General features: G+C 43.1%; 57 protein-coding genes and 1 pseudogene (2 of these 58 running past the window's edge). 24 read left to right on the top strand and 34 right to left on the bottom strand.

Annotated features, from left to right (window positions below; genetic code table 11):
• From KI743_RS08735 to KI743_RS08690, 10 genes and pseudogenes are all read right to left on the bottom strand, one after another.
• A protein-coding gene (locus tag KI743_RS08735; protein ID WP_285466024.1) for a nucleotide pyrophosphohydrolase crosses the window boundary here: on the bottom strand, positions 1-42 show its start. 324 nt of this gene lie to the left of the window's left edge; 42 of the gene's 366 nt are visible here — the first part of the coding sequence; it begins with the start codon at positions 40-42; its stop codon lies beyond the left edge, outside the window.
• Between the two features lie 480 nt (positions 43-522).
• Positions 523-1005, bottom strand: a complete 483-nt coding sequence (locus KI743_RS08730) for a hypothetical protein (RefSeq protein WP_285466023.1) — start codon at positions 1003-1005, stop codon at positions 523-525.
• Positions 1006-1097: 92 nt separating this feature from the next.
• Positions 1098-2330, bottom strand: coding sequence for a tetratricopeptide repeat protein (locus tag KI743_RS08725; protein ID WP_285466022.1), 1233 nt, complete (start codon positions 2328-2330; stop codon positions 1098-1100).
• A gap of 391 nt (positions 2331-2721) precedes the next feature.
• Positions 2722-3117, bottom strand: a complete 396-nt coding sequence (locus tag KI743_RS08720; RefSeq protein WP_032551798.1) for a hypothetical protein — start codon at positions 3115-3117, stop codon at positions 2722-2724.
• A gap of 312 nt (positions 3118-3429) precedes the next feature.
• Positions 3430-3861 (bottom strand): hypothetical protein, encoded by a 432-nt coding sequence (locus KI743_RS08715; protein WP_285466020.1) that lies wholly within the window; start codon positions 3859-3861, stop codon positions 3430-3432.
• 69 nt (positions 3862-3930) lie between these two features.
• Complete coding sequence (locus KI743_RS08710) at positions 3931-4422, bottom strand: thioredoxin family protein (protein WP_285466019.1); 492 nt, start codon at positions 4420-4422, stop codon at positions 3931-3933.
• 251 nt (positions 4423-4673) lie between these two features.
• Complete coding sequence (locus KI743_RS08705) at positions 4674-5186, bottom strand: DUF523 domain-containing protein (protein ID WP_285466018.1); 513 nt, start codon at positions 5184-5186, stop codon at positions 4674-4676.
• Positions 5187-5387: 201 nt separating this feature from the next.
• Positions 5388-6029: a glutathione S-transferase family protein gene (locus KI743_RS08700; RefSeq protein WP_285466016.1), complete on the bottom strand. Its 642-nt coding sequence runs from the start codon at positions 6027-6029 to the stop codon at positions 5388-5390.
• Positions 6030-6039: 10 nt separating this feature from the next.
• A pseudogene (locus tag KI743_RS08695) lies at positions 6040-7251 on the bottom strand (YbfB/YjiJ family MFS transporter).
• A 285-nt stretch (positions 7252-7536) separates the two neighbouring features.
• On the bottom strand, positions 7537-8079 hold the full coding sequence (locus KI743_RS08690) for a nuclear transport factor 2 family protein (protein ID WP_285401039.1): 543 nt from the start codon (positions 8077-8079) through the stop codon (positions 7537-7539).
• Between the two features lie 150 nt (positions 8080-8229).
• Between KI743_RS08690 and KI743_RS08685 the strand changes: the two genes are divergently transcribed.
• On the top strand, positions 8230-8610 hold the full coding sequence (locus KI743_RS08685) for a helix-turn-helix domain-containing protein (RefSeq protein ID WP_285466015.1): 381 nt from the start codon (positions 8230-8232) through the stop codon (positions 8608-8610).
• An 87-nt stretch (positions 8611-8697) separates the two neighbouring features.
• Here the strand turns inward: KI743_RS08685 and KI743_RS08680 are convergent, their stop codons facing one another.
• The 4 genes from KI743_RS08680 to KI743_RS08665 form a co-directional block, all read right to left on the bottom strand.
• Positions 8698-9081 carry a hypothetical protein gene (locus tag KI743_RS08680; RefSeq protein ID WP_285466014.1) on the bottom strand — a complete coding sequence of 128 codons (384 nt, stop codon included), beginning with the start codon at positions 9079-9081 and terminating at the stop codon, positions 8698-8700.
• A gap of 152 nt (positions 9082-9233) precedes the next feature.
• The gene (locus tag KI743_RS08675; RefSeq protein ID WP_285466013.1) at positions 9234-10040 is read right to left on the bottom strand and encodes a hypothetical protein; all 807 of its coding nucleotides are present in this window, start codon (positions 10038-10040) and stop codon (positions 9234-9236) included.
• A gap of 172 nt (positions 10041-10212) precedes the next feature.
• Positions 10213-10725, bottom strand: coding sequence for a nuclear transport factor 2 family protein (locus KI743_RS08670; protein ID WP_285466012.1), 513 nt, complete (start codon positions 10723-10725; stop codon positions 10213-10215).
• A gap of 8 nt (positions 10726-10733) precedes the next feature.
• Positions 10734-11669 carry an alpha/beta hydrolase gene (locus tag KI743_RS08665; RefSeq protein ID WP_285466011.1) on the bottom strand — a complete coding sequence of 312 codons (936 nt, stop codon included), beginning with the start codon at positions 11667-11669 and terminating at the stop codon, positions 10734-10736.
• A 372-nt stretch (positions 11670-12041) separates the two neighbouring features.
• Here KI743_RS08665 and KI743_RS08660 point away from each other — a divergent pair, with 372 nt between their 5' ends.
• From KI743_RS08660 to KI743_RS08650, 3 genes are all read left to right on the top strand, one after another.
• Complete coding sequence (locus tag KI743_RS08660; protein ID WP_285466009.1) at positions 12042-13595, top strand: methyl-accepting chemotaxis protein; 1554 nt, start codon at positions 12042-12044, stop codon at positions 13593-13595.
• A 181-nt stretch (positions 13596-13776) separates the two neighbouring features.
• The gene (locus KI743_RS08655) at positions 13777-14967 is read left to right on the top strand and encodes a hypothetical protein (RefSeq protein WP_285466008.1); all 1191 of its coding nucleotides are present in this window, start codon (positions 13777-13779) and stop codon (positions 14965-14967) included.
• 164 nt (positions 14968-15131) lie between these two features.
• On the top strand, positions 15132-15641 hold the full coding sequence (locus KI743_RS08650) for a hypothetical protein (RefSeq protein ID WP_285466007.1): 510 nt from the start codon (positions 15132-15134) through the stop codon (positions 15639-15641).
• Between the two features lie 247 nt (positions 15642-15888).
• On the opposite strand, the gene KI743_RS08645 is transcribed toward KI743_RS08650, so the two are convergent.
• From KI743_RS08645 to KI743_RS08620, 6 genes are all read right to left on the bottom strand, one after another.
• Positions 15889-16800, bottom strand: coding sequence for an AraC family transcriptional regulator (locus KI743_RS08645; RefSeq protein ID WP_285466006.1), 912 nt, complete (start codon positions 16798-16800; stop codon positions 15889-15891).
• Positions 16801-16815: 15 nt separating this feature from the next.
• The gene (locus tag KI743_RS08640) at positions 16816-17307 is read right to left on the bottom strand and encodes an SRPBCC domain-containing protein (RefSeq protein WP_285466005.1); all 492 of its coding nucleotides are present in this window, start codon (positions 17305-17307) and stop codon (positions 16816-16818) included.
• Between the two features lie 39 nt (positions 17308-17346).
• On the bottom strand, positions 17347-18174 hold the full coding sequence (locus KI743_RS08635) for an oxidoreductase (RefSeq protein ID WP_285466003.1): 828 nt from the start codon (positions 18172-18174) through the stop codon (positions 17347-17349).
• Positions 18175-18211: 37 nt separating this feature from the next.
• Positions 18212-19090 carry an alpha/beta hydrolase gene (locus KI743_RS08630; RefSeq protein WP_285466002.1) on the bottom strand — a complete coding sequence of 293 codons (879 nt, stop codon included), beginning with the start codon at positions 19088-19090 and terminating at the stop codon, positions 18212-18214.
• Positions 19091-19306: 216 nt separating this feature from the next.
• Positions 19307-21289, bottom strand: a complete 1983-nt coding sequence (locus KI743_RS08625) for a TonB-dependent receptor domain-containing protein (RefSeq protein WP_285466001.1) — start codon at positions 21287-21289, stop codon at positions 19307-19309.
• Positions 21290-21310: 21 nt separating this feature from the next.
• Entirely contained in the window at positions 21311-22903 is a 1593-nt protein-coding gene (locus KI743_RS08620) for an alpha/beta hydrolase-fold protein (protein ID WP_285466000.1), read from the bottom strand.
• A gap of 121 nt (positions 22904-23024) precedes the next feature.
• Between KI743_RS08620 and KI743_RS08615 the strand changes: the two genes are divergently transcribed.
• Entirely contained in the window at positions 23025-24014 is a 990-nt protein-coding gene (locus KI743_RS08615) for an AraC family transcriptional regulator (RefSeq protein ID WP_285465998.1), read from the top strand.
• A 389-nt stretch (positions 24015-24403) separates the two neighbouring features.
• On the opposite strand, the gene KI743_RS08610 is transcribed toward KI743_RS08615, so the two are convergent.
• The gene (locus KI743_RS08610) at positions 24404-25075 is read right to left on the bottom strand and encodes a type 1 glutamine amidotransferase domain-containing protein (protein ID WP_285465996.1); all 672 of its coding nucleotides are present in this window, start codon (positions 25073-25075) and stop codon (positions 24404-24406) included.
• A 132-nt stretch (positions 25076-25207) separates the two neighbouring features.
• On the opposite strand from KI743_RS08610, the gene KI743_RS08605 reads away from it, so the two are divergent.
• From KI743_RS08605 to KI743_RS08595, 3 genes are all read left to right on the top strand, one after another.
• Positions 25208-26092, top strand: a complete 885-nt coding sequence (locus KI743_RS08605) for a LysR family transcriptional regulator (protein ID WP_285465995.1) — start codon at positions 25208-25210, stop codon at positions 26090-26092.
• 200 nt (positions 26093-26292) lie between these two features.
• Positions 26293-27939 carry a DUF1800 family protein gene (locus KI743_RS08600; protein ID WP_285465994.1) on the top strand — a complete coding sequence of 549 codons (1647 nt, stop codon included), beginning with the start codon at positions 26293-26295 and terminating at the stop codon, positions 27937-27939.
• Complete coding sequence (locus KI743_RS08595; RefSeq protein WP_285465992.1) at positions 27936-29246, top strand: DUF1501 domain-containing protein; 1311 nt, start codon at positions 27936-27938, stop codon at positions 29244-29246. The genes KI743_RS08600 and KI743_RS08595 overlap by 4 nt, the downstream gene beginning before the upstream one ends.
• A 146-nt stretch (positions 29247-29392) precedes the next feature.
• Here KI743_RS08595 and KI743_RS08590 read toward each other — a convergent pair whose 3' ends face one another.
• Positions 29393-29986, bottom strand: a complete 594-nt coding sequence (locus KI743_RS08590; RefSeq protein WP_285465991.1) for an NADPH-dependent FMN reductase — start codon at positions 29984-29986, stop codon at positions 29393-29395.
• Positions 29983-30891 (bottom strand): EamA family transporter, encoded by a 909-nt coding sequence (locus tag KI743_RS08585; RefSeq protein WP_285465990.1) that lies wholly within the window; start codon positions 30889-30891, stop codon positions 29983-29985. Before KI743_RS08585 ends, KI743_RS08590 begins: the two co-directional genes overlap by 4 nt.
• A 129-nt stretch (positions 30892-31020) precedes the next feature.
• On the opposite strand from KI743_RS08585, the gene KI743_RS08580 reads away from it, so the two are divergent.
• The 4 genes from KI743_RS08580 (at position 31021) to KI743_RS08565 (ending at position 36480) form a co-directional block, all read left to right on the top strand.
• Positions 31021-31503 carry a MarR family winged helix-turn-helix transcriptional regulator gene (locus KI743_RS08580; protein WP_285465989.1) on the top strand — a complete coding sequence of 161 codons (483 nt, stop codon included), beginning with the start codon at positions 31021-31023 and terminating at the stop codon, positions 31501-31503.
• 200 nt (positions 31504-31703) lie between these two features.
• Positions 31704-32669: a DHH family phosphoesterase gene (locus tag KI743_RS08575; protein ID WP_285465988.1), complete on the top strand. Its 966-nt coding sequence runs from the start codon at positions 31704-31706 to the stop codon at positions 32667-32669.
• 295 nt (positions 32670-32964) lie between these two features.
• Positions 32965-35445 (top strand): PAS domain-containing hybrid sensor histidine kinase/response regulator, encoded by a 2481-nt coding sequence (locus tag KI743_RS08570; protein WP_285465987.1) that lies wholly within the window; start codon positions 32965-32967, stop codon positions 35443-35445.
• Between the two features lie 57 nt (positions 35446-35502).
• Complete coding sequence (locus tag KI743_RS08565) at positions 35503-36480, top strand: IS481 family transposase (RefSeq protein ID WP_285465986.1); 978 nt, start codon at positions 35503-35505, stop codon at positions 36478-36480.
• 40 nt (positions 36481-36520) lie between these two features.
• Here the strand turns inward: KI743_RS08565 and KI743_RS08560 are convergent, their stop codons facing one another.
• Both KI743_RS08560 and KI743_RS08555 read right to left on the bottom strand, forming a co-directional pair.
• Positions 36521-37078: a cytochrome b gene (locus KI743_RS08560; RefSeq protein ID WP_285465985.1), complete on the bottom strand. Its 558-nt coding sequence runs from the start codon at positions 37076-37078 to the stop codon at positions 36521-36523.
• Positions 37079-37326: 248 nt separating this feature from the next.
• On the bottom strand, positions 37327-38220 hold the full coding sequence (locus tag KI743_RS08555; RefSeq protein WP_285465984.1) for a LysR family transcriptional regulator: 894 nt from the start codon (positions 38218-38220) through the stop codon (positions 37327-37329).
• A gap of 113 nt (positions 38221-38333) precedes the next feature.
• On the opposite strand from KI743_RS08555, the gene KI743_RS08550 reads away from it, so the two are divergent.
• Positions 38334-38735: a hypothetical protein gene (locus KI743_RS08550; protein ID WP_285465983.1), complete on the top strand. Its 402-nt coding sequence runs from the start codon at positions 38334-38336 to the stop codon at positions 38733-38735.
• A gap of 148 nt (positions 38736-38883) precedes the next feature.
• Here KI743_RS08550 and KI743_RS08545 read toward each other — a convergent pair whose 3' ends face one another.
• Positions 38884-39672 carry a glutathione S-transferase family protein gene (locus KI743_RS08545; protein ID WP_285465982.1) on the bottom strand — a complete coding sequence of 263 codons (789 nt, stop codon included), beginning with the start codon at positions 39670-39672 and terminating at the stop codon, positions 38884-38886.
• A gap of 47 nt (positions 39673-39719) precedes the next feature.
• Complete coding sequence (locus tag KI743_RS08540; protein WP_285465981.1) at positions 39720-40646, bottom strand: glutathione S-transferase family protein; 927 nt, start codon at positions 40644-40646, stop codon at positions 39720-39722.
• A 180-nt stretch (positions 40647-40826) separates the two neighbouring features.
• Between KI743_RS08540 and KI743_RS08535 the strand changes: the two genes are divergently transcribed.
• Both KI743_RS08535 and KI743_RS08530 read left to right on the top strand, forming a co-directional pair.
• Positions 40827-41258: a MarR family winged helix-turn-helix transcriptional regulator gene (locus KI743_RS08535; protein WP_285465980.1), complete on the top strand. Its 432-nt coding sequence runs from the start codon at positions 40827-40829 to the stop codon at positions 41256-41258.
• 234 nt (positions 41259-41492) lie between these two features.
• A complete protein-coding gene (locus KI743_RS08530) occupies positions 41493-42164 on the top strand; it encodes a glutathione S-transferase family protein (RefSeq protein WP_285465979.1) in 672 nt (223 codons plus the stop codon).
• A gap of 228 nt (positions 42165-42392) precedes the next feature.
• Here the strand turns inward: KI743_RS08530 and KI743_RS08525 are convergent, their stop codons facing one another.
• Positions 42393-43001: a LysE family translocator gene (locus KI743_RS08525; RefSeq protein WP_285465977.1), complete on the bottom strand. Its 609-nt coding sequence runs from the start codon at positions 42999-43001 to the stop codon at positions 42393-42395.
• 203 nt (positions 43002-43204) lie between these two features.
• Between KI743_RS08525 and KI743_RS08520 the strand changes: the two genes are divergently transcribed.
• On the top strand, positions 43205-44521 hold the full coding sequence (locus tag KI743_RS08520; protein ID WP_285465975.1) for a PLP-dependent aminotransferase family protein: 1317 nt from the start codon (positions 43205-43207) through the stop codon (positions 44519-44521).
• Between the two features lie 428 nt (positions 44522-44949).
• On the opposite strand, the gene pflB is transcribed toward KI743_RS08520, so the two are convergent.
• Positions 44950-47247, bottom strand: a complete 2298-nt coding sequence (pflB, locus tag KI743_RS08515) for a formate C-acetyltransferase (protein ID WP_285465974.1) — start codon at positions 47245-47247, stop codon at positions 44950-44952.
• A 395-nt stretch (positions 47248-47642) separates the two neighbouring features.
• Between pflB and KI743_RS08510 the strand changes: the two genes are divergently transcribed.
• A complete protein-coding gene (locus tag KI743_RS08510; RefSeq protein WP_285465973.1) occupies positions 47643-49439 on the top strand; it encodes a hypothetical protein in 1797 nt (598 codons plus the stop codon).
• A 330-nt stretch (positions 49440-49769) separates the two neighbouring features.
• Positions 49770-50495, top strand: a complete 726-nt coding sequence (locus KI743_RS08505) for an SDR family NAD(P)-dependent oxidoreductase (RefSeq protein ID WP_285465972.1) — start codon at positions 49770-49772, stop codon at positions 50493-50495.
• 62 nt (positions 50496-50557) lie between these two features.
• On the opposite strand, the gene KI743_RS08500 is transcribed toward KI743_RS08505, so the two are convergent.
• A complete protein-coding gene (locus KI743_RS08500) occupies positions 50558-50968 on the bottom strand; it encodes a MerR family transcriptional regulator (RefSeq protein ID WP_285465971.1) in 411 nt (136 codons plus the stop codon).
• Between the two features lie 78 nt (positions 50969-51046).
• Between KI743_RS08500 and KI743_RS08495 the strand changes: the two genes are divergently transcribed.
• Complete coding sequence (locus tag KI743_RS08495; RefSeq protein WP_285465970.1) at positions 51047-51958, top strand: oxidoreductase; 912 nt, start codon at positions 51047-51049, stop codon at positions 51956-51958.
• 51 nt (positions 51959-52009) lie between these two features.
• Here the strand turns inward: KI743_RS08495 and KI743_RS08490 are convergent, their stop codons facing one another.
• Positions 52010-52444: a bacteriohemerythrin gene (locus tag KI743_RS08490; RefSeq protein ID WP_032550913.1), complete on the bottom strand. Its 435-nt coding sequence runs from the start codon at positions 52442-52444 to the stop codon at positions 52010-52012.
• 337 nt (positions 52445-52781) lie between these two features.
• Here KI743_RS08490 and KI743_RS08485 point away from each other — a divergent pair, with 337 nt between their 5' ends.
• Together KI743_RS08485 and KI743_RS08480 are read left to right on the top strand one after the other, a co-directional pair.
• Positions 52782-53492 carry a hypothetical protein gene (locus KI743_RS08485; RefSeq protein ID WP_285465969.1) on the top strand — a complete coding sequence of 237 codons (711 nt, stop codon included), beginning with the start codon at positions 52782-52784 and terminating at the stop codon, positions 53490-53492.
• Positions 53493-53530: 38 nt separating this feature from the next.
• On the top strand, positions 53531-54013 hold the full coding sequence (locus KI743_RS08480; protein WP_285465968.1) for a TetR family transcriptional regulator: 483 nt from the start codon (positions 53531-53533) through the stop codon (positions 54011-54013).
• Positions 54014-54173: 160 nt separating this feature from the next.
• Here KI743_RS08480 and KI743_RS08475 read toward each other — a convergent pair whose 3' ends face one another.
• Genes KI743_RS08475 through nrtS form a run of 3 tightly spaced genes read right to left on the bottom strand, consistent with a single transcriptional unit; the run spans position 54174 to position 56114 of the window.
• Positions 54174-54905: an EAL domain-containing protein gene (locus KI743_RS08475; protein ID WP_285465967.1), complete on the bottom strand. Its 732-nt coding sequence runs from the start codon at positions 54903-54905 to the stop codon at positions 54174-54176.
• A gap of 49 nt (positions 54906-54954) precedes the next feature.
• Positions 54955-55872, bottom strand: a complete 918-nt coding sequence (locus KI743_RS08470; protein ID WP_285465966.1) for a methyl-accepting chemotaxis protein — start codon at positions 55870-55872, stop codon at positions 54955-54957.
• Complete coding sequence (gene nrtS / locus KI743_RS08465; protein WP_285465965.1) at positions 55872-56114, bottom strand: nitrate/nitrite transporter NrtS; 243 nt, start codon at positions 56112-56114, stop codon at positions 55872-55874. The genes KI743_RS08470 and nrtS overlap by 1 nt, the downstream gene beginning before the upstream one ends.
• Positions 56115-56490: 376 nt before the next feature.
• Between nrtS and KI743_RS08460 the strand changes: the two genes are divergently transcribed.
• The 3 genes from KI743_RS08460 to KI743_RS08450 form a co-directional block, all read left to right on the top strand.
• On the top strand, positions 56491-56781 hold the full coding sequence (locus tag KI743_RS08460; protein ID WP_225311031.1) for a DUF3144 domain-containing protein: 291 nt from the start codon (positions 56491-56493) through the stop codon (positions 56779-56781).
• Between the two features lie 63 nt (positions 56782-56844).
• A complete protein-coding gene (locus KI743_RS08455; protein WP_285465964.1) occupies positions 56845-57213 on the top strand; it encodes a hypothetical protein in 369 nt (122 codons plus the stop codon).
• A gap of 277 nt (positions 57214-57490) precedes the next feature.
• A protein-coding gene (locus KI743_RS08450) for a hypothetical protein (RefSeq protein WP_285465963.1) crosses the window boundary here: on the top strand, positions 57491-57671 show its 5' portion. It continues 98 nt past the right edge of the window; only the first 181 of its 279 coding nucleotides appear in the window; its start codon is at positions 57491-57493; its stop codon lies beyond the right edge, outside the window.

Raw genomic sequence — 57671 nt, 5'->3', positions numbered from 1 at the left:
TAGGTTTTTAAAGCTGCCAGCGATATAGATGGATTTGCTCATTTTATTTCCCTCACTCGGAAAACGCCTCTATCGGAGTGTTAGTGTTTTTGGCGTGACATTTGCGCATTTCATAGCGGTTAGAGTCTATTTCTGCGTTTGGATTCTTTTTGATATTTAGATTCGGCGTATAACCAAAATCCCCAAAACATGAAGAACGTGCAGACCGTATAGAGGATGTAGTTAGGCGCATTCTCAGAGAGGAAGTGGTTAAGACTGTGAGCGTCTGAAGATGGGTAAAACAGCGCCACATTTAAGACGGAATATACGAAGCCTGCTGTCAAAGTCGATTGTAACAACCATTTTAAGCATCCTTTCTCTCGTAGCTTTCCCCAACTATCAAACTTTTTACTATTCACTTTTTAGTTCCTTTGGTGATTTTTACTTCTAAAACGCAAAGCCATGCGAGTTAAAATGCCATGCGCACTGAATCTTTTGAATGAAGTTATTTATAGCTTAATCCAGCGCTGTCGTAAGCTCCGTTCATTGAGTATATTGAAGTGTCGAAAAATAATCAGAGAACACTTGGAAATTTGTCACAAGGTATCCATCCCCGTTTGGAATTGTCGAGAGCTTGGTTAACCCTTGGCCGTTCTCAAAAGTTGCTTGCACTTCATAATTAGAGAACTGATATTGCCCATCATATGTTGATAGCGTTAACTTAGAAGATATCCACTTTGGGTCTTCAATCGCTTTTATTGGTCCTAATGTACTGATCAAATTGATGAACTTTTCACCCTCGTTCGTCTCCAAATTCGCTACAACTTGAGGATGAAGAAACCCTTTAAATTCACTTAAATCGTTAGTATCAAAGCTAAGCACGACCTTCTTTATATATGTCTGAGCAATGACATCTTGCTCTGCTGATTTCCCCATGTCGTAGAATGCCAAAATCCCCATGCCAACCGCGCTAATCACTAAAATGATGAACAATGCCGTTAGCACTTTAGCCCAAATCTTTACCATGAATGTTCCTTTTCATGTTGGTGTGGTTGTTCGATTGGCTGTTTATATTTCCCCAATAGTACAAAGCCTACTTATCAATATGGTATTGATGTTTAATTGCACTCTAGATAATCGGAATTTAGACATATTTGAGACTTTTTGAATGCCTCACTCATTTCTTTGTAACTCATACTTCTAGATACCGTAACAATTGATATATCAGCTTCTTTATAGCCATTTTGCTTTGCTAAGGTGAACCACATGAAGGCCAGTTTGTTATTTTGGTCAACACCATTACCTTGGGCGTACATTATCCCAAGGTTGTGTTGAGATGCTGCATAGCCTTGCTTAGCTGCTTTGAGGTACCATCTGGCAGACTGTTTGTCGTCTTGGGTGAGTCCTTTCCCTTCGGAGTACATCACTCCAAGATTATGTTGGGAGGTTGCATAACCTTGCTTTGCTGCTCTTAAGTACCAAGTAGCCGCTTTCAAGTCATCCTGAGAGATTCCTTTTCCTTGTGAGTACATATCGGCAAGGTTGTGCTGAGACGTTACATTCCCCTGAACCGCCGCTTCGCGATACCAGTAAAATGCTTGGCTATGATTTTGAATCAGTTCGTTCCCAAACTCATAAATCTTAGCAAGACTATACTGAGCTGTTATCTCGCCCTGTAAGGCTGCTTTGCGATACCAATAAACAGCTTGTTCATCATTTTTTGTGACTCCTTGACCATGGTGATAGCTAAACCCAAGGTTAGTTTGTGCTGGAGCATAGCCTTGCTCGCTGGCCTGTTGATACCAATAAATAGCTTTGCTCGAATCTTCGAGCATTCCATTATTTGGGTCATAAATCATAGCAAGATTGTATTGCGCACGGACTTCTCCTTGAAGCGCCCCTTTTTGATACCAAACCTCAGCCATCCTATAATCTTGAGCGACACCATTTCCTTGAACATACATACTGCCCAGGTTATTTTGTGCCACCGCGTAGCCCTGTTCAGCCGATTTGCGATACAAGTCTAGCGCTAGATTAATATTTTTCGGTACTCCTTTCCCTCTTTCGTACATTGCCCCAAGGTTATTTTGTGCAATGGAATAACCTTGTTCAGCAGCCTTACGATACCAATTTGCCGCTAGGTTATCATCTTGTGGGACTCCCATACCGTCTTCAAACATTACTCCAATGTTGTTCTGTGCTATGGCGTCCCCTTGATTCGCAAGGGGAATTAATATGTTGTAAGCTGTTTGAAAATCACCACGATCCAATGCATCCAAGCTTTTATCAAGTTCTGACGACTGAACTAGAGCAGAAAACAGTAAGAGTATTAAAGTTATAGTTTTTAACATGAGTTGTATTTTAGTCACAGTGAGTGGTTTTTTTGTAATTAACGCGCCCCACTTTGTAATTGGGATGCCAGAAGCAAAAGCACATGGATTAGAACAAAGAATCGTACGTCCTTTCTTTTTGCCAGTAGTTTCTTGTTGCCAAGGTTTTCACACTCTTTTCCAAAAATGATCGGAAAATAGAAAATGACCATTCCCAAATAGAAAACTCCTGGATTAGGAGCTCCCCAACGTTCCCAGTGATGGAATTCGTCATCAACCCAAGTTTCATAGAATTGTCTCGTCGATGAAAGTAAGGGGAAGAAAGACAACAAATATAGACATAAAATGATAGTCGAAATCATGCAGTTCCTTTTTACATAAGACTAGTTTGAGGTCTCAGTCCATTAGCTTATTACTTACATCTGTCATGGGTAATCTGAACGTTTGTTATTGGTTTAGTCCCATTAGCGGTAACGTCAATCGAAATCCACTTACCTTCTGCTAGCCAAGATCTTAATCCCACGCTACTACATATTTTTTTAGGTAACGATTTCTGAGAGTTTCGGGCCATCATAGCCTTGCTCTTATCATTTAGGTCTACGTTCGAAATATTAACCCGTAGAGCAATGATGTTGTCTTCGATTCTTAAGGACCTGACTCTTACTTTCTTATCTTCTTCAAATAAAAGCTCTTGGAATTGCGTCTTCAGTTCTTCTATCTGTTGCTTTTCTTTATAGCGTGGGTAGTACTCATTACCGACTATGATGACAGGTAATAAGAATAATAAAATCAATCTCAAATTACGCATTTATACCTCATGCTTGTACCGCCTAGTTGAGTAGCTGACGGTATTACTACTTAGCTAAACAATTGATAATGCCAAGCGCTGTGAATCTTGTTTAGGTCTCGTGATGTTAAAGGTATTGAGGAACTTTTCTTTTGAATATCTCTATTAATTCGGGGTCCATGTATTTGTATATGTCAGGTATACCTAAGCAAATGACGCGTTGTTTGTTTACCTGACTGCGAAATTTCTTCGTAAGTTTATTTTTATGGGATTGCTCCATAACAAAGATAATATCGGCCCATTCAACACCTTCACATTCCAGAACTACTGATTTTACTCAAACAACTGTACAAATAGCGTTGAATCCCAAGCAGAAACAACGGGTGAGTCTGATACGACGGCCTTACTAAAACCGTATTTTTTACTCTGAGTAACGAAAGCAATTGGTTCACTTCTGTATAGTAAAGCGACCGAGTTACCATCAGTAGACCATAGGAAGCTAAAATCTTGCTCTGATGCTTTTTCAATAATGGCGATTTTAGAAACTTGGCCTTTATGTAATGTAGGTGGTTCACCAACCACTACTTTTTGTCTCCACGCTTTCTGTGAAAGAGGTTCGTACTGTATGTATGCTACTGCGTCTCGTATCGGTTCTTGAGACTTTGGCTTCGTTAAGTAAAGGACTCCAGATAGGTTAAACTCATCGAGAACTGCATACCGCTCGGACACTTCATTGTATGAGTTAAAAAACAAACCTTCAGGCATAGCTGCTCCTGGAAATGAAGTCAAAATGAGAAAGATTATCTTATGTATGCGTTTGCGAAAACTCATAGGTTACTCTAAGACACTGTTGTTATAATCGGACCATCGTTCAATAAATTGATTAAACTCACTAACAGAATATCCTCCCCACATGCTTTCTAAGCCACCAGTATCTTTTTTTCCTACAATTTCACGTTCTACGTTAATCATCACGAAAAACGGGTAACCCTGAGGTTCGGGAAGATAACTTAAAAACTCATCGTTGTAGTTTTCTTCACTGACATTGACTTTCATTGTTGTAAAAGTTTCATCCCAACGTTCTCGTACAGAGTCTTCCTTTTTCATAAAGGAACTTAATTTATGACACCATACGCACCAGTCTCCGCCAAGAATCAAGAGTACAGTTGTATTGTTTTTTTGGGCATCTTTAACAGCCAACTCGAAATCAGAAAACGGATCTCTTTCCGGAGAATATCCTTGATTGTATGGCTGTTCACTAAATGAGAATGCGTTACAGCTAAAAGCAGCAAGAAGAAGGCAAAATATTTTTTTATACGTTTTCATTATTATTCTAAATTATTCAACTCAATGTGGAGAAGACTTATTGGCTCATGTCCATTTGGGATAGATGGGCTATAAAAGCAGCTCTGGGAGTATGCTTGATTGTTCTAGGAATCTTACTGATTTTTGTTTATAAAAAACAATAGATTATAGAAAAAATTTGATGTGTGAATGAAAAGAAAGGAGGGTATTGTTCATTTCAATGATTCAGTGAAGGAAGTCTTAACCCGAACGGTAAACGTTAGAATCAAGAGTTAGGAATCGTTGCTACACAATTGGATATCAGTTTTTGCCAGGATAGTACGAAGGTCGGCTATCGTATGCTGACTGAACACCCTGATGCCATTCTCCTCTAGCAAAGTAGCGGTGACTCCTGAACCATCGATTTTGGTTCCGCTAAAGGTACCGTCGTAAATATTAGAACTACCGCAGGATGGACTGCCTTCTGCTAATACTGCGTACTTGATTTGCTGCTTTTGACATAGCTTCAAGGCGTTCTCTGCACCAGTTACAAACTGAGCGGTAACATCGACGCTGTCGTCGCCGACAACGCTCGCCAAGCCATCTAGTACATCGATACCTTGTCCTGCGATGATTTCGGCTGGTGGTCTGGGAGTTGGCAGCCCTGCCGATACTTCTGGGCAAAAGATCACAAGCTCTAGGTTTGATTTGAGCCATTCCAAATCAGCTTCAGAGATGGACAAGCAACTTGCGTTGTATCGAACTTTGTTCCCCATTAAACATGAACTGACTAATACTTTTTTCACCCAGAACTCCTTACAGACGTTATCGAAGACTACTTGCGTCGCTTTAATCAACGAATTGAAAGAACACTTGCTGCAATAATTTCTTTCTAACCCTTAATTGGCACAATCATACTAATATTTCCTGAACATAAACAAATAGTTGTGCCTTGTTTATGATGGGAGGAATTAAAGGCTGTGAATCACGAACCCAAGACGTGTGCCTTATCGGTTTATTAGCGACTCGAAGCTTGGTTGTGTCGATAGAATTTCGAGGTCAATAACATTGAGTACCCCAGCGAAAGGTGAGTGCTGCATAAGCTCTGCAATGTTATTGGTCTCAACGGCGTTAAAGATGGCGCTATGACGGAACTGAACGTAATCCAGTGCGACGTGGAGGTATAAATTGGCGAGGTTGGGTTGCAGATAGGATTTGATGCCTTCGACGCTTAGTTGTTGGTTTAACTTTTCCAGGGCCACTGCCATTCCTTTTTCGCCGCGTGCAATTAACTCGTTCGGCTCGTCGGCATAGCGCTTTAACGCAGCACTTCTAAACGCAATCTCCATCAGTGTTTTTGCAAAGCCTAACTGACTGACCTGATCAACGCTTTGATATTCGATAGATGTTAGATCTTCAGACTGGCTGACTTTGATTAGGTGTTGGCAAATACATAGGCTCTCGGAAAGGGTGATACCTTCTTTGGTGACTAGTGTTGGGATCAAACAAAACGGGTTTGCGTCTACCAACTCTGCAGGCGATGACCACGGGTCAACCCATTCGAGAGATAAAGAAGAGCTTTTCGTGAGGAGAGCGGTCGCGACTACAGCACGCGAAAATGGGGATGTGTCATTGAGATACAGTTTCATCATTAGTCCTTTAATGGCGATTTTTGATTGGGGATGGTGACTCATCTTGCTCCCGTGTAGACGTGAGCGAGATACAAAGCGCAGCAATGATCAGTGCTAGCGTAGACACTAAAAACAGCTGAGCGTAGGTTGCGCCTTGGCTTAATAGATAGGCCATTAAGAAGCCTCCAACGCCTTGTGACAGTGCAAAAGAGAGTGTCATTAACCCCCAAGCTTTGGTGTGCAGCTCATAGCCAACACACTCCAATGTATAAGTCGATACAAGCATCACAGTGACTGGCGTGAACATTCCGACCAAAACTGACGACACAAGCAGAGCACTAGGGTGGATACTGAATAACGGAAGTCCAACGCCAATTGCCTTGAACAAAAAAGCTATACACAGGGTGAGTTTTATTCCTTTTTTGTCTGCAAACATGCCAATCAACATTGGGCCGATAGCGGCTCCCACCCCAAATGCAGCTCAGAAAAACCCTCCAGCACCAAAGGGCATTCCTATATCTCTTACGATGTAGTCGACCCAAAACAAAGTATGGGGGAGGTAGCCAATGGCATCGAACGTGTAAGCGATAAAAACGAACAACACGCAATGGCGCTGAGACGTGCTTAATTGAGAGAAAGACGCTTTGATGTAGCTTGCGCTTGAAGAAGAGGGTGCTGTTTCCCAAGCATTCCAACTTAATAGTGTCGCTATGAAGGTAATAATTCCCATGCCGAGCCAAGTAGACGTGACGTTGGCGCTAATCAGTATCGGAATCAATGTGCCTGACAACATGGCGCCAAACCCTAGGCCCGAAAAGACCACGCTACTAGTTCGACTTTTGGTTTGTGGCGAGACTTTTCTCAGGATCATTGGTGGCGCGAGAATCATCAAGAGCGAACCCATTGTGCCTGCCAAGGTTCTCCATATGTAAAACCATGTGATAGGGGCTTGTTCAAAAGCACAAGCGAAGTAACTCATAGTGCTGATGACCATCGCTGTTCGCACAAGGTGACCTGAACTAAAAAACCTCAATAGGTAGCTCGCTAAGGGCGCCCCTAAAAGGTATCCAATAAGAGTGGAAACACCTAAGTAGGCGGCTTGGTCTTGATTGAACCATCCATGCTGTATCAAGGCGGGCATTAAAGCGATATACGCGAATCGACCGATACCGACGCCGACCAAAGTGGCCGCGAGCCCAGCCAAGCTATTGCGATTTATGAAATGGGCATTGTCCGTCATTCTGGCTCGATACTTTGATGCATGGGGTTAGATTGTGACAGTAACCCTAACACAGTGCAGTTGGGCTTTAGTGGCACTGGCGTGACGGATAACTGGCAAGCGGTAGCTGCTTTTTGGATGTGAGCGTTTGATTGTTAGCTCAATTTAGCTTTCGAGACGGGAAAGCCGATTAACTTGGTGTTTTAATCGGCTATTAAGTAGCGATGAATAACATTAGACTAAAGTCTAAAGAATGGTTGCGCTCACCAGATAGTTGTCTTTCGGGGCGCACGCTTTTTCAGTGTTCTAGAAAACCCCATTTGAGTTCGCGATATCTCCACCACTGATAAGCGAATACAGTCTCATCGAAAAATCCAGTGCTTGGATTGAATCCCAGTGCTCTACAATTCTTCCATCTTCCAAGCGCCACTTATCAATAATGTTCATTCCTTTCTCGTCGTTCCCTCTGTCTTCTGCGTTTAATGTTGCGTGAGAGTGGAAAATAACGTAATCACCATCAACGTAGATGTGTTTTACGTCGTAGGTATAGTCTGGGTACTCCTCAACGAACTCTTGTAGAAAGCCAACAAGGCCCGTAATTTTGTCTGGAAGATTTCGGTTGTGTTGAATGTATGAGCTGTCGTTGTAATGAGTTAGAACATAATCAAAATCATGATTGTTCATTATGTTCTGAACAAAGTCGGTAATGATCCTCGCATTGTTGAGCTCTTGCTCAGACCAATTGGATTTTTGTAGTGAAGGTAGGTCGATAATGATTTTATCTGAAGCCTGTGCGTAAGCAGCCGTGCTTGCCAATAAAAGGATAAATGAGGTCAGTGCTTTTAACATGGTTCACTCCGTTGTTTTTCTTGCCTAGGTATACATTGATAACCATGGTAATTAATAGTAACCTACTGTACAAGAACGCACCGAAACATGCCCTAGGCACATTTTGGTAACCTATGGAGACAAATTCACCTTACTAGAGTGGAGTAACTGATGGCGAAACCAAAGTCAGACAGACGTATTTTTCATAACAATGAAGACTGCCCAATTCGCAACGTGGTCGCACATATCGGTGATAAATGGTCATTGCTGATCTTGTTTGCGCTGGTGGATGGGGAAGATCGTTTTAATTCCCTTAAATCTCGAATCGAAGGTATTTCGCAACGAATGCTCACGCAAACGCTGAGGGATCTCGAGCGCGATGGTTATGTGAATCGTACTGTCTATCCGGAAGTGCCAGTTAAGGTTGAGTATTGCCTGACGGATATGGGTAGAGAGATCGTAAAACCTCTCTATCAACTGGTGGTATGGGCTGGAGATAACCAAGACAATATCAAGAAAGCGCGAGATCGCTACGACACAGAGAATGCATAGCAACGGTGACAAAGGCGTAATAGCTTTGTTATTGAAACCAATTTGATGCTGAAAGAATAAAGGCCACTGAATAGTGGCCTTTGATGTTTATACGCGAGACAAGTCGTAGCCTGCAGCGAGTAGTAAGCCTCGTTCATGTTTGATGAGTTGAGCTCTATCTTCGATAAGTTCATGCAGTGCTTGCTGCGGCTTAGATGCGATGGTCTTGAAGTCTTCGAATGAAATAGCATCTTCGATGGCTTCAAACATTTTGCTAATCACATTTCGTGCTTCACACGGGTTTGATTCCGTTTTGAAGTATTCAACACCCTTAGCTGCTTCGCGCATCTCTACAAGCAGTTCTGTTGGGCTGGTTTCTTTCGCTACTGCTAGGTAATTATCCAGTACTCGCTTAGCGAAAAGGAGCTCTGTTAGTGGGATATCGCGACCGCTTTCGATCAATGCTTGGTCTAAAATTTGTGTTGAGCTCATCGTCTGTCCTTGTTTCATCTTTTACAACTTTTAAAGGCAGTCTAAAGTATCGTGACAACAAAATAAATAACGCTTTTCATATAATATTTATTCAAAGATTCACTTCGGAATAAATAGCTTAACCGCATCAACTGTTCGTGATTGAAATCCGGTTATGGAGCGTAAGAAGTGACCTGTGAATAGTCGACGATGTAGCCGATATCATCTAAAAGTGCGACAGATATGACCCCAAGGGTGAATCCATTGCTCATCACTTCTTGAGTCATCGGAGCGATGGTTTTGGCGTCACTGTTTTTTGAATCACCCAATACACGCTTTTTATCCCCTTGCCAGACATAATCATATAAATGACCACCATCATCGCTAATCGGTAACGCCGTTAAAGCCATGTTGTATAGCTCATTGTATCTTTTCAGAGATTCGCTGTTATAGACACTGAATACATTGCCTTTTTGATTCTCATCGTAATGTGTGTAGTCATAGGAATAAGAGCCAACGCCGAAAACGTGACCCATTTCATGTACGATGTTTGCGTTAAACTCTTTTTGATCGAATCCGATCTGATAAGTGTGAGAGCCAATAATGATTTCGCCGGACAGCGGAAAGTAATATGGGCCTACTTTTTCATCCTCATCTGGACCAGCCATACCATTGGCATTATCGAGAGGCTCAACATACACGTTGATATCAACATGGTGATGCTCTTTCCCTTCGATTCCTTTTAATACAGATAACCACTTGTTGGCTGCTGCTATGTAGGGCTCTTGTGAGGTTTCGTTCCATTCCAATTGTTCATTATCAGTATTTACCTTTCCTTTGAAATGCAAAGAAACCGATAAACCATCGTTAGACACTGTCTTTGTCGCAACGGTTTCATTAGAGAGGTGTTGGGGTTCTGAATCTAGGCTGCATCCGTTTAACGCAATGCACAATAAACCTAGAAAAATGGTGTGGTTCATAACAAATTCCTATCTTGAATACTTGTTCCTTACTAGTTTTTACCTCCACCTCTCTTGCTTCAAGTATCAGTCTGTATGGTTATGTCATGTGGTGTCGTAGCGGCGCATACAAAGAAAAATACCCTGATACTATGTTCAGGGTATTTTTGGAGGTGTTGGTATTTCTGAATGACTATTTGGCCTTTGCGGCTTCAATCGCTTGCCCTAGCACTTCTCTAGAACCGATTTCATCACCGGCGTTAAGAGTCAGGGAGGAAATTTGCCAATCAGAATCCGTTTTCTTCATTTCAAAGGTGTACGACCCTGAAATCTGCCAAAAACCGTTTTTACCGATATAGTGACTTGCCACGATGTCCGCATTGACTTCGGCTTTGTTGCCAGTTTGCTCAATATCGATGTTCGTTAGATCGTGGTAAGTGACATCAAAGCCTGGCAGCAGTGCTTCCCAATTATTCATTAAGTCTTCACGCTTAACCGTTGAAACCTCGCCTCCGAATGCAGAAGTGTAGTCAACGATAACCGTCGGCGTGAAGATTTGCTCTAGAGCATCGAATAGGTTTCGATCTGCCAGTGTTGCCATGCTCTTGGCAGTTTGCGCTATTTTCGCTTCATCACGAGTCAACTCGCCTGCATGAGCGCTTAACGCTGCGACACTTAGTGCAAGTGTTAAAGTTTTACGTAGCATAACGACTCCTAAAGCTTGCGGTCAAAAAACTGAACGACAGCGTCTGTTGATGCTTGAACATCTTCTTCAACATCATAGAAGTCGAACTGAGATACGTTTTCTAACCATACGGCTTCAACGTTGTCGCCCGCTTTGTCTAAATAGCCGTGAGTACCCGCTGGGATAGCCATTGCTTCTGAAGCAACGAGCAGAACAGGCTTATCTTGTTGTGCCGCAGTTGCGTGAGCATCGTAGGTTAACCAACCAGCCCATGAGCCCAAGTTAAATGCGTTGTCCCATTCTGGGATGAGTCCGCGGTCTTTTTCAGTGTAGTAAGGCACGTTGTACATCAGTGCATTTTGGTTGGTTAGGCTCGCACCTTCGATGATTTGTGGCTCATCGCTAGTTAAAGCTGAAATACCTGTTTGGATTAGATTTGCTACAGAATCAGCACCGCCATAGATAGCATCTACAATTGTGCGATCGTGCAACCAAGGTGCGACGGCGGCAGCTGCGATTACATCCTCGTTACCCAACACGGCATCAAGCATGTACCCTGATGATGCACAGATACCCAAGCCGTATGCTTTTGATGCATCAATGCCTTTAACTTGGTCTAAAGATGCAAAAACGGCTTTGATGTCTGCAATTTTACGTTGCGGATCTTCCAGCTCTATCAGTTTATCTTTTGACTCCCCCCATCCTCGGAAATCAAAAGTGATTGCGGCATAACCTTGCTCTGCTAGGTGTTCCGCGTAAGTCGCTGGCATTTGCTCTTTTACTGTTGTCCAGGCTCCGGTAACAACGACGACTGGTGGGTTCTCAACGTCATCAGGGAGATAGATGTTAGCGGCAAGGTTACCTACATCTGTTTTTAGCGTGGTGTGTTTTACGATAGTGTCTGCATAGGAGCTAGAAGCGAATACTGTACTTGCAATTGCTGTAACTAAAGCTTTTTTCATCATGATACGTCTCACTCTATTGTTTCGTGATTCCATTTAAAACAGTGCTCTTTGCTGTAATAAGCACCTCTAAGATGTTTGATAATTTAGTCAAAAGGCGGCGAGAGATATTGAAGAAAATTGAGTTTTGTTTTGTAGAAAATTGCGCGATTGGTGGGACATTTGTCTGCGTTAAATACTAAATCAATGCTCGAATAAGACGGTTTATTGTTCGCTCAATGACGGTGAATGCCATTCGCTATATTAATGAATTAATATAAATTTTGTGTTCATGTGAATGCATAGGTGACATTGCGGTAACAAAATGTTACAAAGCGTCCAAAATCCTTATAAATAATAAGTAGTTATTGAACGCTTGCGACCTTGAGACACAACATGACTATAAAAACAAAGCTGTTTGGCTTAACTGGCCTTTCTATACTCGCCTTGATTGCCATTGTTACCATTACCGAATTGGCTAACCTAAAACTTCTAAAATTAGAGAAGACTTTAATTGAAGTGAAAGAGATGGAAGTGTCTCTTTTACAAATGGATCGGATTCAACGAGATCTGTCTGATTCATTTGCGACCTCAAAATTAGATGCATTCAAAAGTGAGTATTCAGACTTTCAAATGCTATCTGGATTACTGACGAACGACTTAGATGAGTTAGGTATTAACGTTTCTGAGCTTTCATCGTTGCGTCAAAAGATCACGCTTTATCGCAAAGACGTTGAGACTACGGTGGCCAATCGTGACACCGATTTAAGCGTTGTCGAAGAAATGCACTCAGAGATGAAAACCTTAATTACCGAAATCTTCACGATCTTCCATGGTATCGAATCGACTCTAAATACCGAGTTAGCGCAAGAACAGAAAAGTATTGAGCGCTTTATTATGTTATCTGTTCTGTTGGTCACAGGTATGCTCATCTTTGGTTCCTACATCTTGATTCAAAACATTCAAGGTAACATTCGCCAGCTAAGCCAAATGATGCTGACAATTGCGAATACTCACGATCTAACCATGAAAGCTAACACTGATCGTAATGATGAGATCTCAGAAATGGCGGGTCAGCTAAACATCCTTCTAGAGAGCGTCCAAGGACTTATCTCACGCGTTCAAGGAAGTGTGAGTGAACTTGGCGCTGCATCGACTCAACTGCAACAGAGCAGTGTTGATACAGAAAATGCATTGAATCGTCAGCAACTGGAAACCGATGGTGTTGCTGCTGCTGTCACTGAAATGGGTGAGTCAATTAAAGAGGTTGCGAACACTACGGAGAGTGCGGCTGATAACACTCAACGAAGCTATGACAATGCGCAATTGGGCTTTAATGAAATTGTTGAAACACGCGATACAATTACTGAACTATCTAGCGATTTATCGAGTGCGAGTGATGAAGTGAATCATCTGGTTGCGCTGTCAGACCAAATTAGTTCTGTATTGAATGTTATTGGAGAGATAGCCGAGCAAACGAACTTACTGGCGTTGAATGCAGCGATAGAAGCGGCGAGAGCTGGAGAGCAGGGGCGTGGTTTTGCGGTTGTTGCCGATGAAGTGAGAACACTGGCTGGCAAAACACAACGCTCGACGGCAGAGATTTCTGAGATCATCACTGCGGTACAACAACAAACCCAAACCGTGGTATCGACAATCCAGTCTTGTAGCCATAAAGGTGCTGACAGTGTTCACATGTCTGAGCAGGCACTGAGTCATATTAAAGCGATTATGGAAGAGATGAAACACATCTTGGATAGCAGCACACAGATCGCATTGGCTGTGGAACAACAGAGCAGTGTATCTGAAGAGATCGCGCGTAACGTGAATACGATTCGAGACTTAACGTGCGTGAACGTTGGTGCGGTTTCTGAAAATGCTCAATCTGCAACGGTAGTCGCGAGCCAAGCGACTGACCTAACGCTCGCTATTGATAAGTTTAAAGTGTAGAGCTACGTACCATTATGTACTGAGTGCTTGGCCTAAGTGAAAGGTACTCTAAGAGAGGATTGTTGTAGGAGGGAGACTGTTGTAAGAGTTTGTATGGGAATGTCTTATAGCTATTGCCATCACTTATAGGTTCGGTCTTTTCTCGTACATTGATACTTCGTTGAGCGTAATGAGGTGTCGCATGAAAATTCTACCGTTAGCCGCCGTGACCACGGCGGTTTTACTTTCCGGCTGCAACAGTTCGAGTCAAAGTAAGTCAACATCCCAGCCAACTATTGGTCTTGCATCCCAAGTTCACGGCATATCGATTGAGGCCGTTCCATCGCAATTCTCCGACTATTCTAAAGCAGGCTACAACCGATACGTTTCAGTGAAAGCCCCGAATGGTAAGTCGATTCATATCTTAATCATGGACCGACTGAGTGAGTATCAGATCGTCAAAGCAGTGAATGTATTGAATCATTATCTAACCCCAGTTGCAGGGACCAAATATGGCGATAAGGATTCTAAGCGTGATATTGCTAATGCGATGGCGAATAACGGGGCTATTTTGAAGTTGATGAACTATCACGATGAGCCCAGATATAATGATGATCTCGATGGACAGCCACTATTCGAAGAGGAAATTCAGGTCGAAGGCGGCGATTGGTATGTTCGACAAGATTATGAAGATCATCGAGATGCCTCCTATGAAGAGATTCTCCATCTCGTGCATGACTATGGTATTGGTGTGCTCAATGCTCCAGAGGGAGGGGTAACAGCACTGCCAGAGTTCCAACGAGAATTTAATACCATTCAGAAACAAGCGTTAAATCAAGCTTACACGCCACCTGAAGATACGCTGAAAGAGTGGCAGCAAGAAGTCAGTGTGGACCAAGAGTACTTTGCTGCGATCATCGATAGCTACTATGGCCTTTGGGGTGCATACAGTGGAAAAGGCATGTGGGGCTTGTACAGTGTTAAGACTCGAAGTGATTTCTCCACAGAAGATCCTAACGCCCTCTACATAACCGAACAGATTTTCTCGCCAACATTAACCTATGACGCGTACATTGCAGATACCTTCACCGGTACTTTCAAAATGCGCTATGACGCTACTGTGCCATATACACATCACTCTCAATATCTCACCAAGCTGACCCTGACCGGAAGCAAGGATACAAATATAGAACTCAATGGTCATGACAACCGTTTGACGGGCAATACTGGAATGAATACGGTTATTGTTCACGGTGCACGAAGTGAGTACCACATCCACGATTTAGGAGAAGGAAAGATTCAATTGAATGACATGCTTACCGATCGTGACGGGATGAACGTATTAATTAACATCGAAAAAATTCAGTTTTCTGATGAGCTGTGGGAGTTATGACAATTGAACACTTGAGCTACAAAACTGTACACAATGATGCAGAGGAACTGCAGTATTAAAATAGTTCAAGTGGTAGCATAAGGCTAAACAAGTTACTCCCTTTAGTTGTGGTAAATTCTTTGGTTTCGGGAGTGATATAGGACTTACTATTGCAAAGGAATACCATGCTTATTCGAATAGTCGCTTTATGCTTTACTCTCGTACTTACATCATGCGCTTCTACCTCGCAACCGAGTAGTCGCACGCAAGTTAAAGAGTGGGTCGAAGAACATATCAAGCAGTATGATCCAGCGGCTCCTCTCGTTGTTGGCAGCGCTCAAGTTGATAGTGCCCTTACATTTTTTGACGAGCGAGGGGTTGATTTAAAAAAAGTTTCTAACAAAGGAATTGATATTGAGTTAACTCCCAAACTCACGGAAACACTAGGGGACGGAATCAACTCGCATGTGATAACTGCGAATTGCCCTCCAAGTTACGCTGTGTTGTCAGGGAATGTGTCTTTCTCTTGGCAAGGAAGTTTAGAACAGCTGAATAGGGCCAAAAGCAGTGGTAAATTGATGATAAAATCGCAACAAGCTGATGAGGTGAGTTGGCAACTTGTTGTAAGTAAGCCATCTGAGTCTGTGCTGTTCGTGACGCTTGAGGCGATCTGTCTGCAGATTTCTGAAGATTAACGTCTTCAATTAATAGATAAAGCGTAATGCTACTGAATAACTTAACTCACTAACATATCCAATATCTACGTTCCGGTGTTGTAATAATCAGCACCGATCACAAACTGCGCGCTGGTGGCAATATCGATTTCAAATTCTACCAACTCGGTAGCGGAGCATCGGGGCATGACATCTTCTACAAGTACTACTATCTATGGTCAGACGTGGTGGACCAATATCTAAAGCAAACAAAAATGGATTTGACGGACTAGTTTATCGATTTTCGATATTCATTCGGAGTCATCCCTGTCTTCGCTTTAAATAGCTTCGAAAGGTGTTGTGGGTACTCAAAGCCTAGACCATAAGCAATTTGGCTGATTTGCTCATTTGAGCTCAATAAAGCGTTCTTGATTCGTTCAATGAGATGATCTTGAATGTACTGTTGCGCGTTGCGACCCGTAGCATTTTTCATCATGTCGCTGAGATAACTGCTCGACATACACATAGCCTCACTGAGGTATTTGACTGTTGGTAGCCCGTTTTCAAGCACTTTCTTAGATTCAAAATATTCTCTTAAGATGCCGTCAACTTTTTCCATTAAATCAAGATTATGGTTTTGGCGAACAAGGAATTGGCGTTCATAATAACGAGTACAATAGTTAAGAATGAGTTCAATGTTAGAAACAATCAAACGTTGAGTATGCTTATCAATGTTCTGGCTGTATTCTTCTTCAACTTGGCGGACTAAGTCACTCAATATGTTCTTTTCTCGCTCTGAGACGTGCAGTGCTTCATTGGTGTCGTAAGAAAAGAAAGAGTAGCTCTCCATTTGACTTGCTAAGCCGGAGCGACGAATCAAATCTGGATGAAACAGTAACGCCCAGCCTTGCTCATCTTCAGTTCCTTCGGTCGCGCTATAGTTATGTGCTTGGCCTGGCTTCGAAAATACCATGCTACCTTGATCGTAGTCGTAGTGATTTCGACCATAAGTGATTTTACCGCTAATGCCTGACTTGAGCGAAATCTGATAAAAGTCATAAACATAAGTAGCATCACCGTAGTCGTAATTCGTTACTCTTTCATCAATTTGGATCAATGAAATTAGTGGATGTGCAGGCGCAGGTAAATCAAGCGCTTTGTGTACCTGCGTAATGGTTTTTATGTGAACGATATTTGACATAACTAACCTGGCGATTTACTCACTTGGGTATAAATCTAGTACGCGAACCTTCAATGCATCAGCCATCTTTTGATACTGTGATCGAGTGTGTGATTCGTCCCAAAAATTGACGTATACACCAGTGTAGTCCTCATGAATAGTAAATTTTGTGCCCAGTTCGTGAGATTCAAGATGGTAGTGCTGATCAAAAGTGATCACACCCCAAATCCCGCCCTTATGGTTGAGATGCGTAGAAGGTGTTATCTCAATCACTTCAGAAGATATATTCGCGCCTTTAGATTCTGTCTCTTGAAAGTAATAAGTCACTTTATTACCAACTTCAAGCTTACCACTGACCAGAGTAATTGCGGGGTTCCACTCTTGATAGCGCTCAATATCAGTGAGTACCTGCCACACATTTTCTGGTTCGCTAGGGATAATAATCTCGGTATGAACTGATTTTGCACCAAGCATCGCGCTTGCTGACATACTTGCAGCAAGTAGAGCGTGAGAACTAAAAATAGGCATGGCAAGTCTCCATTGTTATGTAAGTTTTACGAGCTAAAGTTATCGCACCATAAAATCGATAATTCGGTCGAACGTTCTATCGCTTAGAAAACGTCTCATTAACAGTGTTGTAGTCGAAAATTTACCCGCTGCGTAACGTGTCTTTGGTTTAGGGTTGTTTAGGATCTCTTGTACCACTTTAGAGATCACCGAAGTAGGAGAGCCCGCACCATCTTTACCTGACTCTTTAAGGCTCAAGTTCGCCACTCGTTTTGCCAAGTCTTGATAAGGGCCATGGCCAGAGTTGCCTAATACTTGTTTTGACATGACCTCAGGGAATTCTGTTTTAATGGCTCCAGGCTCTAACACCACAACATTGATACCTTTTGGTTCCAGTTCTAGTCTCAAACAGTCACTGAAGCCCTCAATAGCGTGTTTACTTGCGTGATACCAAGCCCCCATCGGTGCATAAATCTTACCGCCAATAGAAGAAGTATTGATGATGGTGCCTGATTTCGCCTCCCGCATGTAAGGCGTGACTAATTGTGTGAGACGAGCAAGTCCAAACACGTTGACTTCAAACTGATATCTCGCGTCATCAAGGCTAGTTTCTTCTACCGAGCCGTACAGCCCATAACCAGCGTTGTTCCATAGAACATCAATGCAACCTTGCTCTGCGATGATTTGGTTTACACAGCGCGTGATATCTTCCTCTTTTGAGATATCCAATTGAAGAACATAACCACCAGCTCGTTCAAGGTCGCCCATTTCATCAACACGGCGAGCTGCACAATATACGATGTTACCTTGCTTGATGAGGTCCATTGCCGTGTCTTTACCCATTCCAGAGGATGCACCGGTAATGAAAATAACTTTTGCCTTTTTCATAGTCGCTCTCACGTTAGTCTTTAAAAATTTGTTCGTTCTAGGCTGACATGTGTTTATTGAAGAAAGTACTTAGTCGCTGTGGTGATTGTCCCAACCAGTCGTAAGCGGCTGCTCGATTTTTATCTAAATCAAGCATTAATAATTCTTTTTCACCGCCAAGTAATTGATAGTACTCATTCACTTTTTCTAATTTGGTCCATGGATCATTCTTGTTTTGGATTACCAGAGTGGGCACCTGAATGTTTGAAACATACTTGAAGAAAGATCCCGCAAGGTCTGCTCCACCACGTTTCATGTTGTATTGATTCACGCGATTGGTTAAGAAGTTAGGCACTCCCATCGCACTCATGTAGTCGACATAGCGCAGCGGCTGAACGGAGATAAGCGCTTTGATGTTTGGGTAGTGTTGTAAGCCGTTTTCTAGCCCATAAGCAAAGGCGGTAGAACTGGTTCCCATACAGATACTGAGTAAACCAATCTGGCTGTCCTTGTATTGAGGGTGAGTTGAAATAAAGTTGACTGCTGCCACAACGTCTTTTGCTTCCTCGCACCCCCAAGCAATATATGGGCTTGAACCATGTGCGCTATTGCCATGATTACGTAGGTCATACATTAGAACGCTGTAACCCTGCTCAACGAGGTGTTTTGCTTGACGTAAAAAAGAGATGTTCTGCTTGTAGAGTTTGATAAGTCCTTTACCTTCAGGAGTGAAACCTGCACGGCTGCACTGAACTCCGAAGTGTGATTGGATGATGACTTTGTCTGACGAGCCCTCTATCAGCCATCCCGATAGGGTTACACCATCTTCAGCTTTGAACGTTACGTCTTGGTAATTCAAACCATACTGCTCTGGTGTTTCAAATACTGGTGATTGACCACCTTTCGTCATCATATCTGCAAGGTATTTTGTAATCATGACCATCTCTCCGTATCAAAGTGCTTTTGAATGAGAGCCAGTATATCGAGCATGTTTTGAGCTGACGTATACATATCCTAGAAGCATGTATACATCTTCAATTTGATTTGAATTGTTACGTTTGATTTTGACTACGAGGATAAAAAGAACCCTGCTCAGTAGCAGGGTTCTCGTTCTAAAGTCAGCTATTGCAAGACATAATCAGAGTGGGGAGTACTAGAAGTCGAAATCGACCTTCACGTAGTATGTGCGGCCCATTTCTGTCTCTTCGTAGGCTTGTGTTGATTGGTCTAAACGTTCATCCGTCACGTTGGTGACACCAGCTCGGAACGTGAAGTTCTCGTTGAGCGCGTATGCACCGCCTAATGATACAACCGTGTAGGCGTCGAGGTTATTGTCGCTACCATCTTTTTGCTTGCCGGTGTAGTTAAGGCCAGTAAAGAAGGATAAGTCGCGTGTTGCCAGCCAGTTCAGATTTGCGTTTGCTAACCACTCTGGAGTGTAGGCGATGTCTTCATCGTCGACTTTATTAACGGCATCGGTGTAGGTTGCATTGGCTGTAAGCGACCAGCTTGTTGAGAACTCATAGCTACCTTCCAGTTCAACACCTTTTGTTTCAACCTTATCGACGTTTTCGTATTGAATGATGGTCGATGTTCCATTGAAGAAAGGCGTTAAGTCACGGTCAATCAGGTTTTTAACATCATTGAAGAAACCTGTAGCTTGCACATAACCATCGACGCCAGAGTACATGGCAGATAACTCGTATGTTTTCGATGTTTGTGGCTTAAGATCTGGGTTACCAACCAGCGTGCATCGGCCACCACAACTGACTAGAGAGAAGTCTTCAGACGATTGGAACAGTGTTGGTGACTTAAAGCCTTCACCGTAACCGCCTTTTAGGGTGACGTTATCAATACCGTTGTAAACAAAGTAAACACGCGGGCTGAAGTCATTGCCAAACTGGTTGTTGTGCGTGAGACGGCCGCTTAATGTTGCTGCGAAATCGTCCGTAACGAAATACTCATCTTGAACATAGACGGCACTTTGTGTCACTGAGCGAGAGCTCGAATAGTCGCGTTGGTTCTCGACGCTGGTATAAGAAACTTGTGCACCAAGAGATAAAATCTGACTGTCAAAGTGGTCGACAACAAATCTTGAATCTACGGTGTGGTTGTCTTGGTTCAGTTCAGCTTCATCAACCAATGGGTGGAAGTTGTTTTCGTTCACTTGTGCTGTTTCATAGAAGTAACTGGTATCCGATTCACCCCAATCCCAACTGCGCACATGGCCTAAAGTACTGGTGAGTTTTTTTCCATCGTAATAGCTGGTTGCTAACATGTTCATGCTGCTGAAGTAGCTGTTCTCTACACGTTCATCTTTTGAGTACGACACATCAAGGTAGATGTCGTCTCTATCTGTGATAAACCAGTTCAAAGAGCCTCTGAACACGTTTCTTTTCTGTTCTGTCTGCGGAGAAAAGTTCTCGCCAGCATTATCTGGGAACCACGCTTCTTGATCACTGATGTCTACGGTCGCAGTGTAAGTCAGTACGTCAGGAATGATTGAGCCGCTAACAAATGTATTACCTGCCTTCAATTCCCCGCCAGCATTAGGCAATAGCGCATTGGCGTTGTTGTCAGCGGGCATGCTGTAAGTCAGGCTGCCTGAAACATTGGTTTCTGTTGACGCTTGTTTAAGGATTACGTTGACCACGCCCCCAATTGCCTCACTACCATAGAGCGAAGACATTGGTCCTCTTACGACTTCGATCTGTTCAATAGCGCTCATTGGGATACTGGATAGATCGAATGAAGCACCACGGATCACGGTTTCACTAGAGCTGATTCGACGTCCGTTGATCAAAAACAGAGTGTAGTTACCGTTAGACGAGTTTTGATTCTGTAGACCACGGATAATGATTCTTGGCTCTGCACCTGTTGTTTTGGCAACGTGTACACCAGCCACGCTCTCAAGCGCTGTCGAAATGTCGGTCGCAGGCAGCTTATCGATATCTTCACGTGTGATCACCGAGATTGATGCTGGCGCATTCTTTATCGATGTTTCATATTGGTTCGCCGTTACTACCATAGTTTCTGTGTGTTGTGTTGGTTCACTTGCTACTGAAGGTAATGAGACGAAGCCTGCTAGAGCGATAGCCACTGCTAATTGATGTTTCTTTGTTTTTATTTGTTCCATTTCTTGGGGGATCCTTGGTACTTATTTACTAAATAATGTTGTTAATCCATCTGCCAGCATCACGCGCCAGCTATAGTAGTCATGACCACTTGCGACGCTTTTAAACGTCACCGGGTAGCCTTTCTGTTTTAAGGTGTCGAATAGGTTTCTATTGGTCTGATAGATACTTGCGTTTTTTGGCTCTGTCTCAAATACACCTGCATTGAGATAGAATTGGATGTCCATTTTGTTCTTGGTTGCGGCAAACTCGCTCATCCAACTCTGTTGTTTGGGCAATTGCTGTTTGACGCCTCGTGGTTTCCACCAAAATGAGCCAGATTGACTGAGCACCTTGCCAAAACGTTCTGGGTGTTCCAAAGCAATATAAGTCGATGCTAAGCCACCAAAACTCGAGCCAGACAACACCGTGTTCTCTGCGGTAGGGCATATAGACTGTGTTTCACAAAGCCATGGCATCAGCTCATTAGCCAACATGTTGGCGAACGTCTCATTGGGTGTGAGTTCCTTCCCTCGCAAACTTGGTCTTGATGGGTTAACAAATACGACCCTCATTGGTGGGATGGCTTTGTCGGCAATCAAGTTATCCATGACAATTGGTGTCGGTACTTTATTTAGGTAGGCGTCGCCATCGAATAGAATCAGTAACGGTGAAGCCTTATCTAGCGGGTAAACCTTGTTCGGCTCATAGATACTGATTTTTCTTTCTTCATCACTCATCGAGTCACTGTAAGAAAAGTGGCTAACCAGCCCTTTAGGTTGTTTTTGCTCGGTTGCGACCTGGTCGCTCGACGCGTAACTCAGCGTCAACGTAGATGCAGAACCAAAGAGACCGGTATCTGCTCCAAAAGTTGGCTGTAGATTCAGTGGATCGGGTGCTGCGGTCGCCAGTACTGCTTTTCTCTGCTCTCGATTCACGTCTTTTAATAATTGCGGAACATTGGGCGCAATTCGGTATGAAAGGCGCGTCGTGTCTGGTACTTCAAATGAGTGAAACCAAATGTCACTACCTTTAATCTGGCTCATCTGAGCATGGCCGCCATAAGGAGCCCCTAACAGACGGACATTGTCGACATCACCCCTATATAAAAAGGTAACGATAGCTTTGTTGAGCGTTTGATATTCAACGAGCGGCGCGCCCTGTGACTCAATGATTTGCCAAAACTTTTTTTCAGCATCTTTTACACCACCTTTGATGTCACTGGCGGTTTTAGACAGGGTCGGGCTAAGCATTGGCAGATCTGGCGATAAGTATTGATCGCTTTTCAGCGCCATCGGGTTGAGTTGCATCTCAACCTTTATTGGCTTGTTGCTGTCCGCTGTCACCTCTATTTGATAGGTGTCTGCTTCGTCGACGTACCAAAATATCTCGGTTTCACGAGAGTGGTCGTTAAGTAGTTTCTTGATTGGGTCGCCAGAAGAGTTAAACGCGATCACTTGGTCCATATACCCCTGGCTACGAATATAGCCACGGTAATAGCCAGGTTTGTCGACCTTCAAAGACAGTTCTGTGTGGGTGTCGAACTTGATGTTTTGTGCTTTGTTTGCGTCAATGATCATTGCGTGAGCACTGGATAACTGAGTGACAAGAGCAAAAAAGAGAAAAATCCATTTCATGAAAAATCCCATTGGTGTTAATGATATTAATTATCATTTATGGTAATTTTCTTTTTCACTCTCTAACAGCAGTTTGAGTTATGCAAAGTAACTAGATTGTTATGAAAACTGGCAGGCACTTATGAATAGTCGAATATCTTCATCTTTTAGAAAAAGCGCTCTCGTGCGTTGGGTTGAGACTGAAGAGAAATACCAAATGGTGTCTGAACAATTCACAGAGACAGATCCACTTCTAGAAGGGAATGTGGATACGTGCAAGGTTAAAGAAAGCTTCTCTCTGCATTGGGGAACGACTACAGAGCTTAAAGATCATCAAGTGATATCCACAGCGCGTAAGGCTCTGATTTTAATCATCCTAACGGACGGTAAGCTTGACTTCAGTTACGATGATTTGAATTTCAATATGGACTCTAAAAATGGCTACCAAGGCTTGGTCGTTAACTTGGCAAAACCTGCTACTTTTAGGCGTACTGTTCAGAAAGGGAATAAGGTTGCTAAGTTAAAAGTACTGATTCCGCAGGATTGGATTGAGGAGCGAGTAGAGGCGGGCAGTCGAGTTGAAGAATTTATCACACAGCACTTAGCTAACTTTGATCTTTATTCCAATGAGAACTTACGTGCAATCATCGATAAGATTATTGAACTGCATAATGGAAACGAAACATTTAAGAAAATTAAGTTGGAGTCGCTAACTCAAAGCTTGGTTTTAGAAGTGTTTGAGCAGCTCACAAACAGTGACAGTCCAGTGAAACCTGTTTTGCTAGAAGCGTCGACGATCACAACTGATAACACCAAGAGCTCCATTGATGGTCTTATCAACCATATTGAAGATAATCTCGATAGCGACCTTTCTGTTAAGGCGTTAGCGGAGTATGCACACACAAGCGAATCAAATCTTAGACGGAAGTTCAAAGAAGTGATTGGTTGTAGTCTTAAAAGTTATATACGCCGCCGACGCTTAGAGGTTGCTCGTAAGCACCTTGAACAAGGCTTAGCGTCGATAACAGAGGTAGCCTACTACGCCGGTTATCGACACCCTTCGAATTTCACCAATGCCTACAAGAAAGCCTTCGGTTATCCGCCTGCTGATTCGGTGAATAGGCGTGATTAATTTGGAATCTCCATTGATGCAATGGTAATTAATGTTTGAAGCCAGTCCGCTTTTATGTCGAAGTTTTGTCTAATTTAATGCGAATGTCTTAGGTATGAAAAATTCTGGAACTTCCCCAAGTTAGAAGACTCTGAAAGGCACTTATTTATGCCCTGTACAACATCATGATTTTTCGTTTTATCACTGAGTTCATTATCATTCTTTATGCTGTCGCTAGCTTCTCGTTCATACTTTGGTGTGCCTTTGGAAAGTAATGTCAGCAATGCAAACAGGCTGGCACAGTAATTCGATGCTGATGCCCTCGGTTGATTGATACAAGCCTCCAGACAAAGAAAAAGGAAAGCAGTACGAAACATGCTTTCCTTTTTTATTCGGTTTGAAGTTAATCTTTACTTCAGAAGATCAACGATAGCTTTACCTACGCCATGAGCGCTCGTCGGGTTTTGACCTGTGATGACGCGGTCATCGACGATGACAAGCTCTTGCCATGGCTGTACTTTCGAGTAACGCGCTGCGCCACGAGCCAAAGACTCTTCCAATAAGAATGGGATGTCGTTGATAGTGCCAAAATCAATCTCTTCTTCGCGAGTAAAACCAGTCACCGACTTAGATGCAAGCAGCTTCTCTCCATTGCTTAGCGTGATTGGTAGTAGAGCACCCGGACCATGACAAACTGCTGCGACAATACCGCCATCTTCATAATGCTTAGCCGAGATCTTAGCGAAGTCTTCGTTGGTTGCTAGATCTGAAAGTAGACCAAAGCCACCTGGGTAGAAGATCGCATCGTAGCTATCTCCATTGATTTGCGATACAGGAATGGTGTTGTTCACGCGGTTTAGGAAATCATCGTCCGCCAAGATTTTTGCGTTTACTGCATCGCCTTCGATGTCTGTTCCGTATAGAGGAGCTACACCACCTTTGATAGAAGCAATGTCGTAATCAAAGCCAGCATCCAATAATTCGCTCAGGGCATGAGTCAGCTCTGGCGCGTAAGTTCCGTTTGCTTGGTCGGTTTCACCTAGCGTTGCATGGTTTGTAACAATAATCAGTACTTTCTTCATGATGATGTCCTTGTGAAATTGCGTGTATTTGTTGAACACCTTCATACTAATTGCTAATCAAATAAGTGATAATACGTTTAATTGGCAAAACATTATTGCTAAATAGCAAAGATAGTTATAGCACAGGTGATTATGGATAGTTTCGAAGGCATTAACGAGTTTGTTACGGTTGCGGAGAGCAAAGGGTTTTCTGCCGCGGCAAAACAGTTGGGATGCAGCACCAGTCACGTGAGTCGCCAAGTCACGAGATTAGAAGAGCGGTTAGGTGTCGCTTTATTAGCACGTTCAACGAGAATGGTGAGTTTGACCGATGCAGGTCAGGCGTATTATCAACAGTGTAAGGAGCTAGTGATTGGGCTTCAGCAAGCGAATGAGACATTAACGACGCAGCAAACTCAATTGAGTGGCGTACTAAGAGTCAGTGCTGCCGGCGCATTTTCTGAAAACCACGTCGCTCCCGCTTTGATGGCGTTCGCTAAGCAACACCCAAATCTCACGGTAGACATCAACTTCAACACCAGCATGGTCAACTTTATTGAAGACGGCTTTGATTTTGCGATTCGTTATGGAAGGCTCAGTGATTCGGGTTTAATCGCAAGAAAGCTGGTGGACCGTCCAATGGCAGCGGCTGCAAGTCAGAGCTATATTGACGAACATGGCTTACCAACGTACCCGGATCAGCTTAAACATCACAGCTGCATCATTGCAAACAAAGACGTTTGGCTGTTCGAGAAAGACGGACAAACGTTGGATGGAGTGAAGGTACAAGGTCGATGGAAAAGCAATAATGCTCACACGGTTCTGCAAGCCTGCACTGAAGGGTTGGGCGTTGCCTATTTGCCCAAAAGCAGCTTTAACGATGCAATTTCCTCTGGGCGTTTAGTGCCTATACTTGAACCCTATTGGGGCAGCGGCAACAGTAGCTGGATTGTGTACCAAAACCGACATTTCTTACCATTAAGAGCGAGGCTAGCTATCGATTTTTTACTTAAACACTTTGCTGGCTGGCAGGAGTAAATTGCACGCTTTTGGGCACTGGTAAGAATAGTTGTACTGACACATATTGTATTAGTTTGCGTGGCGAGAGTTGTATATCGGTTCGATTGTCAAACTTGAACCCGTAGCACGGTTTATGCTGCAACGGATTGCTGGGAATGATGTTCTCCGCTAGTGTGCGGTAAATTATATGTAGTGTATGTGTTTCTGGATTGTCTTATATGTTAAAGCGTTCTCAATTAAAACTGAGCGTCTGTTTTCTTAGTCTCTCAATGCTCTCGGCATGCGGTGGAGGAGATGGCGGCGGTAGTTCACCTGCACCCAGCTCCCTAACACAAGAGCAGCGTTACGACCTTTTGTATCGCTCGACATTTGGCCCAGAGCCAGACTCTTATCAAGAATTAGCCAACTTAGGTTATTCAGCTTGGTTAGATCAGCAGTTTTCTATGTCTCCAACTTTGCACTCAGTTCGATTGCAACAATACACGTTGGCAGAGAGCGCGGACACTTATAACCAATCTGATCGTGTGGCGGTTTGGTGGGATGTTAGCCTGAATGCGCCCGACCAACTTCGCCAGCGTGTCGCCTTCGCGTTGAGTGAACTGTTCGTGATCTCTAGGTATGGTGCGAGCTTAGGTGGCCGCGCCGTCGAGATGACTGATTACTACGATATGCTTATTACCCATGCGTTTGGCAACTATCGTGATCTTATAGAATCGGTGACGCTGCATGCTGCAATGGGTGATTACCTATCCATGATGGCAAACCAAAAAGCGGATCCAGACAATAATCGTTTTCCAGATGAGAACTATGCACGTGAAGTGATGCAGCTGTTTAGCATCGGTCTGTATGAGTTAAACCAAGATGGTACAGATAAACTGGACAGTCAGGGGCAACTGATCCCGACTTACTCGCAGGATGATATTGAAAACCTTGCGCGAGTATTTACAGGCTGGCACATCGCCGAAAAAACCAAACCATGGTGGGGTTCGAAAGAGGGAAATTGGCTTGTCCCAATGGTGGCTTATCCTGACTATCATGATGACGAACAGAAAGTTGTGATGGGCAATGTTTTTGCTCAAGGCCAGACGCCAGAGCAAGACATGGCGCAAGCGATGGACATGTTACTTAACCACCCCAATACCGCACCTTTGGTCAGTAAACATCTTATTCAAAGATTGGTCACGTCGAACCCTTCTCCTGCTTATGTCGCTCGTATTAGTGCATTGTTTGCAGATAATGGGTCAGGCGTGAGAGGGGATCTTAAAACCGTGATTCGCGGCATTTTAACTGATAGTGAAGCGCTCAGTGGCGGTGATCGAACGCCTGCCAAAATGAAAGAACCCTTGATCGCGATGACCAATTTTTTCCGCGCATTTGAGGCTAAATCGGCTGATCCCACTGGACGATTTCATAACTCTATTAACACATTTGGCGCATACGGGCAGTCGCCATTAGGTTCGCCTAGTGTGTTCAACTTCTTCTCTCCAGATTACGCTCCAAACGGCGAAATAGCGGCGGCTAAAGACGTAGCGCCTGAGTTTGAAATACTGAGTTGGAATAATTTCATTCTGACTAACAATCAGCTTTGGACTGCAACCGGCAGAACGAATTACAACGGAGAAACCAACCCGTCTCGTATCGTTATCAATACAGCGCCGCTAGAAGCGATCGCCAATGATCATGAAGCTCTGATTGCAGAAATTGAAAGGCGTTTACTCTCTGAAAGAATGAGTGATGATCTTCGCGAGATAGTATTAGAAGCATTAGAAGAGCTTCGAGATACACAACAGAGTTTAAAGGTTCGTAACGCCATCTATATCGCAGTAACGAGCCAAGAGTTTCACATTGAGGAGCTAGCCCAATGATTTCACGTCGTCAATTATTAGCGGCTATGGCCTCAACACCTATTGTTTCAATGATGGGCACTAGCTCCGCTTATGCGTTGCCAAATAATGATTATAAGGCTCTGGTTTGTGTTTTTTTATTTGGTGGCAACGATGGTTTCAACATGTTGGTGCCTAACGATAACGCACACTACGATGAATACGCGAGTGCTCGTCCAGACATTGCCATCCCACAAGCATCACTGCTTCCTTTATCATTAAACACTGGGTCAAGTTTATCGTTGAGTTTGCATCCTTCTATGGGTGAGGCTCAAAGTCTATTCGATAGCGGGAAAATGGTCGCTATTGCTAATAGCGGTGTACTCATTGAACCTGCGACTAAGGCTGGATTGAAGGATGGCACACATGCAATGCCACCTCTCCTGTTCTCTCACAATTCTCAACAAGCGGAATGGCAACGTGGTTGGTCTGGTAGTAATACGACGCTAGGCTGGGCAGGTCGCTTAATGGATGTGTTGAGTAGTGAATCAGACTCCATTAGCCCAACTTTCAGCCTTAACGGCTATGCTCAGCTATTGAATGGTAGCGACCATACGGCCAATCTGATCAATGCCTCTTCGCTACCAAAAGTGAATGGAATTAATAATGCTCAACGTCGAAAAAGTTTCGATCGTGTTATGAGCCTGTCGCCACATACAGCGTTTGGGCGAGAGTTTGACCGTGTGAAAAACGATTCGGTTTCAATAAGAGATACGTTAGCAAATGCGATTAGCTCGATACCAGAAGAAGGGCACTTCCCCGATCTATCTTTAAGTAAGCAGCTGCATACGGTTGCTCGATTGATCAAGTCAAGTGATCAGCTGGGTCACCAAAGACAAGTATACTTTGTCGGTTTTGGTGGCTTTGATACTCACGCAAATCAATTGAACGACCATGCGGAGTTGATGAGCGCTTTAAGCCAGTCGCTCGCTGCGTTTAACCAATCCATGGAAGCGGCAGGTTTAGGTGACAAGGTGACCACCATGACCATGTCCGATTTTGGTCGCCGTCTGGCAAGTAATGGCACTGGTACCGATCACGGCTGGGCGAGTAATCACCTTGTGATGGGCGGCGCACTGAACGGTGGGCAATTATACGGGCAATGGCCATCTCTGATCCTTGATGGAGAGAATGACTTTAACAAAGGGCGTATGATTCCAACGACATCCGTTGAGCAAATCGGTGCGACGATTGCTAAGTGGATGGGAGTGAATACCGACAGCGCGATGGAGTACATTTTTCCTAACCTGACGAATTTTTCGGTGAAAGACTTAGGCTTTTTGAAATAACTTAGTTTGAGTAGTGAGGAATATGATGCGCTTCTAATTCCTACCACTTTAAGTCGTTCTGGGATCGTGAAAGCTAATTTATCTTTTAAGCTTATGTCGACCAAGAACCACCTGTTTTGGGAAGGTGGTTCTTAGTTATTTATTGCTTACATCCCATAGCGGAATGCTTTACCTGCGTTGACCATATCACGATGAATAGGGGCTAATGCATTGGCGTAAGTGGCAAGTAATTCCATGGTGTACTGACTACGATCGTTGAGCTGTTGATCTGTACATTCATGATGAGCAGTTAGGGTGTTTTCACAATTTCTAAATATCAAATGGTCAGGCAAAAAACATACGTGGTTATTTTTGTTACCCGTCAATCTGAGTTCACTTATCGGGTAAACACCATTTATGCTGGCTGACACGCTCACTAACAATGCGGCTTTGTGAGCAAGTTCATCATCAGAGGTCAACATCAAAAAGTTTTTCAGTGCCGGTGTTGCCATTCCATGCCATTCGGGTGTGATAAAGATGAATGCGTCTGATTGCTTGAGGGTTTGAGCGATTGGTTTCCAACAGTCCCATTCTTCACTGCCTTGCCACACGCCCTCATTCCAAAACGGCAAATTGAGTTGGTGTAAGTCAAGAACTGTTGTGTCATCAAAGTAGGACGAAGCTAATTTTTGCAAATAATTAGCGACATTTAAGCTTTGAGATTGTGCTCTCTGACTTCCGGATACGATAGTAATTTTCATAATAATCCCTTTTTAAGATCTGAAGTTGTGATTGATGGTTGTGTTTTAGTTGAGCGAGGTGTTGAGAGGAAAATCGAGACGAGAACCGCAACAGCACCGAGTGATTGGAGCCAAGTAAGGCTCTGATCTAGAATGAGATAGCCAAGAAAGCAGGCAGAGACACTGCTGAGAAAACCTAAAAATGAGACCGTCACTGGTGCGAGCTTTTCTATGCCGCGAAACCATAAAAAGTATCCTAAAATGCCCCCAATCAAACTTAGGTAGGCGTAACCCAAGTAGTTGGTTGGTGTAAGTTGAGCTGGAATACCTTCTAGCCAAAGCGCGACGGGCAGTAATACCACTCCACCAAACAACAACTGCCAACCAGTGAAGCCAAGCATGGTCATGCCTGAAGGGCGCCCCCACTTTTTCGTTAGTACCACCCCTGAAGCCATACTTAATGTGCCAAGTATGGCGATTAGTACGCCTCGTATATCGAGTTGGGTCGAGTTATTAAGTACCAAAAGAGTGACCCCAATAACCCCTAGTCCACATGCTGCCATCTGTTTTGAAGAAAAATTCGCCCCTAATAAGTACCAGCTTATGATCATCACAATGATCGGTTGTACCGACATCACGACGGAAGCCAATCCGCCTGGCAAATAAGTCGCCGCGAAAAACAGGCAGTAGAAAAACAGTCCGATGTTTAGAAACCCTAGCACTGCCATACGAGACCACCATAACCCAGAGGGCAAGGTACGACTTAAGAGCACTAATAGGAGACCTGCTGGAAGCGCACGAATAGTTGACGCAATTAAAGGACTTTCTGGGGGTAGTGCCTCTGTCGTCACAATGTAAGTGCTGCCCCAGACTATTGGTGCAACAGCAGTTAGTGCGACGGTTTTCATCTGTTGAACTCTATTCATACCTCACCTTTCTGAATCGGTCGTTTGTTTTTAAAAGTATCTTTCATAAAAGATACTTTTTAAAAAGTAATTGAGGTTTATTTTTTAGTCAAGTATCTTTTTGAAAAGATATTTACTGGGGAGGTAAAAATGACATCAGATAAAGTCGATAGGATTCTTGCTCAATGGGATGAAGTGAGACCGGATCTTGACTGTTCAGCGATGGGAGTCGTCGGGCGATTGCGTCGCACCAGTGGTGTGTGGAAGAAGAAGCTAGATCCGGTGTTCCAAGAATACGGGCTTAGCAGTATCGAATTCGATATTCTTGCCACGTTGCGTCGCTGTGATGCAGCCGTCACTCCAACAGAGTTGTATCAAACTCTGATGCTTTCTTCAGGTGCAGTGAGTACTCGTATTGAACAGTTGGTGAAACGTAATTGGGTCCAACGAATTGCTAGTGAGCATGATAGACGAAGCTGCAAAGTCGTCTTGACTCAAGAAGGTGTTGAATTGGTTGATAAAGTTTTGAATTCACATGTCGCCAATATGGATAAAATGCTAGACGTCCTAAGCAAACAAGAACAAGATCAACTGGCGCATTTGTTGAAGAAAGTACTCTTAGCAGAACAATAACTCTAAGATCGATCCTACAGGTTTTATTTTCTTAAGAAGCATTGCTGATACTCGCATGTTTTATGGGAGCTTGTTGCCTGCGGTGTTGTTCAATCATGTTATATCACCTAACAACTTGATATTGATATGAAATGAAGTCGCTTGTAAAAATACAACTTCGTGTTTTGACCAATTCGATCTAGAGAACGAAAGGAACCCCAATGCATTACGATGTATTCAATGGAGACGCAGACGGCATTATTGCGTTGTTACAACTGCGTTTGAGTGAACCAAAAGAGAGCGTGCTTATTACAGGCGTTAAGCGTGATATTAAGTTGCTCTCTCAAGTTGTGGCTCAAAAGGATATTTCTTCTGTTACGGTACTTGATGTGTCGATGGAGAAAAATCATGATGCGTTACGTTCGCTGTTGGATGCAAAGGTCGACGTGTTCTATTGCGATCACCATCGTACGGGTGAAGTGCCTTCTTCTACTCACCTTGAAACCTTAGTCGATACTGCACCAGAGTGTTGTACCAGTTTGTTGATTAACCAAAAGCTCAACGGTGAACATGTTGCATGGGCAATCGCAGCAGCCTTTGGCGATAACTTAAAAACGGTTGCGACTAAGCTCGCGCTAGACAATGGCTTTAATGAATCACAAATCGCGTTCTTGGAAGAGTTGGGCACCTTAGTCAATTATAACGGGTATGGAGCGTCACTCAGTGATCTCCACCTCACACCTATTGAGCTTTACCAAACGCTTTATCAATACCCTAATCCGTTTGATCTTTTGAGTGATGAAGGGTCGGTTTTCTACCGTTTGCGTGCAGCTTATCAAAATGACTACCAACAAGTGTCTATTCTCGCTCCGGCTTATGAGAGCAATTCAGCGCGCGTTTTTGAATTACCGAGTGAAACGTGGGCAAGACGTATTAGCGGTGTATTTGGTAATGAGATCGTTAACCAAGATCCAAACCGTGCTCAGGCCGTGCTTACAAAAAACCAAGATGGCGAATCTTACACCGTGAGTTTGCGTGCACCCTTGTCGAATAGAACGGGTGCCGATGAGGTCTGTTCAAGTTTTGAAACGGGTGGTGGCCGTAAAGCGGCGGCGGGTATCAATGTGTTGCCAGAAGCAGACAAGCAACGTTTTATTCAAGTATTAACGGATTACTATTCGCAGTAGGTTGGAATGGCGAGCTTTCTGCTAACTTCGTTTCTCACGACAGAGAGTTACGGGGTTGGTTGTCGTTCTTATTTTTATCTTCATGCCAGAATTGAGGCACGAGGTATCTGGAATCTCTATAATTTGTGAAAGCTCCCCCCTTGTATTTCCACTTTTCACTGATTGGGGTGAAGACAATAATGAATAGTCCACTTTTCTCTGAATGGCTAATGGAGATAAGAATCGATCCCCTAAGGTGATATTTATTCTATAGTTTTCATATAACTTTGAATAATCACACGGAAGAAAATCAAGAATGGCTAAGCTCTCCTCGTTCAGCCCTAAGATATTGTTGGTTCTATTCATATTGCTTACATCTGTGACGTACGGTGTTATATCACTTTACGTGCTGACCACTCATAGCCAATCTACCGTCAAACAGCTACAAAGTGGGAACAGTAGTTTCGAGCTTGAGTCCGCTAAGATATTTATGGAGAAGTATCTAGAAGTCGCGGAAGATCGCATTGTATTGGCGTCTCAGTACCAAGGCGTTATTGATGCCGCATCAGAATCGAACATTGAACGCCTCTCTTATCATCTGGAACGCTTCAAAGGGCAAAACCAATCTATGCAATTCGCGGTGCGGGATCGTACAGGTCAATTGTTGTTTGAAGACACATTTCGTCACCCTGCCTCTACACAAGAACAAGCCATTTTTAAAGCAATTGCAAATAAAGAAGTGAATGAGCGCATATTGTACCTCTTGCATGATGATACCAACCATATTTGCATAAAGCTGTTTATGCCCTTATATCAAGCTGGGAGCTTTACTGGTGTGATATATGGAGAAACAGCCGTCGACTATGATGACTTCTTTGGTTCGTTCGTTACCAATAGAGAACGTTGGTATGAGTTAAGCCAAACTGAGCCGCCAGTCGCCTCACTTAACAAAACAGATAGTCAGATCGAAAATGAACACCATTCGCATAGCACAGAGAAAAGTAAATACAGTGAGAGCGATTGGTTATTAACCCAAACGGCTTTAACTAGAGGCGACTTGGTGTTGACCCAAGGGATCAGTCGTTCGTTTCTTAATGAGCAGTTATCAACGCTTCAGAAAGAGCTATTGAATGGGCTTTTTGTCATTTTGACGATTAGTTCTGTTTTGGTTGCCTTGATGGGGCAGAGATTGTTCGTTAACCCTCACAAAGAGCTCGACGGATCGAAGAAATTACTTGAAGAGTCTAACAAACTACTAGCAGAAAAAGAGCGCGATAGTCACCTTCTTGCGACAGTGGTGAAGGCTGCTAGGGACGCCGTTATTATCACGGACAAAGAAGGGCGTATTGAGTGGGTAAATAGCGCTTTTGAGGTCATGACAGGTTATCGATTAGACTCCGTAAAAGGATTGAAACCCGGCTCATTTCTACAAGGTGAAAACTCTTGTCGTGAAACCGCAAGCCGTATTGGAGCGGCGCTCAAAAATGGTAACCAAGTTAAAGCTGAAATATTGAACTATACGATTGATAAGTCACCTTATTGGGTGGATATCGACATTGTGCCTTTGCGTAACGAAGAGGGTGACATTGAACACTTTATCGCGATAGAACGTGATGTTACGGATATTAAAAACCTTGGGCTTGAGTTAGAAGAACAGGCGAACAAGGCGCATCAGGCCAATGAAGCTAAATCACTGTTTTTGGCAACGATGAGCCATGAGATCAGAACCCCAATGAATGGCCTTTTAGGGATCTTACAGATGCTTGTGGACGATTTAGAAAAAGAAGAGCAAAGAGACGTTCTTCGTTTGGCGCTAGGTTCTGGCGAGCATCTAATTGCAATTCTGAACGATATTCTAGACTTAGCGAAGATCGAAAACGATAGCCTTGAGATTGCTCCACATCCATTTAAGATGTCTGAAATTACCAATCCTGTATTGAACACTTACCAAACTCTGTGCTCTGAGAAAGGTATTGAGTTTAACCTTATCGATGATTGTGATCCTTCCCTCGCATACAATGGCGATTCTGTTCGCATTCGACAAGTGTTACTTAACCTAGTTGGAAACGCACTGAAGTTTACCGAAAGCGGCTCAATTAATGTAAGCGTTAAACGAATAGCTCCTACAAAAATTGAGTTTGCTGTCGAAGATACTGGTATTGGGATCCCCAATGACAGATTGAGTTCAATCTTTAATGAGTTTGAGCAAGCGGATTTATCAACAACACGTAACTACGGTGGTACAGGGTTAGGGTTAGCGATTTGCCACAAACTTGTGACTTTGATGAATGGACAACTCAATGTAGAAAGCGAAGTTTCAAAAGGAAGCCGATTCAGTTTTGTTATCAACCTTCCAGCAATAGTGCATAAAGACGAGAAGGGTGTGAAAACGCAGGCAGTAGACTTAACTTCGTTTAAGGTTTTGGTGACCGACGATAACAAAATGAATCGCATTATCGCCAAAGGCTTTTTGGACAAATTGAACGTTGAATGTGCTACTTGTGAGGATGGGTATGAAGCATTAGAGCAGCTGGAATCGGGCAGTTTCAACCTTGTGATAATTGATAACCACATGCCGAAAATGAACGGTGTGGAGACGGTTAAGAAAATACGGGAGTCTGGCCATAGCGACCTTGTTATCATCGGGTGGACTGCAGACATCATGCAAACATCGACTCAAGCTTTTTTAGAGGCCGGAGCAAACGAAGTCCTTACTAAGCCTCTGATAAAAAGAGATCTTATAGAGACGCTTTCTCGTCACCTAAATCATATTAAAACGATCGATAGGGCAAGTTAATTGCGGTTTGTTTAGTTGTGTGATTCATAGACATCCTTTCAACTAAAATGGATGTCTATGAATAGAGAAATTCAGCAAAGATTACAGTGGGTGAAGATGTATGAGGAATGTGGTGATGCAGGCCTCGTATGTCGTCGTTGTGGTATATCTAGACCAACATTACGCAAGTGGGCGAAGCGATATAAGCAGAATGGAATCGCTGGCCTAGAAAGCCAGAGCAAACGCCCTCATTCTTCTCCAGATGCCAAGATTACCGATGAATTAAGAGCGTTGATCCTTGAGATGCGTGAGAAACGCAACCTAGGGGCGCGACGCTTACAAACAGAACTAATCCGACTTCATCAAATACACCTAAGCACAGCGACAATCCATAAAGTTTTATCAGAAGCTTGTGTGAAAAAAATTGTAACTTACCGACGTAAAAAAGATTTCCAAAGATACGAGCGTCCGATTCCTGGTGATAGAGTCCAAATGGATACCTGTAAAATAACGGCTGGAATTTATCAATACACAGCTATCGACGACTGCTCTCGCTATCGGGTTTTGAGGTGCTATTCTCGGCGCACAGCAGCAAATACAATCGACTTTATCGAATGTGTAGTGGATGAGATGCCATTTCCTATCCAACGAGTTCAGACGGACAGAGGGCACGAATTCTTTGCAGAGAAAGTCCAGAAGCAACTTATGTTATATGGAATAAAATTCCGCCCCAACAAGCCTGGTTCACCTCACTTGAATGGTAAAGTTGAACGTTCCCAGAAAACGGATAAAAGCGAGTTCTATCCGACCATAGATGTAAGTGTGGGGCTGGATGAGTTGGATCTGCTGCTATCTGAATGGCAGCACTACTACAACTGGGAGCGTCCACATAGCTCTTTAAAGGGGCTAACACCGATAGAAAAGATTACAGAGTTATCTGACCAAACTCCTCTGTCTGAAGAGGTATCACAGCGCTACCAGATATGGAAAGAGAGGTTTCAAGAGCAGAATTACAAGCTCGATCTTCAGTTAAGAAAATTGAAACCATCTCTGTGAATCACACACCTCAATAATGGGGTTAGATTGTCTTTACAGTCTATCGTCCGAGCATTCTTAGTAGGGTTCGGTCTTTATCGATGATGTGATGTTTTACCGCTCCTGCTACGTGTAATACCAAAGCAATGGGTAGAAGGTACTGACCTATGATGTGATGAACTGTTTCAGACAACTCTTGGAGGGTAGGAGACAGTATTAACACTTCACCAGGAGTATTTGGGTCGACGGTTTCCGGCCATACTTCCAATGCAAAGATGTGAAGGCCATGTCCTCCTGCTACAGACATAACGACACCAGATAATGGCATCATAATCATGCACAACATCAGCAACCAATGTACGGCTTTACCCAAATATTTCTCTGTGCGGCTGTAATCTCCTACTGATTCTGGCCAGCCTTCAATAATGCGCCATGCAATCCTCGGGATTAATACTGCGATGATAGCGACGCCTAGTGATGTATGAGAGTCAAAAAACCACTCTACTTCCAAACTCTCCATCAATAATCCAGATAAGAGCATGTAGATCATCATGCTGCCAGCAAGCCAATGAAGTGTGATGGATGCTCTGGATAGCGAATAGGTATTGTAACTCGACATTTTCTTTACTCATTTTTAGATTTCTTTTGAGCCTGCCACGCTTGTTGTCGATTATTTGTGAAATGAATGTGCTTGTGGGTAAATTTATAAATTTTGGAACTTGTAATGAGTAGAAGCCTCTTAATGACATCAGTAAACACTCTGGAAATACATTATGACTCTTCGCCTTATTTCGACTTCTATCATTATAATTTATACGCTTGTTAGCTTGTCTTTCACGCTGTGGTGTTCCTTGGTGAGCTAATAGACTAAGGGTATTTGCCACGAAGTTTGTCTTGGAGATAGTTCACAAAGCAACGCACTTTCGATGGGATATGCCGACTTTGAGGGTAGATAGCGTTGATTGGAATCGAATCACTTGGGAATCCTTCGAGCACCGTAACAAGCTCGCCTGTCTTTAGATATTCATCGGTCATCCATATTGGCAATTGAGTAATGCCTAGCCCTGCGAGCGCCATTTCTAAATTGGTTTCACCACTATTGCTGCGAAAGACCCCGCGAACGGGCACTGATATCTGTTGGTCGGTGTTACTAAAGTGCCAGTTGTTGAGTGAACGATTGAAGGTATAGACAATGCAATCGTGACCTTTGAGGTCGAGTGGATGTTTAGGCATCCCATGCTTCTCTATGTAACTGGGTGAAGCTACGAGTAGTAATGGATTGCTAAACAATGGTCTCGCAATCAAGGTGGAATCTTCCAGGTTTCTTGCGCGAATCGCGACGTCGATACCTTCAGCCACGAGATCGATATGACGCTCATCGATCACCATATCTATCTCAATCTCAGGGTATTTAGATAAAAACTCGGCAATCAACGGAGCGAGTAAGATCCGCGCAAGCGGCGCAGGTGCAGCAATACGCAATGTTCCCTTAGGTGAACTTACTTGCGAGCGAACACTGGCTTCGACCTCTTCAATCTCCTGAATAATGGTTGTGCAGTGTTCGTAATACTCTTGACCGGCCTGAGTCAGTGACAGTTCGCGACTGGTGCGCGTGATCAGTTTTACACCTAGATTATCTTCTAATGCGGCCACTTTTTTGCTGATCGTCGCTTGGGAAGTATTTTGCTCCCTGGCTGCGGCTGAAAAGCTGCCTGTCTGTATAACACGTAGAAATACGCGCATTGCGCCTAGCTTGTCCATGGATGTATTCGATATTGGAATAGATGGTGTTCATTTTAGCCTAGTTCTATAACAAATCTACAGTGGTTACTATCTTCTTCGTCAACCAAATTATCGATAGAGAGAGATAGAAGATGAAACCAACTCATACCAAACAAGCCATTCGTGAAGCTATGGATCACCTGATTGACCGTGCAACGAACTTTGATATTGAAGCTTTAGAGACGATCTACCACCAAGATTTTCATACCACCCTGATCATGCCCGACAGTACAGTTCAAACATTCAATAAAGTGGAGTTTAAAGCGCATTTTGCCAAGCAAGCTGAAGAAGGCAAACACCAACTCAATACATGGGCGGAATGGCATGATTTCCATATTTTAGGAGATTCAGCGGTGTGTGTATTAAGCCGTAAGCACAGTGGGATGAATGGAGAAGAAATGAAGCTGCTGTGTAATATCGAATTGCGCTTTGAAGATGAGCGCTGGCAAGTTCTACGTGAGCAGATCTTCCTACGCCCACTTTCTGAAGGTTAATGGCTGCATTGCAGTTTGGTTATTGCAATGTCGATACTACTGCTAACCTAGCAAAACTGATTGCCTAATCAAACAGAGGCAAGTTGTAGGTAAACGGAATTGCCTATGGCGTAGCGCTGTCTCTTTTTTGGGGCTCAATCAAGTTCAACTATCTCCTGCCGCCAGTGAGACGCACAATTTTTAAAATTAAGCGAAGTAACCAATTGGGAATCGGCGACATGTACGCTTTGACCCCATTGATGAATGCAGGACGATTTTCAATATCTTTCATCCACCGAACCAAATTAGGGTAGTCATTTAGTGGGTACGCGAACACTTTCCCCAATAAATACAGCGTTGGAAACCACGCGATATCAGCCATTGAGTAAGTGTTTCCGACTAAGTAGCGCTGTTGGGATAGTTTCTGTTCCAGTATTGATAAAGTATTCGCTATTTTGACTTCAGACTCTTTGAGTACAACATCAGGTGCTACCGTTATACGATGATTGTGAAACTGAGAGCGATGAGGAACGTATTGGTCATAAAATGCTTTTTGCTTAGGTGTTGGTAGGCGTCCAAAACCTTTGGCGTATATCCAAGGGACGATATAATCCATGTGAGAATGTGAAGCGAGATCGAGAAGCTCCTCCATCTTGACTGCATGGTCTTTATTGTTTGGTGTAAGTGATTGCTCAGGAAACATTGCTTCTAAATAGCGGAGAATAGTGATGCTGTCTCCCATTGCTTCACCATCATGTACTATTGCCGGTACGTCGCAAGTTGGGTTAATTGCGTAGTATTTTGAACTCAATTGCTCACCTTTGAGTAGATCGACAATGTGGATTTGCGTCTCAATCCCCTTTTCCGCAACAGCAAGCATGACGCGACCTGCACAGTTAGAGTACGGATTGCAAAAGAGGTGAAGTCCAGCTAACGAAGTAAAGTCGTCGGGTAACATTTAATATGTCCTTGATGTATTTTTAGATGATGGGATGAATTGGCAACTTAATAATCCAACTTGGGGAAATGGACATGCACAGTGCCTACTCGCTCGTGTTCTCTGCGTATGATGATCGTGTTTTCATCTTCTCCGACTATGACTCCCTTTACGCCCTGATTCATATTCGCCATGAACCCCCCATTACGAAACGTGATGCTCTGACCAATACGTGGTGAGTTGAGGTATTGCTGCGCTATCGATGACGGTGCTGCAAGACAGGCACTGTCGAGACATTTGTTCCCGTCAATTTCTGTATATCTTCCTGTGCCAAATTGAGACATTGTTTTATACCACTGCTGAAGATGATCGAGCCCCTGCGTTGTCTTTATCCCATTTATCATGTCTAAAAAGTAGATCATTGTGAAAGCAGCGAAATCAACGGATGTCGGTTTATTCTCCGTTAGTAGAAAGCCTCGATTAAGGAGTTGTTGGTTAAGCTGCTCTAAATAGCGGCGCGCAATGGCAGCTTTTTCTTTATGTGACAGCTCTGCGTTGGGCTTTTTGAGTGTTTTTGCAAGCTTGATTCGGTCTGTAATAAAGCGCAACGCATGGTTAGGTGGCATATTTTTGAAGTAGGCGATCAGCATCTCTAAAGGTTTTACTGATTCGATGATGGCGTTGTTACCCTCTGTCTCTATTCTTTTTATCCATTGTTTCGCTTCATCGCGAGAAGGGTAGTGGTTTAGTGAGTCTGCGTTGTTACGTTCAGCCATCACCCGAAGGATAAGTTCTGAGTCACAATACATGTCTGCACCGATTTGTAGGATAGGTATACGTCGGCTGTACTCACCCACCAAAATTTCCTCAATAGGTCTAGGCATTCCTTTCGGCGCGATGAAAGAGAGGTAGGGTTGTTCTAAATACCCCATCAACAACATGACTTTTTGTGCGTAGGGGGATTTAAGTGAACGATGAAGTATTGGAGTATTCATAGGAAACCTTATTGAACGAGTATGAGATTAAGATCCTTGGATTTATATTCCGTGGAATATATTAGATCTGAAAATTCTCCACTGTCAAACGATTTAGCAAATAGGTGTCTAGTTGTTTGCTCCATTTTCACCAATTGGTTATTCTTACTTTCAACATGATTGAGAAAAAGATCTTATTAAATGGCTAATAAACAAGCGATTATTAATTCTGATTTAGACGTTTCCCAAAAGGTAATAGGGCTGATCGCCTGTATTGGTCAAGAAATGAAGTCTGAGATGACTCGTAAGCTCAAGCCGACGGGGTTGTCTTTGATACAGCTTGAGATACTCCATGTATTGTCAAAAGCTCCAGAAAAGTATCTGACTGTAAATCAAATAAAAAAGCTAATGACAGATGAAAGTCCGAATGTATCTCGTGCTCTGAATAAATTGATGGACGCTGCACTCATTGAAAAGCGACGCGATAGTCAAGATCAGCGTGTTGTGTACATTCACATTACCGAGGCTGGAGAGCAAGCACACATCGATGCTGACCAACAGCTCCTCACCGTCAGTTTAGATTTTTCCCCTGGGGATGCTGAAAAACTTTACGAGTTATTGAAAAAACTCTAATTGAGCCGCCGATTGAACGTGAAAGTCGACCTAACTCTAGGTCGGCTTTTTTATGCCTAGCGCAATTCTGAACATAACTTTTCATACCAAACCCAATATAAAGTCCTTGTAAATATAATCCATGGATTATATTTTAAAAAAGAGAATACGCACCTTACTGTGAATTAGTTGTTATGTACGCAAAGTAGTCATTAGTGAATGTTGCACCGACGAATTAGAAAGTAGGAGAAAATCATGATCACTGTTCATCATTTAGAGAATTCACAATCCATAAGGATCCTTTGGCTTCTGGAAGAGTTAAATGTGGACTATCAGCTACAACACTATAAACGAGTAGGGCCCCAAACTTTGGCTCCAGAGGAATACAAAAAGCTGCATGTGATAGGGACGTCTCCCACAATTACGGATCAAGATTTGGTGTTACCAGAGACTGGAGCAATCATGGACTACATCTTGGATAAGTACCCAAGCTCAACGTTACGCCCCGAGCCAAACTCTAGCCAGAGAGTGCGTTATTTGTATTGGATGCATGCCACACAAGCTAGCTTCATGCCACTAATGTTGGATGCTTTAATCTTTAAACGTATGGTTTCAAAAGTCCCATTCTTTCTAAAACCCATCATGAGTCTGGTTGTGAATAAAGTCAGAGATGGTTATCTTTGGGTCCGATATCACCATCATTTGCGTTATATGGATCAAGAGTTATCTCAATCGACTTGGTTATCGGGTGAGGAGCTCACTGCAGCAGATATAGCGATGGGGTATTGCTTAGAAGTCGCCGAAATCAGGGTGGGTATTGGAAAAGAGTACCCTAATGTGCATGAGTTTCTGAATAGAATGCGTCAACGTCCGGCATACCAACGGGCTATAGAAAAAGGAGGGAGGTTTACTCCTTTAGCTGAATAAAGTGTCAGTGTTGGGCGCACATTTGACGATTCACCTAAACTTGAACTCGAGAGCCGCTAGTCGTTGTAGCCAGCGGTCATTTAGCGGAACAACCCTTTTATTCCCAGAGTTTATGAGACAGCACAATGGGACTTGCTAGTAAGCTTCTGTCCCAAAGTACACTGCTTTTCGGAATGCGAATTTAGATCATCAACTATTGTAGTTATATTAAACACTAATATTCCTTATTCAGATTGAGTCCTTAAACACTGGTAACAATGATACAAATGTTATCGCTGCTAGGCTGATATTGAACATACGCTGCTTTATTGTGGTATTGAGATAAACACGGATCTTTTGACCAACCCAGACCCAAGTCATATTGGCAAACAGTCCGAACGTCGTAAACACGAAAGAAATCAATGTGACGGATAACCAATAGTCAGAGGGGAGGCTATAGCTTGTGACCAAAGCAAGTGATGCCATCCAAGCCTTCATGTTACCCAGTTGAAACAACGTAGCTTGTGTTACGTTGACTGGTTTGCTTTCGGTGGCTTTACCCGCGAAAGAATTGGTACACAACAGCTTTATGATCAACCAGAACATGTAAGCCAGACCGATGTATTTTATGGCGAGATACCAATTTGGATGAGTTTGGATTGTAACACCGACACCACACGCGCAAAGCAGAATTAACCCGATAACACCAATACGTATACCAATTAGGTGTCGCCACGACTTCCGGATACCAAATTGTGCCCCTGAGTTGGCGAGCAATAAGTTATTTGGACCGGGTATGATGGCAGTAACAAACGCAAATAAACTCATCGCTGGCATTAGATCCCATAATGTTGTCATTTCCTTTCCTCTCAAATAAGTGCTTCTGAGCTAAGAGTAATGGGGCGAAGTGAGACAGACCTACAGTTAATGCGTCATGGTGACAATTCTTTAATTTCATTTTCGTCAGGCCTTATTTATCCTGAATACAAGAATTAATTGTACCCCTTTGGAGAGAGACAATGTTAGTCCCTGATATATAGGGTCGTTCGGGACCTAAGTTTATGGCACTGGCTGATGCGATTGCTGAGGTGATAGAGAGTGGTGAACTCGAACCAGATACGAAATTACCCCCTCAGCGTATTTTGTCTTATCGCTTGGGTGTGACGGTTGGAACCGTGACAAGAGCGTATCAGGAGCTTGAGCAGAGGGGCTTAACAGAGCCAAAAGTAGGAAGCGGTACTTATGTTCGGAACAGAGAAACTGAACTGAACCACTTTTATCATCCAGTATTGGAAGAGAAAGGAATTGATTTGGCGCGCTGCCGACCTTTGTTAGTATCGCAGCCGAAATTTCTAGCGAATGCGCTGAAAGAACTATCTCACGAGGAAATTGCACAGGCAGCCGTGCTGGATTACTACTCTGCTGATGGCATTCAAGGTCATAACGAGACTCTTCGACAATGGCTGATGACCAAATTTAATATCGACATTGATGCACGGCGTCTAGTGTGGACTCATGGAGGACAACACGGGATCTCGTTGATTATTCAAGCATTAAGCCGTCCTAAAGATACTATTCTTGCCGAAGGGCTGTGTTATCCAGAGTTCATTTATGCGTGCCAGCAATCCGAACGAAAACTAGTGCCAGTAAAAGTCGATGAACACGGATTAGATCCAGAAGATCTGGTTTTACATTGTAAGAGACATCGTCCCAAACTGCTTTATCTGACGCCGGGAATACAAAACCCGACTGGAGCTCAGTTAACAGATAGTCGAAGGCTAAAAATCATAGAGATATGTCGTCGTTACAATGTGTTGATTATTGAGGACGACGTGCTCTACTGTCCGCCATCTCATCGAAAGAGTCCTTTAGTCGCTATTGCTCCGGATATTACCTTATACGTGGGCAGTTTTTCTAAGTACTTCGCGGGTGGATTGCGACTGGGCTTTATCATTCTTCCTCTGTCTTTCAAAGAGTTACTGCAACGAGCGCTACGAGCCAGTTGTATGTATGTTAGTCCTTTAATAATCGATTTGCTTTGTCGTTGGTTAAGCGGTGGTGCTATGCAGTCGGTCGACGAAGAGATCGCGATGGAACTGAGTGCTCGCCATCGCATCTGGGAGGCTGTATTTCCCGAAGTTCAGATTGGCGTTCCTGGCTATAATGTATGGTTACGTTTGCCCGAGCCATTAACCGGTTATAGTTTTAACCAGTCGTTGTTGAAATATGGAGTCAGAGTGAGGGAAGCAGAAATGTTTGCTGTGGGTAGGTATGAAGTGCCAGCAGCGGTGAGGATTTCACTTGCAGGTCCACTAAGCCGTCCACAATTGCAGTCTGCTTTAGAGACTGTCAGGGAGCAAGTCGCACGGCTCACTTAAACTTCATAGATACTATTGATTACTTATGGGACGAGTTGGTCGTAGTATATAAGTAATATCTTTAGTAGATTGATGGAATCGACATGCCTAAATCGACTGAATGCCTGAAAAGGCTATTTATATTCCCTCTCGTTTGAGTCATTCGAACTCACGCTAACCCACTTTTGTCCATAGGTGTGCTTTAGTCGTTCATGGCAAACACACCTTGTGCTATTCACAGCTAGCAACCTCACTCTCTACAACTTTTAATCAGAGTTAGTTTTTGCTGGTGTTCATAAAGTTGATTTTTACTTAACACAATACATATCTTGCGTGAAAATGAGCCGAAAACGCTTTAACAACTAAAACGCCCAATGCGAGGCATTGGGCGTTTTAACTACTGCCATTTGAGCTATCTCAATGCAGTAAATGGTCGTGAAGACAAGGCATCACATCTTTTCAGTAAATGTACGAGTAATCACATCTTGTTGCTGCTCTTTGGTCAGAGAATTGAATCGCACAGCATAGCCACTCACTCGGATTGTGAGTTGTGGGTATTTCTCTGGATGCTCTACTGCATCTAACAACATTTCACGGTTTAATACATTGACGTTGAGATGTTGACCACCTTCAACCATGATATCGCTTTCACCGTTTTCATGGTGGAAGTAGCCATCCATCAATGCCGCTAGGTTCTGCTTCTGACTATCGTCATCTTTACCTAATGCAGTTGGTACGATTGAGAATGTGTACGAGATACCATCTTTCGCGTAAGAAAACGGCAGCTTAGATACTGAGCTCAGTGAGGCTACGGCGCCGTTTTGGTCACGGCCATGCATTGGGTTTGCACCCGGTCCAAACGGCATACCCGCTTTACGGCCATCCGGTGTGTTCCCCGTTTTCTTGCCATAAACCACATTTGATGTGATCGTCAGGATCGATTGAGTTGGGGTTGCTTCACGGTAAGTGTGCTTCTTCTGAATTTTCTTCATGAAACGTTCAACAAGGTCACAAGCAATATCATCGACACGATCATCGTTGTTACCAAATTGAGGGTATTCACCTTCGATAGTAAAGTCGATTGCAATGCCATCTTCATCGCGAACCGGCGTTACTTTAGCGTATTTGATAGCGGCTAATGAGTCTGCAACAACAGAGAGACCTGCAATACCACACGCCATAGTGCGGTGTACGTCTTTGTCCATTAGTGCCATCAGAGAAGCTTCATAGCTATAACGGTCATGAGAATAATGAATAACATTCAACGCCGTCACATATTGAGTGGCTAACCAATCCAGCATCTGATCAAATTGTGGCATTAAGCGGTCGAAGTCCAGCACTTCATCTGTAATTTTTGCGCGCTCAGGACCAACTTGAAGTTTAGATTTCTCATCGATACCACCGTTGATGGTGTAAAGCAGCGCTTTTGCTAAGTTTGCACGAGCGCCAAAGAACTGCATGTGTTTACCTACGATTTGTGGGCTTACACAGCACGCGATCGCGTAGTCATCGTTGTTGAAGTCTGGGCGCATCAAGTCATCATTTTCATATTGAAGCGATGAGGTATCAATTGATACTTTTGCCGCATAACGTTTGAATGCGTCTGGTAGGTTTTCAGACCAAAGAACCGTCATGTTTGGCTCTGGTGCTGGGCCCATGTTGTATAGCGTATGTAAGTAACGGAAAGTGGTTTTAGTTACGAGTGTGCGACCATCTACACCCATACCAGCCATCGCTTCTGTCGCCCAGATTGGGTCACCAGAAAAGAGTGAATCGTATTCTGGCGTGCGCAAGAAACGAACCATACGCAGCTTCATGATGAAGTGGTCAACTAACTCTTGTGCCTTCGATTCAGTTAATGTGCCGTTTGCTAAATCGCGTTCGATGTAAACATCGAGGAAAGTGGATGTACGACCAAGCGACATTGCCGCACCGTTTTGCGACTTAACCGCTGCAAGGTAACCAAAGTAGGTAAACTGAATGGCTTCTTGCGCGGTTTTGGCGGGTGCTGACATATCAATGCCGTATTTCAGACCCATGGTATGGATATCTTTTAGTGCTTTGATTTGATCAGCAAGCTCTTCACGCAGTTTAAGCGTTTTATCTAAGTCATTACCTTGCTCTAAGAAACGTTGAGTAGAGTGGAACTGTTGTTTCTTATCGGCAATGAGAAACTCGATGCCATACAATGCTAAGCGACGGTAATCACCAATGATGCGTCCACGGCCGTAGGCATCAGGGAGACCGGTAATGATACCTGACTTACGACAAGCGATGATCTCTTTAGTGTAAAGATCAAAACAAGCAGTGTTGTGAGTTTTACGATATTCAGTGAAGGTTTTTTCAACAAGTGGGTCTAGTTCTCTGCCGTAAACTTCGCACGAGCTTTTCACCATACGAATGCCGCCATTAGCAATGATTGAACGCTTTAAAGGCTTGTCTGTTTGTAGGCCAACGATGGTTTCCAGATCTTTATTAATGTAACCCGCATCGTGAGAAATGATCGTTGAAGGCAAATCTGTATCGAAGTCGATCGGTGAGTGTGTTCGACTCTCTTCTTTAATGCCTTCTAATACGCTATCCCAGAGCGAAGTGGTTGACGGTGTCGCTTCTGCTAGAAAGGATTCGTCGCCTTCATAGGGTGTATAGTTCGCCTGGATGAACTCGCGAGTATTCACCTCGTTTTGCCAATCTCCACCTTTGAAACCTTTCCATGCTTCTAACATTACAGTTGTTGGAATTGTCATATAAGTACCTCATAAACTTATTTTTTTGGCGGACCGCCCGGTCTCGTCTTTGCCAAGCAATATATGGAAATAGTGTCTATGAGTAAAATGAATGCTTTTCAAAAATAAAATGCATAAAATACATATATTATTTGTAAGGGTATTTTTGCCGTTGGATTTAAGCGCTATGGTTGGAAGTTGTTACATTGCTGATTAGGGAAGACTCTCTTCTTAGAGTTGTATCTAAGGATGACTTTTAACTGATTTGCGCCCTTTTGGAAGTAGGATGACTCCGGTCATCTATATACCCATTCGAAAAGTTCCTCTGGAAATTTAATGATCAAAAATAAAGATCGCTGTCCTTTATTTTGGTAGAGTTGCACCTCACAGAAATGTAAAACCATAAGAAAGGCAAAATGAAGAAGGCAATCTTATCTGCAATGATCACCGCAACCCTTGTCGGTTGTGGCTCTAGCTCAAGTGACGACAATAAACCTACCCCTAAAACCACTGTTACTGGTGTTGCTGCAAGCGGCGCCCCTATCTATGGTGAAATCACTGTTTTAGACTCACTTGGTGACGTACAAAAGTACACAGCAATAGAAGGCGGTAGTTTTCAATTTGAGAAAAACAGTATCGAAACTCCTGCGATTGTAAGAGCGGTAGGTGCGGCTGGCGGTGGCAGTCATGAGCTATATTCAATTATTCTCAAAAGCCACCAAGAGATTGGAGTATCGAACATTACTCCATTCACAAATCTCTTGATCTCGAAAATCACGCAGAAGCCTGCGAGTGAAGTCTATACGGATTTTGACAAATACAAGGCTGAGCTGACTTTAGAAAAGTTAGATTCTGCACAACAAGAACTGAAACTCGTGCTAAAGCCGCTGTTAGATGGAGCCAATATTTCTGATGATTTCGACCTCGTGAGCTCGGAATTTGAGGCTAATTACCAAGACATTGATGCAGTCCTCGATCTTGTTGACATTACACTGTCTGAAACCGAAGCGACGTTAACTTACAAAGGGGATATGAGCTACTCGGTGACGTTGGCTTGGAATGAAGGCTGGAGCAATAAGTCATTCCATAATGGCGTGGTGGATTTAGCTCCTGAAGATGTTGAAGAGCCACTGACTTACATCGTTGCAGCTGACAATATTCTTGAAGAAATGGTGATGGAACAAGAAGAAGAGGCGTTCTTAGCCTATGTTCATGAAAATGCGTTTTGGTACGGTCAGACAAAGGACGGTATCTTTGAGCAGTTTAAATACAACCTGCCCAATGAAAAAGATCCGATGAACCGTTACAAGGACTACGTTATCCAAGATGTTGCGAATGATGGCTCGTACCTGCTTGCCTATACTGAATGTTATCAAGATTCACCATATGCGACGTGTGGTCGTGCCAAAGCATGGTTTGCAAAAGACAGCAGCGATGACATTAAGTTTATGGGACGCAAAGACAAGTTACCTTTAAGTATCTCAGCCATCATTAAAGTGGGCTTCTTCAACCCTAACGACCGTACACAAGGTAACTGGGCCATCGAAATTGATGGCTTTCCAGACGCAAACACGATTTGTAGCAAGATCCCTGCGAGTTTCGATAACACCTCATGGTTCGCAGGTGAGCCTAAATTAGCGGACATGCCGGATTATATGGATCTAACCGCCATTACTATTGCTGGTGATGGTATCGAAGGCGTTATTAATATCGATAGTATCTATAAAGAGGTGAATAACGGGAAAATCACAGGTTGCCATTTTGTTGATAGTTCCTATCGTAACCCTTGGTCGAATGCACCCTATAGCCTAGTGATTGATGGCTACCAAGTTGCTCCGAGTGCAGTGATTAACGACAACACAAAGTACCAAGTTACTTACCAATACAAAGATGGTTCGAAAGAACATGAGCAGATCTCTATCGGCAAAGGTAAGCAATCTAGTGACGATATGGGTAAGTATATTGCTGAGGTCACTGAAAGTCGTACTGGCAGTAACGACTTCTACATGAGCTGGACTCGAGAATCGAAGCTTGCCACAGATATCGATGTTTGGGTTCAAGAGGTCGGTAAGTTTGGTACTCAACGAGTATCGGTTCCTGATGGAGCGAAGTCGGTAAGCTCTAACGAGTTCAACGACATAGAGCGAGCAACTTTAGTGGCGTTTGATGAGTATGGCCGGAGCATAAGTGTCGGGTATTCATTTGATGATTGACCCTGTTGTCGTTGTTAGGTTGTGAACTAAAAGCCGCTTGCTGTCATGGCAAGCGGCTATCTATTAGGGCTTTTTAGCTAAACAATCTCCATTGCCCCAGCGTTTTTTGACGAAGAAGAATGGGAGCACTAACTAGGGAGGTGTTTTAAAGTCGGTATTAGTAGAGACTTCCTTCTATATGTTCCTATTTACCTAATCAAGGAGGCATGACCAACAAATCGCGCCAGTTTATTTAGCTTCTTTTAGGTCTGATATAACGATAGCCTCACCTATTTTTTTATGTGTTTTCCCCCTAGAATTGAGACCATTACAAACAATTAAGAACGCAGAATGTATAAAGATAAAGTGGTCGTCATTACTGGTGGTAGCCAAGGCATCGGTCAACACCTCGCTATGGCTTATCTAGAGCAACAAGCAAAAGTGATCGTATTTGACATTGCCCCAAACCAGAATCCGAATGTCGATTTTCACCTTGTTGATTTAGGAAACCCTGAGTCGGTAGATCAAGCTTTTAACGGGATCAAAAGTCAATATGGCAAAGTTGATGTGCTCATCAATAATGGTGCGATTGCCAACTTTAATAAGCCTATTGAACAACTCACGTTTGAAGAGTTTTCACGTGTGATTGATGTCAATCTCAAAGGTGCGTTTGCCTGCTCTCGACGATTTATTGAGTTGAATCATGCTCAACCTTATGGGCGAATAATCAATATCGCTTCTACGCGCTGGAATCAAAACGAATCGGGTTGGGATGCTTACGGCGCATCAAAAGGTGGTGTGGTTTCCATGACACAATCTATGGCCATCTCGTTGTCAGAAACCCCAATTACAGTCAACGCGGTCAGTCCGGGCTGGATTCAAGTGGAAGGGTATGATGAGCTTGATAGTTTCGATCATCAACAGCATCCATCAGGTAGAGTAGGTAAAGCTGAGGACGTTGTTAATGCGTGTCTGTTTCTAACACATCCAAACAATGACTTTGTTAATGGCCATAACTTGGTTGTTGATGGGGGAATGAGTAAAAAGATGCTCTACCAAGACAGTTTGCTAGATTAAATCAACTGAACGACTTCTGGAGGTTGATCTTTGATAGCTCTGTTAAACGAAACATAACCAATTCATTCAGCTTGTTCGCTCCGTGGGAAAAGGTATTTGTGGTTTTCGCAGTGCCCTTCCACTTTTCCTTCTATTTTGTCAATTTGGTCTTGGATGAGATTCTTGACATCTTGAGCCTGCTGAATGATTTCATCCATGCGTTCAGACTGCTTGAGTAAAATGGAAATGGCCTCTGTATCGGACATGTCATAGTTTAGAAACGCGTCGAGCAGTGGCTTAATTTGCTTTAGCGTTAAACCCATATTTTTTGCTTTTTGAATCAGGTAAAGCCTGTTTAATGCTTGCTCGTTAAACTCCCGATATACTCGACTTCCTGCCTGCACTGGTGAAGAAGATATTAAACCTAATGATTCATAGTGCCTAACGAGCTCCTTTGATACACCTGCTTGTCTACATAACTCTCCAATACGCATGATTATTCTCTTGACTGTGTGGTATACCACATAGATTAAGCTCAACCCTCTTTAATATCAACGATGAGGACTTTGGGAATGAGTTGTAAGTGGACAACCCTAGATATGCCTGATTTAACGGGTAAAGTTGCTATTGTTACCGGTGGTAATGCAGGCCTTGGATTTCAGAGTGCGATGGTACTAGCGCAAGCCGGTTGTAGGGTGATTATTGGCTGCAGGAGCAATGAGAAAGGTGTGTCAGCCAAAGAGAAAATGCTCAAGCTTGTTCCGGACGCGGATATCGAGAATGGTTTACTCGATCTGACTGACTTTACATCCGTTCGGCATTTTGCTGATACGGTTATTGAGAGGCATGAACGTCTTGATATCTTGCTGAACAATGCAGGTGTGGTGAATCTAAGTGAACTTCAGCATACAGATCTGGGCCATGAAATGCACTTCGCGACAAACCACTTAGGCCACTTTTTACTCACAGGGTGCTTGCTACCGATAATTAGAACAACGCCCGGAGCAAGAGTCGTTACAGTGAGTAGCGGTGGGTATAAGTTTGGGGAAATACGCTTTGATGATCTTGATTGGAAGAAAAGGCCCTACCATCGAATGAAGTCTTACGGTGATAGTAAGCTCGCTAACATGCTGTTCTTTCGTCAGCTCCATAAACTATTTGAGTTAAATGGCATTAATGCGCAATCGTTAGCAGCTCACCCTGGGCTCACTGCTAGCGAAAGGCAACAAACACAAGGTGTTGGAGGGCTGTTGTCTAAATGGCTCGCATGTCCTATTGAGAGCGGAGTGCAGCCACTGCTTCGCGCCTGCTGTGATCCCAATTGCAACAGCGGCGATTTTATAGGTCCACGGTTTGGTATTCGCGGGCGTCCAGTGAAAGAGCAATTAAAAGTTACGGCAATGGATCAGGAAGTTGCGGATAAGCTGTGGGACTACTCTAGTCACGTCACCGAAATGGTTTACCCATTCGGTGATGTGGATTAGCAGATAGTGTTCGCGCCTTGGTTACTCGCTGTGATAGGGAACGACAACGACCTAATTGCTGTTTTCTAATGTCAGTAAGTTTCGATATTTGTCTGAAGAGCGTAGATACCTTGCTAAAGCACGGTCATTTTGTTCTGCGATGATATGGTCGATGAGCCAACGCGCCATAAATACAATGATTTCTTTAAGTTCGATCTGCCCATTAACGTAGTGCGTGTACTGGTTTCTCAGCTTTTTGAGTAGCATTTTATGTACTTTTTGGTGCTGCTCAAACCCGTCGTAATGGGTGATCATCATGATGTTATCTTCACTTAAAAAGTGAAACTCTGCGTAAGCAATCACCTCATCAATTAAGCGGCGTACAATTGCTTTAGACTCGTTTTGAAACATGATCAGTTTGTTAATCATTGCCAACAAGTTCTTATGTTGAAGATCGAGCTCTTCTACATCTAAGCTGTACTCTTTTTTCCATGTATAGAGATGCATTGTGATCCTCTATTATTCTCACTAGAGTTGTTATTGATAGAATGATCTGCACTTTATAGATTTCTTTGGTGAATGGGTAACTTAACCATAGTTTTTGTGAGGATAGCTCGGTTTACATAGCTCTTGTGTTTCATAGTTTCAGTATAACTGACGGGAAAGTAGAAGCTTTTTTGCCATGACGTTCTTAATAGCCAGCCTAGACAAACAACGTTTTGATATTGATGCGCAGATACCTTCCATTTTTTCAGAAAAACATAAATGAATTAATGGTCAATGTCCGCTATCATGAGGGCGAAATGTAAGAGCGATTAAAGCGAAACTGGGAAAAGAGATGACTATGAAGCAAGATGTTAGCATAAGCATTAATGCCATCACTGAGCAGATCCGATATAAAATTATCAATTACGGCTCGATGTGGGTTGTTGCGACTCAAGCCTTGCTGTGTCTTACGCTTGGCTACTATGTCGGTATTGATTCTCGGAGTGCATCACCGGAATATTTCCCTGAATTGGTATACAGCATAGTCTTGCTATTCTTCGCTTGCATTGTGTTTTCTTGGGCAAAACGATCTCAGCATCGCGATATATTGTTAGCATTTGGTGCTTTGTTCACCAGCGGTTGCGCCATCCTTTTAACACACATTACTAACGCTGCATTTTTGGCGCCAGATGATGGGAAAAAGATTCTACTCATATCGTTTTTGATCATGTTAATGAGTTGGAATACGAGTAGGTTGGTACTAGGAATAGGTACCTTACCTATTGTTTTGTTTTATACATATTTAACCTCGACACAACCTGACGTCGCGTTGGTTGATATCGTAATTAGTAGCGCCAAGTTTCCTATCTTACTCATCGTATTCTATTCGACGATACGGAAGTTCTTTGAGTTTGTTGAAGAAAAGCTTTCAGACAAAATTAAAAGAATTCATAGACTTGAAAAGAACTCTCATCTTGATGAGCTCACTAGAATAAAGAATAGAAAAGGCTTTAATTCAGATTTACAAACGAATGCTAACGTCGATGCACTAGGTCTGAGTGGGAAATAACGGACAATTTTAAAATTTGGTACATATAAGGTGAATATTTGCGTTATGATGCTGATCTGAAACAGTTAATGGAGAAAGAGATGCCTAGAGTAAGCCAAGAAGTAGCCAAGCAAACCCGCAAACGTATTATCGAATCAGCGATAAAAATCGTTACGCTTGAAGGCTCTAAACATCTGACGTTCTCTAACATCGCTAAGAAAGCGGAAATCAGCCGCTCTGGTATTAACTGTCATTTCAAAAGAAAAGAAGATTTAATGGATGAAATCCGCCCAGTTCTTGCTGAGCGTGTAGAACAGGCTTTAGACTTTTCATCACCTGACAACTTTTTCCAATCTTGGCGTAATGCTGTCGATAATGATCGTATGTTCCGAAACTTAATCGCTAACTTAGAGTATGTGATTGATGGAAAAACTGGTACGGCAAGCTTGATTGAAAAAATTCAAGGCGACAAAGAAGAGGTAATTAAAACTACCTATATGGCAATTGGCTACGCAGTTATTCATATTGGTAACGCAGGGTAACGTTTATTTTTGAGCACAAGCCTAGAGCGCCCCTACTCAAGGCTGTCATATTTTCTCGCAACCGATCACATATTCGTGGAGAGGAGACAAGTTCCTGAAGCTGCTTTAGTTTTTGTGATGCACTAGGTATCGCAATGCAATAGGACTCGGGGTTTGTGACTCAAACAAGTGGCTGTGGCTTATCAAAAAGATAGCCTTGCGCTAAGTCGATGTTCAGCTGCTCCGCCATTTCGAGTTGGATTTGTTCCTCAATTCCTTCAGCTAACACAGCACCACCGTAGGCATGGACTGCTTTGACGACGGCTTTTATTTCATCGACTAGAGTAGGATCAAACGTAAGCCTACTGATGATTTTGATGCAAAGCTTGACTACCTCTGGTTTAACCTCATCGATCAGCGCCAAATCAAAAAATCCACAGCCAACATCGTCAAGCCAGAACTGATAGCCCTGCTTTCTTAGTTGTGCCATTCGTTGCTTAATTGGTTGCCAATCTTGTATCGGTAAGTGTTCAGTGAGCTCAATCTTAATTCTTTCAGCCAGTGCGTAGCGATTTAGTATTTGAAATACTGTCTTGTCTAACAATAGGTTAGGAGCAAGGTTAACGGTGTAACATCCTGTAGATGTATGGGCGGCAATGTTTTCAAGATGAACTTCGAGGATGACAATTTCCAATTGGCTGCTGAGCTGTTGTGATTGAGCTGCGATAAACAACTGATCGGGTCGATGCCACAAGGAGTTTAAAGGACCACGAACTAAAACCTCATGTCCATAAGTAGTCTGGCGTTTAAGATCTCGAATAGACTGAACATATGAATATAGTGAACGCTCACTTAAGATATCACTCAGTGAAACAGGAGTTCTTGTTTCAAGTGGTGTTTGGCTTTGGTTCATGTCGCAATTTTCCTTGTTTGCTTACACGCTATCAGAGCTAAGTATTTCTTTACTGGCCCGTTTTATTATCCAGTTGCAGATAAGATAAAGAGTTGACGATCTGTTCCGCGAGTTCATGGTTATTGCCCGAGAGGCTTATTGAGAGCTTTGTGTCTTCAACTAGGGCTTCCATGTTTTGTTTAACCGTGTTGGAGTCGGACAGTTGAGTCTCAATGGCGTCCATAATGGTTTTAGAAGATGTTTTACTATCAAGCGACATGTTCATTAAATTCTGCATTTTATGCATGGTGTCTTTGGTCACTTCTGAGCTGAGAATAATGACGTCTTCAACCTCTTTTTGTTTATTGAAAATGCTGTCTGATATCTTTGAAATCGACGCCATTTCTGTATCAATGTTCTCAGCGGACTGATTCGCCGTGTTCGCGAGTTGACGGACTTCGTCTGCGACTACTGCAAAACCGCGGCCATGCTCTCCAGCTCGAGCAGCTTCAATCGCGGCATTAAGCGCCAACAGGTTTGTTTGTGCAGCGATGCCTTTAATAGAATCCACCAATTGGGTGACGTTCTTGTTAATCTCATCTAATGATTCGAGTAGTTCGCTAAATTGGCAGATCTTTTCTTTAGAAACCAACACCTGCTCTTCCAAAACCTCTAGCTTGTCGATGGTATTGGCTGCAGTCTCCGCCGTTAGACTGGAGTATTGATGACTCTCACAAGACAGCTTGTTAATGCTTTCTGACTGCTCAATGAAGTGGTTCACTAACTCATAGCTCTGTTCAATCGACTCAGCACGACTTCGTGACGCTTTATGAACATTAGCCGCATTGACGTGAATTCTCTTCGCATAGTCGGTGGGATCATTCTGTTTGAATAGAGAGTACTTTTCAGAGATTTTCTCCAGTTCTGCAAGACGGCTGGTAGGAACTTCGACAATATCCGGTGAGGGTTTTTTAAACGAAAATATCATTATTGGGCGACCTTCTTACGGGATTGAAGAGTTGCAGAAACGCTGGCTTGGGTAGATACACAAAAGGGCACGCAGTATGTCATTAAGATCTTGATGATCAGCGTTGCGTCAATACTGCTGTAGAGCAATTTGTCACCGTGATTAATGAACATAAGAATAGTGCCAACAATCATAGAAACCTTGAGTGAGCGTTTCAGTATCGTAGGTTCGCCTGCGGTTTTAATAAACTGAGTTATAGGCATCTGCAACCTCTGTGTAGGTGAATATTGTTTTTGTGAATCATATACTTTGTTGAACGATTGTTCAAATTGATAGTGAAGTTCAACGCAACTTCTGTAAAGTTAATTGCTGCATATTCAATAGCTAAAGATTCTATGTACCTTAGAAGTGTTCTTTTTCATTGAGGTTTTGTCGTATTTCCGCTGTCAGTCCACTTGGCAAAGACTATGTGGACCGACTGCAGCAAACACACAGGCGCGTTTTTATGTGAGGATAGAGTGTATATTTCAATGTAATATCTCTATTTTTTAGTAGCTTATGATAAATTAATCGAAAGTTGGGTAGGCAGCAAAACGAGACTGCCTGATATTAAAAATGCTATGCACCCAAGGAGAAATCGTGCAAAAAGTAGATGACGAGTTTTACGAGCGTGCAGATGCACATATTCATTTATCTAATGATCAGATAAGTGAGAAAGTGACCCAAGGGAAAGTCAGCGCTTCGAATATGTATGCAACTGCTCGATTTAACGCTTGGGTAAGTGCTTGTGGCTGGAGCTCTGGTGAAGAAATGGCTGCATCGAAACAAGAAACAATTGATTACTTTGTAGAACAATATCGAAAAATGCTTGAAGAAAACTTAGAAGACTATATAGATAACTTCGACTCATATATGAGATCTGGAGAGTAGAGCATAACAAGTTGCTGCACTATGTGCAGGTGAGCAAGGCGTTAGAGAACTAAAGGAGCACTGGTGATAAATATCGAGTTGTCTGATTATTGGGAATTACTTGCTCTTCATAATGTGCTGATGGAAGCTAAATTTCACGAAAATCCCTTCAAGCCAGAAATTCAATTAAGCCCTCATGTAAAGAGTTTAACTGATAAAGTTTTTGAAACTTTAATAAACACAGAAGCACCAGCACCAGGCTTCGACAAAGCTGGTTGGTTGAGGTGGCTAAAAGCAACAGAAGATAGGCGTGAAGTTAAATTGTTGCTAAACAAAATATCATCTGATCCAAGTTGGGTTCACTTAAACCATAGTGAACGTGCTGAATACATTCAAACGTTCATGTCTCCCTTGAAAATCGATGAAGATTTGAAAACTAAGATAATAGTGTAAACGCTCTCTAACAAGATACTCAAAAGGGCGCAAAAAGCTTGTGTTGCGGCTCCTTCGTCGCCTATTTTAGCCAACAATTTTGTGCCAGCTTTACTTAATGATCCTGAGTCGTCTGAAGACGCTAAAGCAGCTATAGATGCAATTAAACTCAAAGATCATAATTACTTTGCTGATCGTGATCATTCAGGCATGGTAAAGCTCAATGTTCAACAATATCACTCTTAACAAGGCCAGGCGTTAGGTGTCTATGATAGATCTTCACAATAAAGTTCTCTTAGTGTCTCTTAGACACATAGATGAAAGCGAAAACATAAAGTTCGACACTTTCTTTGGTGTTGTTAATACATTCAATGACAATACTGTTGTTGTGGATAAAGTCGGGGGTGGTCAAGTCGATCTGCCATACGGTGACAATTATTTTGAGCCAGCGACGGGTGAATGGTACGAACTAAAAAATG

This window comes from Vibrio sp. D420a, from assembly GCF_030248625.1.
Taxonomy (GTDB): Bacteria; Pseudomonadota; Gammaproteobacteria; order Enterobacterales; family Vibrionaceae; genus Vibrio; species Vibrio fortis_A.
The sequence above is the reverse complement of the archived record's forward strand: the minus strand, read 5'-3'. Positions and strand labels throughout refer to the sequence as shown.

What these genes read in the sequence shown, in the direction of transcription:
- KI743_RS08730 (WP_285466023.1), bottom strand. Translation starts at nt 1,005, where the DNA reads ATGGTAAAGATTTGGGCTAAAGTGCTAACGGCATTGTTCATCATTTTA.
- KI743_RS08725 (WP_285466022.1), bottom strand. Translation starts at nt 2,330, where the DNA reads ATGTTAAAAACTATAACTTTAATACTCTTACTGTTTTCTGCTCTAGTT.
- KI743_RS08720 (WP_032551798.1), bottom strand. Translation starts at nt 3,117, where the DNA reads ATGCGTAATTTGAGATTGATTTTATTATTCTTATTACCTGTCATCATA.
- KI743_RS08715 (WP_285466020.1), bottom strand. Translation starts at nt 3,861, where the DNA reads ATGCCTGAAGGTTTGTTTTTTAACTCATACAATGAAGTGTCCGAGCGG.
- KI743_RS08710 (WP_285466019.1), bottom strand. Translation starts at nt 4,422, where the DNA reads ATGAAAACGTATAAAAAAATATTTTGCCTTCTTCTTGCTGCTTTTAGC.
- KI743_RS08700 (WP_285466016.1), bottom strand. Translation starts at nt 6,029, where the DNA reads ATGAAACTGTATCTCAATGACACATCCCCATTTTCGCGTGCTGTAGTC.
- KI743_RS08690 (WP_285401039.1), bottom strand. Translation starts at nt 8,079, where the DNA reads ATGTTAAAAGCACTGACCTCATTTATCCTTTTATTGGCAAGCACGGCT.
- KI743_RS08685 (WP_285466015.1), top strand. Translation starts at nt 8,230, where the DNA reads ATGGCGAAACCAAAGTCAGACAGACGTATTTTTCATAACAATGAAGAC.
- KI743_RS08680 (WP_285466014.1), bottom strand. Translation starts at nt 9,081, where the DNA reads ATGAGCTCAACACAAATTTTAGACCAAGCATTGATCGAAAGCGGTCGC.
- KI743_RS08675 (WP_285466013.1), bottom strand. Translation starts at nt 10,040, where the DNA reads ATGAACCACACCATTTTTCTAGGTTTATTGTGCATTGCGTTAAACGGA.
- KI743_RS08670 (WP_285466012.1), bottom strand. Translation starts at nt 10,725, where the DNA reads ATGCTACGTAAAACTTTAACACTTGCACTAAGTGTCGCAGCGTTAAGC.
- KI743_RS08665 (WP_285466011.1), bottom strand. Translation starts at nt 11,669, where the DNA reads ATGATGAAAAAAGCTTTAGTTACAGCAATTGCAAGTACAGTATTCGCT.
- KI743_RS08660 (WP_285466009.1), top strand. Translation starts at nt 12,042, where the DNA reads ATGACTATAAAAACAAAGCTGTTTGGCTTAACTGGCCTTTCTATACTC.
- KI743_RS08655 (WP_285466008.1), top strand. Translation starts at nt 13,777, where the DNA reads ATGAAAATTCTACCGTTAGCCGCCGTGACCACGGCGGTTTTACTTTCC.
- KI743_RS08650 (WP_285466007.1), top strand. Translation starts at nt 15,132, where the DNA reads ATGCTTATTCGAATAGTCGCTTTATGCTTTACTCTCGTACTTACATCA.
- KI743_RS08645 (WP_285466006.1), bottom strand. Translation starts at nt 16,800, where the DNA reads ATGTCAAATATCGTTCACATAAAAACCATTACGCAGGTACACAAAGCG.
- KI743_RS08640 (WP_285466005.1), bottom strand. Translation starts at nt 17,307, where the DNA reads ATGCCTATTTTTAGTTCTCACGCTCTACTTGCTGCAAGTATGTCAGCA.
- KI743_RS08635 (WP_285466003.1), bottom strand. Translation starts at nt 18,174, where the DNA reads ATGAAAAAGGCAAAAGTTATTTTCATTACCGGTGCATCCTCTGGAATG.
- KI743_RS08630 (WP_285466002.1), bottom strand. Translation starts at nt 19,090, where the DNA reads ATGATTACAAAATACCTTGCAGATATGATGACGAAAGGTGGTCAATCA.
- KI743_RS08625 (WP_285466001.1), bottom strand. Translation starts at nt 21,289, where the DNA reads ATGGAACAAATAAAAACAAAGAAACATCAATTAGCAGTGGCTATCGCT.
- KI743_RS08620 (WP_285466000.1), bottom strand. Translation starts at nt 22,903, where the DNA reads ATGAAATGGATTTTTCTCTTTTTTGCTCTTGTCACTCAGTTATCCAGT.
- KI743_RS08615 (WP_285465998.1), top strand. Translation starts at nt 23,025, where the DNA reads ATGAATAGTCGAATATCTTCATCTTTTAGAAAAAGCGCTCTCGTGCGT.
- KI743_RS08610 (WP_285465996.1), bottom strand. Translation starts at nt 25,075, where the DNA reads ATGAAGAAAGTACTGATTATTGTTACAAACCATGCAACGCTAGGTGAA.
- KI743_RS08605 (WP_285465995.1), top strand. Translation starts at nt 25,208, where the DNA reads ATGGATAGTTTCGAAGGCATTAACGAGTTTGTTACGGTTGCGGAGAGC.
- KI743_RS08600 (WP_285465994.1), top strand. Translation starts at nt 26,293, where the DNA reads ATGTTAAAGCGTTCTCAATTAAAACTGAGCGTCTGTTTTCTTAGTCTC.
- KI743_RS08595 (WP_285465992.1), top strand. Translation starts at nt 27,936, where the DNA reads ATGATTTCACGTCGTCAATTATTAGCGGCTATGGCCTCAACACCTATT.
- KI743_RS08590 (WP_285465991.1), bottom strand. Translation starts at nt 29,986, where the DNA reads ATGAAAATTACTATCGTATCCGGAAGTCAGAGAGCACAATCTCAAAGC.
- KI743_RS08585 (WP_285465990.1), bottom strand. Translation starts at nt 30,891, where the DNA reads ATGAATAGAGTTCAACAGATGAAAACCGTCGCACTAACTGCTGTTGCA.
- KI743_RS08580 (WP_285465989.1), top strand. Translation starts at nt 31,021, where the DNA reads ATGACATCAGATAAAGTCGATAGGATTCTTGCTCAATGGGATGAAGTG.
- KI743_RS08575 (WP_285465988.1), top strand. Translation starts at nt 31,704, where the DNA reads ATGCATTACGATGTATTCAATGGAGACGCAGACGGCATTATTGCGTTG.
- KI743_RS08570 (WP_285465987.1), top strand. Translation starts at nt 32,965, where the DNA reads ATGGCTAAGCTCTCCTCGTTCAGCCCTAAGATATTGTTGGTTCTATTC.
- KI743_RS08565 (WP_285465986.1), top strand. Translation starts at nt 35,503, where the DNA reads ATGAATAGAGAAATTCAGCAAAGATTACAGTGGGTGAAGATGTATGAG.
- KI743_RS08560 (WP_285465985.1), bottom strand. Translation starts at nt 37,078, where the DNA reads ATGTCGAGTTACAATACCTATTCGCTATCCAGAGCATCCATCACACTT.
- KI743_RS08555 (WP_285465984.1), bottom strand. Translation starts at nt 38,220, where the DNA reads ATGGACAAGCTAGGCGCAATGCGCGTATTTCTACGTGTTATACAGACA.
- KI743_RS08550 (WP_285465983.1), top strand. Translation starts at nt 38,334, where the DNA reads ATGAAACCAACTCATACCAAACAAGCCATTCGTGAAGCTATGGATCAC.
- KI743_RS08545 (WP_285465982.1), bottom strand. Translation starts at nt 39,672, where the DNA reads ATGTTACCCGACGACTTTACTTCGTTAGCTGGACTTCACCTCTTTTGC.
- KI743_RS08540 (WP_285465981.1), bottom strand. Translation starts at nt 40,646, where the DNA reads ATGAATACTCCAATACTTCATCGTTCACTTAAATCCCCCTACGCACAA.
- KI743_RS08535 (WP_285465980.1), top strand. Translation starts at nt 40,827, where the DNA reads ATGGCTAATAAACAAGCGATTATTAATTCTGATTTAGACGTTTCCCAA.
- KI743_RS08530 (WP_285465979.1), top strand. Translation starts at nt 41,493, where the DNA reads ATGATCACTGTTCATCATTTAGAGAATTCACAATCCATAAGGATCCTT.
- KI743_RS08525 (WP_285465977.1), bottom strand. Translation starts at nt 43,001, where the DNA reads ATGACAACATTATGGGATCTAATGCCAGCGATGAGTTTATTTGCGTTT.
- KI743_RS08520 (WP_285465975.1), top strand. Translation starts at nt 43,205, where the DNA reads ATGGCACTGGCTGATGCGATTGCTGAGGTGATAGAGAGTGGTGAACTC.
- pflB (WP_285465974.1), bottom strand. Translation starts at nt 47,247, where the DNA reads ATGACAATTCCAACAACTGTAATGTTAGAAGCATGGAAAGGTTTCAAA.
- KI743_RS08510 (WP_285465973.1), top strand. Translation starts at nt 47,643, where the DNA reads ATGAAGAAGGCAATCTTATCTGCAATGATCACCGCAACCCTTGTCGGT.
- KI743_RS08505 (WP_285465972.1), top strand. Translation starts at nt 49,770, where the DNA reads ATGTATAAAGATAAAGTGGTCGTCATTACTGGTGGTAGCCAAGGCATC.
- KI743_RS08500 (WP_285465971.1), bottom strand. Translation starts at nt 50,968, where the DNA reads ATGCGTATTGGAGAGTTATGTAGACAAGCAGGTGTATCAAAGGAGCTC.
- KI743_RS08495 (WP_285465970.1), top strand. Translation starts at nt 51,047, where the DNA reads ATGAGTTGTAAGTGGACAACCCTAGATATGCCTGATTTAACGGGTAAA.
- KI743_RS08490 (WP_032550913.1), bottom strand. Translation starts at nt 52,444, where the DNA reads ATGCATCTCTATACATGGAAAAAAGAGTACAGCTTAGATGTAGAAGAG.
- KI743_RS08485 (WP_285465969.1), top strand. Translation starts at nt 52,782, where the DNA reads ATGAAGCAAGATGTTAGCATAAGCATTAATGCCATCACTGAGCAGATC.
- KI743_RS08475 (WP_285465967.1), bottom strand. Translation starts at nt 54,905, where the DNA reads ATGAACCAAAGCCAAACACCACTTGAAACAAGAACTCCTGTTTCACTG.
- KI743_RS08470 (WP_285465966.1), bottom strand. Translation starts at nt 55,872, where the DNA reads ATGATATTTTCGTTTAAAAAACCCTCACCGGATATTGTCGAAGTTCCT.
- nrtS (WP_285465965.1), bottom strand. Translation starts at nt 56,114, where the DNA reads ATGCCTATAACTCAGTTTATTAAAACCGCAGGCGAACCTACGATACTG.